This is a genomic window from Acinetobacter sp. YH01022, assembly GCF_013420235.1.
Classification (GTDB): domain Bacteria; phylum Pseudomonadota; class Gammaproteobacteria; order Pseudomonadales; family Moraxellaceae; genus Acinetobacter.
The window spans coordinates 1-56,966 of the sequence record NZ_VOYP01000017.1; the positions used below are offsets into that span (position 1 = coordinate 1).

Annotated in this window: 67 protein-coding genes (1 of these 67 running past the window's edge); 17 read left to right on the forward strand and 50 right to left on the reverse strand. The window is 43.9% G+C overall.

The annotated features are described in order from the left end of the window. Positions 1–101, reverse strand: a 101-nt coding sequence (locus FTT87_RS07785) for a transposase (RefSeq protein WP_373423506.1), incomplete at its 3' end; no start/stop codon positions are given. 105 nt (positions 102–206) lie between these two features. Between FTT87_RS07785 and FTT87_RS07790 the strand changes: the two genes are divergently transcribed. From FTT87_RS07790 to FTT87_RS07810, 5 genes are all read left to right on the forward strand, one after another. Next, positions 207–896 (forward strand): hypothetical protein, encoded by a 690-nt coding sequence (locus tag FTT87_RS07790; protein WP_180174645.1) that lies wholly within the window; start codon positions 207–209, stop codon positions 894–896. 121 nt (positions 897–1,017) lie between these two features. Next, complete coding sequence (locus tag FTT87_RS07795; RefSeq protein ID WP_180174646.1) at positions 1,018–3,057, forward strand: M3 family metallopeptidase; 2,040 nt, start codon at positions 1,018–1,020, stop codon at positions 3,055–3,057. Positions 3,058–3,098: 41 nt separating this feature from the next. Then, a complete protein-coding gene (locus tag FTT87_RS07800; RefSeq protein WP_171522002.1) occupies positions 3,099–3,308 on the forward strand; it encodes a YheV family putative zinc ribbon protein in 210 nt (69 codons plus the stop codon). A gap of 13 nt (positions 3,309–3,321) precedes the next feature. Beyond that, entirely contained in the window at positions 3,322–3,750 is a 429-nt protein-coding gene (locus tag FTT87_RS07805) for a hypothetical protein (RefSeq protein ID WP_180174647.1), read from the forward strand. A 56-nt stretch (positions 3,751–3,806) separates the two neighbouring features. Continuing rightward, the gene (locus FTT87_RS07810) at positions 3,807–4,706 is read left to right on the forward strand and encodes a DMT family transporter (RefSeq protein WP_180174648.1); all 900 of its coding nucleotides are present in this window, start codon (positions 3,807–3,809) and stop codon (positions 4,704–4,706) included. A gap of 36 nt (positions 4,707–4,742) precedes the next feature. Here FTT87_RS07810 and FTT87_RS07815 read toward each other — a convergent pair whose 3' ends face one another. From FTT87_RS07815 to FTT87_RS07835, 5 genes are all read right to left on the reverse strand, one after another. Next, on the reverse strand, positions 4,743–6,941 hold the full coding sequence (locus tag FTT87_RS07815; RefSeq protein WP_180174649.1) for a TRAP transporter large permease subunit: 2,199 nt from the start codon (positions 6,939–6,941) through the stop codon (positions 4,743–4,745). A gap of 184 nt (positions 6,942–7,125) precedes the next feature. Further along, positions 7,126–7,695 carry a rhombosortase gene (rrtA, locus tag FTT87_RS07820; RefSeq protein ID WP_086195754.1) on the reverse strand — a complete coding sequence of 190 codons (570 nt, stop codon included), beginning with the start codon at positions 7,693–7,695 and terminating at the stop codon, positions 7,126–7,128. Between the two features lie 90 nt (positions 7,696–7,785). Continuing rightward, positions 7,786–8,841, reverse strand: coding sequence for a hypothetical protein (locus FTT87_RS07825; protein WP_180042098.1), 1,056 nt, complete (start codon positions 8,839–8,841; stop codon positions 7,786–7,788). 516 nt (positions 8,842–9,357) lie between these two features. Further along, complete coding sequence (locus tag FTT87_RS07830; protein WP_180080452.1) at positions 9,358–9,744, reverse strand: hypothetical protein; 387 nt, start codon at positions 9,742–9,744, stop codon at positions 9,358–9,360. Continuing rightward, entirely contained in the window at positions 9,737–9,994 is a 258-nt protein-coding gene (locus FTT87_RS07835) for a succinate dehydrogenase assembly factor 2 (protein WP_218944703.1), read from the reverse strand. The genes FTT87_RS07830 and FTT87_RS07835 overlap by 8 nt, the downstream gene beginning before the upstream one ends. A 189-nt stretch (positions 9,995–10,183) precedes the next feature. Here FTT87_RS07835 and FTT87_RS07840 point away from each other — a divergent pair, with 189 nt between their 5' ends. Then, positions 10,184–11,356, forward strand: a complete 1,173-nt coding sequence (locus tag FTT87_RS07840) for an acyl-CoA dehydrogenase family protein (protein WP_180174650.1) — start codon at positions 10,184–10,186, stop codon at positions 11,354–11,356. Positions 11,357–11,505: 149 nt separating this feature from the next. On the opposite strand, the gene FTT87_RS07845 is transcribed toward FTT87_RS07840, so the two are convergent. The 30 genes from FTT87_RS07845 to FTT87_RS07990 all read right to left on the reverse strand — a co-directional run bounded on the left by FTT87_RS07845 (position 11,506) and on the right by FTT87_RS07990 (position 27,766). Further along, positions 11,506–13,002: an NAD(P)/FAD-dependent oxidoreductase gene (locus tag FTT87_RS07845; protein WP_180174651.1), complete on the reverse strand. Its 1,497-nt coding sequence runs from the start codon at positions 13,000–13,002 to the stop codon at positions 11,506–11,508. A gap of 203 nt (positions 13,003–13,205) precedes the next feature. After that, entirely contained in the window at positions 13,206–13,571 is a 366-nt protein-coding gene (gene rplQ, locus FTT87_RS07850) for a 50S ribosomal protein L17 (protein ID WP_004281488.1), read from the reverse strand. A gap of 18 nt (positions 13,572–13,589) precedes the next feature. Then, positions 13,590–14,597 carry a DNA-directed RNA polymerase subunit alpha gene (locus FTT87_RS07855; protein WP_004869497.1) on the reverse strand — a complete coding sequence of 336 codons (1,008 nt, stop codon included), beginning with the start codon at positions 14,595–14,597 and terminating at the stop codon, positions 13,590–13,592. Positions 14,598–14,614: 17 nt separating this feature from the next. Further along, positions 14,615–15,241 carry a 30S ribosomal protein S4 gene (rpsD, locus tag FTT87_RS07860; RefSeq protein ID WP_086195760.1) on the reverse strand — a complete coding sequence of 209 codons (627 nt, stop codon included), beginning with the start codon at positions 15,239–15,241 and terminating at the stop codon, positions 14,615–14,617. A gap of 12 nt (positions 15,242–15,253) precedes the next feature. Further along, a complete protein-coding gene (gene rpsK / locus FTT87_RS07865; protein ID WP_001040166.1) occupies positions 15,254–15,640 on the reverse strand; it encodes a 30S ribosomal protein S11 in 387 nt (128 codons plus the stop codon). 19 nt (positions 15,641–15,659) lie between these two features. Next, complete coding sequence (rpsM, locus tag FTT87_RS07870) at positions 15,660–16,016, reverse strand: 30S ribosomal protein S13 (RefSeq protein ID WP_086174447.1); 357 nt, start codon at positions 16,014–16,016, stop codon at positions 15,660–15,662. Between the two features lie 106 nt (positions 16,017–16,122). Continuing rightward, positions 16,123–16,239, reverse strand: coding sequence for a 50S ribosomal protein L36 (rpmJ, locus tag FTT87_RS07875; protein ID WP_000867907.1), 117 nt, complete (start codon positions 16,237–16,239; stop codon positions 16,123–16,125). Positions 16,240–16,258: 19 nt separating this feature from the next. After that, positions 16,259–17,578 carry a preprotein translocase subunit SecY gene (secY, locus tag FTT87_RS07880; protein WP_171263179.1) on the reverse strand — a complete coding sequence of 440 codons (1,320 nt, stop codon included), beginning with the start codon at positions 17,576–17,578 and terminating at the stop codon, positions 16,259–16,261. A gap of 45 nt (positions 17,579–17,623) precedes the next feature. Continuing rightward, the gene (gene rplO / locus FTT87_RS07885) at positions 17,624–18,064 is read right to left on the reverse strand and encodes a 50S ribosomal protein L15 (protein WP_086195762.1); all 441 of its coding nucleotides are present in this window, start codon (positions 18,062–18,064) and stop codon (positions 17,624–17,626) included. A 3-nt stretch (positions 18,065–18,067) separates the two neighbouring features. Further along, positions 18,068–18,244, reverse strand: coding sequence for a 50S ribosomal protein L30 (rpmD, locus tag FTT87_RS07890; RefSeq protein ID WP_067762901.1), 177 nt, complete (start codon positions 18,242–18,244; stop codon positions 18,068–18,070). 6 nt (positions 18,245–18,250) lie between these two features. Further along, entirely contained in the window at positions 18,251–18,748 is a 498-nt protein-coding gene (rpsE, locus tag FTT87_RS07895) for a 30S ribosomal protein S5 (protein ID WP_086195763.1), read from the reverse strand. A gap of 2 nt (positions 18,749–18,750) precedes the next feature. Then, a complete protein-coding gene (rplR, locus tag FTT87_RS07900) occupies positions 18,751–19,101 on the reverse strand; it encodes a 50S ribosomal protein L18 (protein ID WP_086195764.1) in 351 nt (116 codons plus the stop codon). 14 nt (positions 19,102–19,115) lie between these two features. Continuing rightward, on the reverse strand, positions 19,116–19,649 hold the full coding sequence (rplF, locus tag FTT87_RS07905; RefSeq protein WP_086195765.1) for a 50S ribosomal protein L6: 534 nt from the start codon (positions 19,647–19,649) through the stop codon (positions 19,116–19,118). 13 nt (positions 19,650–19,662) lie between these two features. After that, a complete protein-coding gene (gene rpsH, locus FTT87_RS07910) occupies positions 19,663–20,058 on the reverse strand; it encodes a 30S ribosomal protein S8 (RefSeq protein WP_086195766.1) in 396 nt (131 codons plus the stop codon). Positions 20,059–20,070: 12 nt separating this feature from the next. After that, complete coding sequence (rpsN, locus tag FTT87_RS07915; RefSeq protein ID WP_086174452.1) at positions 20,071–20,376, reverse strand: 30S ribosomal protein S14; 306 nt, start codon at positions 20,374–20,376, stop codon at positions 20,071–20,073. Positions 20,377–20,385: 9 nt separating this feature from the next. Further along, positions 20,386–20,922 carry a 50S ribosomal protein L5 gene (rplE, locus tag FTT87_RS07920; RefSeq protein ID WP_086195767.1) on the reverse strand — a complete coding sequence of 179 codons (537 nt, stop codon included), beginning with the start codon at positions 20,920–20,922 and terminating at the stop codon, positions 20,386–20,388. 16 nt (positions 20,923–20,938) lie between these two features. Further along, the gene (gene rplX / locus FTT87_RS07925; protein ID WP_086195768.1) at positions 20,939–21,256 is read right to left on the reverse strand and encodes a 50S ribosomal protein L24; all 318 of its coding nucleotides are present in this window, start codon (positions 21,254–21,256) and stop codon (positions 20,939–20,941) included. Between the two features lie 9 nt (positions 21,257–21,265). Next, positions 21,266–21,634 carry a 50S ribosomal protein L14 gene (gene rplN / locus FTT87_RS07930; protein ID WP_004657680.1) on the reverse strand — a complete coding sequence of 123 codons (369 nt, stop codon included), beginning with the start codon at positions 21,632–21,634 and terminating at the stop codon, positions 21,266–21,268. A 91-nt stretch (positions 21,635–21,725) separates the two neighbouring features. After that, the gene (rpsQ, locus tag FTT87_RS07935) at positions 21,726–21,983 is read right to left on the reverse strand and encodes a 30S ribosomal protein S17 (RefSeq protein ID WP_086195769.1); all 258 of its coding nucleotides are present in this window, start codon (positions 21,981–21,983) and stop codon (positions 21,726–21,728) included. Next, positions 21,980–22,177: a 50S ribosomal protein L29 gene (gene rpmC, locus FTT87_RS07940; protein ID WP_004650482.1), complete on the reverse strand. Its 198-nt coding sequence runs from the start codon at positions 22,175–22,177 to the stop codon at positions 21,980–21,982. The genes rpsQ and rpmC overlap by 4 nt, the downstream gene beginning before the upstream one ends. After that, the gene (rplP, locus tag FTT87_RS07945; protein WP_180174652.1) at positions 22,177–22,590 is read right to left on the reverse strand and encodes a 50S ribosomal protein L16; all 414 of its coding nucleotides are present in this window, start codon (positions 22,588–22,590) and stop codon (positions 22,177–22,179) included. Before rplP ends, rpmC begins: the two co-directional genes overlap by 1 nt. 3 nt (positions 22,591–22,593) lie before the next feature. Beyond that, positions 22,594–23,346, reverse strand: coding sequence for a 30S ribosomal protein S3 (gene rpsC, locus FTT87_RS07950; RefSeq protein ID WP_086195770.1), 753 nt, complete (start codon positions 23,344–23,346; stop codon positions 22,594–22,596). 1 nt (position 23,347) lies between these two features. After that, positions 23,348–23,677, reverse strand: a complete 330-nt coding sequence (gene rplV, locus FTT87_RS07955; RefSeq protein WP_086195771.1) for a 50S ribosomal protein L22 — start codon at positions 23,675–23,677, stop codon at positions 23,348–23,350. 9 nt (positions 23,678–23,686) lie between these two features. After that, entirely contained in the window at positions 23,687–23,962 is a 276-nt protein-coding gene (gene rpsS / locus FTT87_RS07960) for a 30S ribosomal protein S19 (RefSeq protein WP_004869548.1), read from the reverse strand. A gap of 19 nt (positions 23,963–23,981) precedes the next feature. Beyond that, positions 23,982–24,806: a 50S ribosomal protein L2 gene (gene rplB, locus FTT87_RS07965; RefSeq protein WP_086195772.1), complete on the reverse strand. Its 825-nt coding sequence runs from the start codon at positions 24,804–24,806 to the stop codon at positions 23,982–23,984. A gap of 11 nt (positions 24,807–24,817) precedes the next feature. Further along, complete coding sequence (gene rplW / locus FTT87_RS07970) at positions 24,818–25,138, reverse strand: 50S ribosomal protein L23 (protein WP_086195773.1); 321 nt, start codon at positions 25,136–25,138, stop codon at positions 24,818–24,820. Continuing rightward, a complete protein-coding gene (rplD, locus tag FTT87_RS07975) occupies positions 25,135–25,737 on the reverse strand; it encodes a 50S ribosomal protein L4 (protein ID WP_086195774.1) in 603 nt (200 codons plus the stop codon). Before rplD ends, rplW begins: the two co-directional genes overlap by 4 nt. Positions 25,738–25,748: 11 nt before the next feature. Continuing rightward, positions 25,749–26,387 (reverse strand): 50S ribosomal protein L3, encoded by a 639-nt coding sequence (rplC, locus tag FTT87_RS07980; protein ID WP_086195775.1) that lies wholly within the window; start codon positions 26,385–26,387, stop codon positions 25,749–25,751. 59 nt (positions 26,388–26,446) lie between these two features. After that, positions 26,447–26,758: a 30S ribosomal protein S10 gene (rpsJ, locus tag FTT87_RS07985; RefSeq protein WP_000070912.1), complete on the reverse strand. Its 312-nt coding sequence runs from the start codon at positions 26,756–26,758 to the stop codon at positions 26,447–26,449. A gap of 270 nt (positions 26,759–27,028) precedes the next feature. Then, positions 27,029–27,766 (reverse strand): type 1 glutamine amidotransferase, encoded by a 738-nt coding sequence (locus FTT87_RS07990; RefSeq protein ID WP_180042108.1) that lies wholly within the window; start codon positions 27,764–27,766, stop codon positions 27,029–27,031. A gap of 159 nt (positions 27,767–27,925) precedes the next feature. Between FTT87_RS07990 and FTT87_RS07995 the strand changes: the two genes are divergently transcribed. The 5 genes from FTT87_RS07995 to FTT87_RS08015 all read left to right on the forward strand — a co-directional run bounded on the left by FTT87_RS07995 (position 27,926) and on the right by FTT87_RS08015 (position 33,325). Beyond that, positions 27,926–29,131, forward strand: coding sequence for a PLP-dependent transferase (locus tag FTT87_RS07995; protein ID WP_180174653.1), 1,206 nt, complete (start codon positions 27,926–27,928; stop codon positions 29,129–29,131). Positions 29,132–29,878: 747 nt separating this feature from the next. After that, positions 29,879–31,087, forward strand: a complete 1,209-nt coding sequence (gene hmpA / locus FTT87_RS08000) for an NO-inducible flavohemoprotein (RefSeq protein WP_092820762.1) — start codon at positions 29,879–29,881, stop codon at positions 31,085–31,087. Positions 31,088–31,175: 88 nt separating this feature from the next. After that, entirely contained in the window at positions 31,176–31,619 is a 444-nt protein-coding gene (locus FTT87_RS08005) for an Rrf2 family transcriptional regulator (RefSeq protein ID WP_180174654.1), read from the forward strand. An 80-nt stretch (positions 31,620–31,699) separates the two neighbouring features. Further along, entirely contained in the window at positions 31,700–32,563 is an 864-nt protein-coding gene (gene yihA / locus FTT87_RS08010) for a ribosome biogenesis GTP-binding protein YihA/YsxC (protein ID WP_092820758.1), read from the forward strand. A 342-nt stretch (positions 32,564–32,905) separates the two neighbouring features. Further along, positions 32,906–33,325 (forward strand): VOC family protein, encoded by a 420-nt coding sequence (locus FTT87_RS08015; protein ID WP_180174655.1) that lies wholly within the window; start codon positions 32,906–32,908, stop codon positions 33,323–33,325. Here the strand turns inward: FTT87_RS08015 and FTT87_RS08020 are convergent. Both FTT87_RS08020 and FTT87_RS08025 read right to left on the reverse strand, forming a co-directional pair. Further along, positions 33,322–34,557: a dicarboxylate/amino acid:cation symporter gene (locus FTT87_RS08020; RefSeq protein WP_180174656.1), complete on the reverse strand. Its 1,236-nt coding sequence runs from the start codon at positions 34,555–34,557 to the stop codon at positions 33,322–33,324. The two genes, FTT87_RS08015 and FTT87_RS08020, sit on opposite strands and share 4 nt — an antisense overlap. Before the next feature lie 391 nt (positions 34,558–34,948). Then, entirely contained in the window at positions 34,949–35,821 is an 873-nt protein-coding gene (locus FTT87_RS08025) for an acyl-CoA thioesterase II (RefSeq protein WP_166168705.1), read from the reverse strand. A gap of 295 nt (positions 35,822–36,116) precedes the next feature. On the opposite strand from FTT87_RS08025, the gene plsB reads away from it, so the two are divergent. Further along, positions 36,117–38,693, forward strand: coding sequence for a glycerol-3-phosphate 1-O-acyltransferase PlsB (gene plsB / locus FTT87_RS08030; protein ID WP_180174657.1), 2,577 nt, complete (start codon positions 36,117–36,119; stop codon positions 38,691–38,693). Positions 38,694–38,864: 171 nt separating this feature from the next. Here plsB and FTT87_RS08035 read toward each other — a convergent pair whose 3' ends face one another. Continuing rightward, on the reverse strand, positions 38,865–39,671 hold the full coding sequence (locus FTT87_RS08035; RefSeq protein ID WP_180174658.1) for an NAD-dependent epimerase/dehydratase family protein: 807 nt from the start codon (positions 39,669–39,671) through the stop codon (positions 38,865–38,867). A gap of 35 nt (positions 39,672–39,706) precedes the next feature. Between FTT87_RS08035 and recG the strand changes: the two genes are divergently transcribed. Together recG and FTT87_RS08045 are read left to right on the forward strand one after the other, a co-directional pair. Then, on the forward strand, positions 39,707–41,752 hold the full coding sequence (gene recG / locus FTT87_RS08040; protein ID WP_180174659.1) for an ATP-dependent DNA helicase RecG: 2,046 nt from the start codon (positions 39,707–39,709) through the stop codon (positions 41,750–41,752). 134 nt (positions 41,753–41,886) lie between these two features. Continuing rightward, entirely contained in the window at positions 41,887–42,519 is a 633-nt protein-coding gene (locus FTT87_RS08045; RefSeq protein WP_086195787.1) for a ComF family protein, read from the forward strand. A gap of 82 nt (positions 42,520–42,601) precedes the next feature. Here the strand turns inward: FTT87_RS08045 and FTT87_RS08050 are convergent, their stop codons facing one another. Both FTT87_RS08050 and FTT87_RS08055 read right to left on the reverse strand, forming a co-directional pair. Then, entirely contained in the window at positions 42,602–43,009 is a 408-nt protein-coding gene (locus FTT87_RS08050) for an NUDIX domain-containing protein (RefSeq protein WP_180174660.1), read from the reverse strand. Then, positions 43,006–43,605, reverse strand: coding sequence for a TIGR00730 family Rossman fold protein (locus tag FTT87_RS08055; protein ID WP_086195914.1), 600 nt, complete (start codon positions 43,603–43,605; stop codon positions 43,006–43,008). Before FTT87_RS08055 ends, FTT87_RS08050 begins: the two co-directional genes overlap by 4 nt. Before the next feature lie 149 nt (positions 43,606–43,754). Between FTT87_RS08055 and FTT87_RS08060 the strand changes: the two genes are divergently transcribed. Further along, positions 43,755–44,768, forward strand: a complete 1,014-nt coding sequence (locus FTT87_RS08060) for a CorA family divalent cation transporter (RefSeq protein WP_086195789.1) — start codon at positions 43,755–43,757, stop codon at positions 44,766–44,768. 238 nt (positions 44,769–45,006) lie between these two features. On the opposite strand, the gene FTT87_RS08065 is transcribed toward FTT87_RS08060, so the two are convergent. The 8 genes from FTT87_RS08065 to dxs all read right to left on the reverse strand — a co-directional run bounded on the left by FTT87_RS08065 (position 45,007) and on the right by dxs (position 53,870). After that, positions 45,007–45,297: a lipid asymmetry maintenance protein MlaB gene (locus tag FTT87_RS08065; protein ID WP_086195790.1), complete on the reverse strand. Its 291-nt coding sequence runs from the start codon at positions 45,295–45,297 to the stop codon at positions 45,007–45,009. Positions 45,298–45,313: 16 nt separating this feature from the next. Beyond that, complete coding sequence (locus FTT87_RS08070) at positions 45,314–45,940, reverse strand: phospholipid-binding protein MlaC (protein ID WP_086195791.1); 627 nt, start codon at positions 45,938–45,940, stop codon at positions 45,314–45,316. Between the two features lie 18 nt (positions 45,941–45,958). After that, positions 45,959–46,630, reverse strand: a complete 672-nt coding sequence (locus tag FTT87_RS08075; protein WP_086195792.1) for an outer membrane lipid asymmetry maintenance protein MlaD — start codon at positions 46,628–46,630, stop codon at positions 45,959–45,961. Continuing rightward, positions 46,630–47,409, reverse strand: coding sequence for a lipid asymmetry maintenance ABC transporter permease subunit MlaE (gene mlaE / locus FTT87_RS08080; RefSeq protein WP_166168689.1), 780 nt, complete (start codon positions 47,407–47,409; stop codon positions 46,630–46,632). Before mlaE ends, FTT87_RS08075 begins: the two co-directional genes overlap by 1 nt. After that, positions 47,406–48,224, reverse strand: coding sequence for an ABC transporter ATP-binding protein (locus FTT87_RS08085; protein ID WP_180174661.1), 819 nt, complete (start codon positions 48,222–48,224; stop codon positions 47,406–47,408). Before FTT87_RS08085 ends, mlaE begins: the two co-directional genes overlap by 4 nt. Positions 48,225–48,612: 388 nt before the next feature. Beyond that, positions 48,613–50,475, reverse strand: a complete 1,863-nt coding sequence (locus tag FTT87_RS08090; protein ID WP_180042132.1) for a DEAD/DEAH box helicase — start codon at positions 50,473–50,475, stop codon at positions 48,613–48,615. 540 nt (positions 50,476–51,015) lie between these two features. Further along, positions 51,016–51,846 (reverse strand): inositol monophosphatase family protein, encoded by an 831-nt coding sequence (locus FTT87_RS08095; RefSeq protein ID WP_166168685.1) that lies wholly within the window; start codon positions 51,844–51,846, stop codon positions 51,016–51,018. A gap of 116 nt (positions 51,847–51,962) precedes the next feature. Further along, positions 51,963–53,870: a 1-deoxy-D-xylulose-5-phosphate synthase gene (dxs, locus tag FTT87_RS08100; RefSeq protein ID WP_180174662.1), complete on the reverse strand. Its 1,908-nt coding sequence runs from the start codon at positions 53,868–53,870 to the stop codon at positions 51,963–51,965. A gap of 310 nt (positions 53,871–54,180) precedes the next feature. Here dxs and ribA point away from each other — a divergent pair, with 310 nt between their 5' ends. After that, complete coding sequence (gene ribA / locus FTT87_RS08105; RefSeq protein WP_166168681.1) at positions 54,181–54,783, forward strand: GTP cyclohydrolase II; 603 nt, start codon at positions 54,181–54,183, stop codon at positions 54,781–54,783. Between the two features lie 104 nt (positions 54,784–54,887). Here ribA and hemN read toward each other — a convergent pair whose 3' ends face one another. Continuing rightward, positions 54,888–56,252, reverse strand: a complete 1,365-nt coding sequence (gene hemN / locus FTT87_RS08110; protein ID WP_180042136.1) for an oxygen-independent coproporphyrinogen III oxidase — start codon at positions 56,250–56,252, stop codon at positions 54,888–54,890. Between the two features lie 273 nt (positions 56,253–56,525). Between hemN and hemF the strand changes: the two genes are divergently transcribed. Beyond that, positions 56,526–56,966, forward strand: the beginning of a protein-coding gene (gene hemF, locus FTT87_RS08115) for an oxygen-dependent coproporphyrinogen oxidase (protein ID WP_086195800.1). The gene runs 504 nt beyond the window's last position; 441 of the gene's 945 nt are visible here — the first part of the coding sequence; its start codon is at positions 56,526–56,528; the stop codon falls past the right edge of the window.

Below are 56,966 nucleotides of genomic sequence, written 5' to 3' on the forward strand. Positions count from 1 at the left end.
TCAACGACTCTTGGACGTGTTTGTTTTCTTCCGCTCAATAGTAACGGTTCAATTTCTTTAAAGGCTTCTCGACTAATGTCGCTGGGATATGGTTTTCTCATTGAATAATTTTAACAAATTCTTTTTTTAAGTGCTAAAAAAGAATGAAATTAATACTGGATAGGCTCTTATTATAATTTTTTAACAATTAAATCATAGGAATAAAAATGATATCTGATATTGAAAGATATTTCATTTGTAATATTTTGCATACATATGAAGAAATTATAAAGTTATCTGGGACTATAAATCACCCTCTTTACAATGATGAAAAATACTCTATTTTAAATAATAAACTAGCGCATATAAGTATAAATTTATTGCATTTTTTTGAACAAAAACAATTTAGTGAGATCTTAAATATTTCAATTCGAGACCAATTAAATACTGATAAAGAATCTCCTTATCACCGGGTATTTAGCTATGCAATAAAATCTAAACATGGAACAATTAAAAATAAAAATTATACAGATTCTAACCTTAAGCTTCCACTTTGCGTTTACATATTCAAAGATGACTTATTGTATGACTATTTTTACCAACCACATTTATATTCTCAAAATAAAGAATACTTTTTTCTTGAAGACCTCTATCTCACAATAATCGAAGTAATGAAGCTCAGCCGAATTGATAATATTAATATTCCTCAGATTCATATGCCTCAAAAAAAATATAGTATCGAAAATAATGTGCTAGCTATAAACGTGTTAGATCAATATAAATATTTGGATTATGGAATAGCGAATACATTAAATCTTAAAACATTTGAATTTATTCAAAATAGGTTTGTACAAATAGCCCCCATGTATGAAATTCAACTTAGACTATTAGCTCCTCAACACACTAAACCTGCATAAATATGTAAATCAATGCAACCCCAACAAACCAGTACTTATTAATTTAAACCTACAACTTGATTTCGAAAGATTAAACCCCTACATCTACTATTAACTTTATAAATGATATGGCGTATTAGAAATGACTTTAGAAAAGGCGACCTTGCCCGTTCCACAATTTGACCAGATTCAACTGGCTGATTTAAAACAACAGATTGAACAAGCCATTCAACAAGGACAAAGTTTTTTAAAAGATTTAACTGCAGTTCCAGAAAATGCTCAGGCACAGCTCGATGTGTTAGAGCAGGTCGATACGTTGGAAAACAACATGAGCGAAGCTTGGGGTGTGCTATCACATCTCAATGCCGTGATGAATAACACAGAAACGCGTGAACTTTATCAATCCCTGCTTCCAGCATTAAGTGAATACTACACCCAGCTGGGTCAACATACGGTGCTCTATCAAAGCTATCAACATGTACATGACTCATCCGTATTTAGCACCCTCCCTGCAGCCCATCAAAGTGCCATTAAACTGGCACTGCGCGATTTCAAACTTTCAGGCGTGGCTTTAGAAGGTGAAGCGAAAAAACGCTATGCAGAAATTTCTGCACGTTTGTCACAGCTGTCATCTGACTTTTCTAACCATGTCCTCGATGCCACACAAATCTACTTCAAGCCTCTAACTGAAGAACAACTCAAAGGTTTACCACAAAGCAGCATCGATCTGCTCAAACAATATGGTCAGCAACGCGAACTTGATCAGTCAGTTGCGACATTGGACATTCCGGCTTATCTGGCCATCATGACCTATGCCGATGACCGTGGCTTACGTGAAGAGTTATACAAAGCCTATACCACACGTGCTTCCGACCTATCTGAGCATCCTGAATTTGACAATACCCAGGTGATGGAAGAAATCCTGAGTCTACGTCATGAAATGGCACAGTTATTAGGTTTCAACAACTATGCCGAGTTATCGCTGGCCAGCAAAATGGCGCCGGATGTCGAAACCGTAGATAAGTTCCTGGTCGACCTGGCTGAACATGCCCGAACACCTGCAAGTAAAGAAATTGCCGAATTAAAAACCATCGCCATTCAGGATGGCATTCTCGAATTACAGCCGTGGGATACAGGTTATTATTCGGAAAAACTGAAACAGCAACAGTTCAATTTATCGCAGGAATCACTGAAACCGTATTTCCCTGCACCCAAGATTTTGCAAGGCTTGTTCAGTATTGTAAATCGTCTTTACGGCATCAACATTGTGGAACGTGAAGCGCCCGTCTGGCATCCAGATGCACGCTATTTTGAACTGGAAGATCAAGGCAAGGTAGTCGGCGGTTTTTATTTCGATCTGTATGCGCGTAGCGGCAAACGTGGTGGTGCCTGGATGAGCGGTTTCCGCTCGCGCATGCAAACCCGACAAGGCCTGCAAAAACCGATTTGCTACATGGTCTGCAACTTTACCCCTGCAGTCGGTGATCAACCTGCGCTGCTCACCCACGATGAAGTGAATACCCTGTTCCACGAGTTTGGCCATGGGCTGCATCATATGCTGACCGAAGTCGACCATATTGCCGTGGCAGGTACCCACGGCGTAGATTGGGATGCAGTCGAGCTACCAAGCCAGTTTATGGAGTTCTGGACCTGGGATACTGACAGCCTCGATCTGCTCAGTGAACACATCGAAACCCGGCAGCATTTGCCAGAAGATTTGCTTAAATCCTTGCTGGATGCCCGTTTCTTCCAGTCCGGTATGCAAACCTTGCGTCAAATCGAATTTGCCTTGTTTGACCTGTCGATTCACAAACACAGTCCTGCTTTAAATGCCGAACAGGTACAAGCGACACTGGACGAAATTCGCCAAAAATATGCGGTCGCACCGACAGCCAGTTATAACCGTTTCCAGCATAGCTTTAGCCATATTTTTGCCGGAGGCTATGCTGCGGGTTATTACTCTTATAAGTGGGCCGAAGTTTTGGCCAGTGATGCCTTCGACCGTTTCGAAAAAGAAGGAATCTTTAATGTGCAGACCGGAAAAGAATTTCGTCAATTTATTCTAGCAGTTGGCGGAAAAGATACAGCACTTGACGCGTTTATCAATTTCCGCGGACGCGAGCCAAAAATAGATGCGTTATTACGTCATCAAGGTTGGACGAAGCCCTCTAAAAACGCTTAAACTAACTGTCTAAGATTGTTCGGAAGGTTAGGATGATGACTATCAAACGTCGTTTCATTGCAGGTGCTAAATGTCCAAAATGTGAAGCACTGGATCGGGTTGTCATGCTAACTTCTGGCGACGATGAATGGATTGAATGTATCGAGTGTGGCTATAGTGAAAACCGGCCAACACATGTCGAAGAACCACAAATGCCGGAACTGCCGGATGAGATTGGTGTCATTCAGTTCAAACCACGTCAGCCTAAATAAAAACAGGTTCAATATGACATTAGATCAAAGAAATAGCCCAAAACTTTTATTGGGCATTATGGGGGGATTGGTTGCAATCATTGCGCTTTTTTTGGCCTATCAATGGTTTTTTGCAACTTCAAACGAAACATTGCCTGAACATGAAGGAGCCCGTTTAACGGCTCCTGCAAAACCGGCGGCTAAAGCTGAAAAACCAGCTGAACCACTTGCTCAAGCCGAGCAGAAAACCATTCAGCTGGTGGATGAAAAAATTCTGAAAGAAGCTGTTCCAGAAAATGAATCACTCGCCAAAGAAGAAGTGGCCAAACTGGATGATATTCAAAGCCAGTTAAATGAACAGGAAGCCATGCTAAAAGCTCAACACGCCGATGCAGATGAGCTGATTGCCCTGAAAGAAGAACAGATTAAATTACTCGAAGCTCAATTGGCTCAAAAACAATAATTTTATAGTTGAATATTCAGCTAAAATATCAGCACATGTTTTAGCTGATTTCTTTCATGTCCCTACCGACCAGCAATCAGAACCTGCTTGCAGCACTTACTTTACTGACCTGCTCTGCCTTTTTATTTTCCCTGATGGGCGTCTGTATTCGCTATGCTTCACATACGGTAGATAATCCCAGCATTGTATTTTTTCGCAACTTTGTCGGCCTCTTTATTTTTCTACCGTTTATTTACCGTAAAGGAATTGGATTTTTTAAAACCGAAAAAATCTGGATGCATAGCTGGCGTGCCATCATCGGGCTGATTGCCATGTATGGCTTCTTTTACGCAATTGCCCATTTAAAGCTGTCCAATGCCATGGTCTTCACCTATTCTTCCCCGATTTTTATTCCCCTGATTGCCTGGTTATGTCTGAAAGAAAAAATCACCAAATCCATGTTACTCGCAGCAGCAATTGGCCTGGTCGGTGTCATTTTTGTGGCCAAACCTGATGCCGGCATGTTTAACCAGATGTCAGTCATTGGTCTGGGGGCCAGCTTCCTGGCTGCCCTGGCATTTGTGACGGTTCGTGCACTTACCAGTACCGAATCGCCAGAAAAAATCGTGTTTTATTTCTGTTTTATCGGCACCCTCATTTCCATGATTCCGATGTTCTGGCTATGGCGTCCTTATACCTGGACTGAACTAGGTTTCTTGATTGGTGCAGGCCTGCTGGCCAATATCAGCCAGATTTTTATGTCCAATGCCTATAAACTCGCCCCTGCCGGACAAATTGGCCCGGTAAATTATATTGCCATTATTTTTGCCGGGATCTGGGGCTTTATCTTTTGGCAGGAAACACCAGATTATTACAGTTTAATCGGTTTCGGACTCATTTTAACTGCCATTATCCTGTGTAGTCCCTTGGTGAAAAAACGTTCAATCCAATCATTCAGCCAGTTTTTCCAATCATAAAAAAAGCACCCGAAGGTGCTTTTTTAACACGATGAATTAATGATACCAACCGAACAGTTTAAAAATATACGGCGCATAGGTCACAATCAGTAAAGACGGGAACAGCACCATAATCGGCAGCAACCAGCGTTCATAACGGTAATAGAACTTGGTGTATTTGACCTTTGCTTCCGCATCGGCAGCACGAACCTCATCATCACCTACCGACATTCGAGTCAGAAGATGGTTCAGCGCCACTGGCGGAGAGACATAGCCCAACTCAAATGCGACCAGTACAATCATCCAGAAATGGATTGGATGGATACCATTTTCATAAGCCACCGGTGCAATGGTGGCAGCAACCAAAATCACGGCACCAAACGGATCTGTCGTCATACCGACAATTGCCAGCAACAGGGCAATAAAGGCCAGTGAAATATAGATATTACCCAAATGCGTTGGCAATAATTCTACTACTTCACTACGCTCAATCAGACCGCCTACACTTGCAGACAAGGCCATCAAGATAATCAGCGCACCAATATGTCCAACGGTTTCTGCTGAAGCAAACCACATGGAATGGGCAAAGCCGCGTGATTTTTCTCCCCCATGCGGTGTATGTTCGCGCATAAAGGTCGACTTTTTTTCATGTTCCAGGGTTAAAGCTGCATGACGGTCTGGTGGTGTCACAAAACGGTCACCCCACCATTTATCAAACATAATGTAAGCAATCAGGATAATCGGCAGAATCACCGGAGCAGTGAATTCATCCATTTGGGTATCCAGACCCAGGGTATACATTAAAATGACCACAACAGTAATCACGATATAAGGAATCACCGGCACAATGGCTTTTAACATGCCCGGTACCGCCACTTTAGGCGAGTTCACACGGAAACGTGTTTCCGCAAGGTAGAGGGATACTCCCAGGAAAATCAAAGCGGTCAACCAGAAGACATAAATACCGTGATCAAACAGCTCATCTGAAGTTACATGTCGGCTGTCGAGCATGGAAATCAGAATCACCAGCAAGCAGGGACGAATCACCACCCCCAGCGAGCCAGACATGGCGGAAACAGCCAAGGCATATTGACGGCGTGAACCCGAATTCCATACTTCCTTATAAATGATCGCACCTGCTGCCACAACAAAAATCCCGGAAGCACCGGTATAGGCCGTTGGAATCGCAGCGGCAATCAAAATCAGCCAGGTCAGGGTTTCAGGGGCCAGGTTCCACGGACGTAAAATACCGAGAAATAAATCCATCACCCGAGTTTGGGTCAATAGCATACCCGCCCAGATAAACAGTGCCAGGTTTAAGAAAATGCCAGAGAATTCCACCAGAATTCCGAGGTAAATCCCTTGCCCCATTGGATAATCCATGACAAAGGTAAACACAATCCCGGTCACTAATGCCATGTAGGCATATAAAGGCACACTCAGTAAAGCCAGCCCCAGATTGCCCTTAGCTTCCTGTTTGGCCACAGGAGGTTTAAAGAGTTGTAACAGACTGATCAGGGTTAAGCTAATAAATAGGAAAATCCACAGCCAGTAAACCGTCAGTGTTTCATAAGTAGAAGTCACACCTGAGTTGATAATGGAATGGTATTGGCTGAGTACCGATGCCGTCAGCAGACCATTACCTAATGCCATAAACAGGGCATAAACACGATAATCCAGCTTGGTGGTTGGAGCACGTAAGCCAATATGATGAAACTTGACTGAAGCGGTGATTGCAGCAACCACAACCATCAGCAATAAAATAATGACACGGTTTTCAGTACCAAATTTAAAAACACCAAAGAATGAGGTTTCCAGGGTACGGTAAGTTCTTATCGTTGGATGATCATCCATATATTGAATGGCTTTGTCATAGAACTGATACTTTTCCTGGCACTGTTGCTGCCCTGCCAGAACCGAAGCCCGTACATCTGCTTCCGATGTGGTCCCGAAAATATCAGCGAACTCATCATTGGCATTGGCTTTCATTTGTTTTTGTACTTGCGCATCAATATCCGGATGTAAGTCACAGCTTGGCTTGGTGGGTTCTGCACGTAAAAAAGAATATTGCATGCCAATATCTTCATTGCCATACAAACGTTCACCCATACGTAATAGCTGACCATGAATCATCTCACCAGTACCGATGATGAGTGTGAGTAAAAGTAGTAATAGAATGACAAAAGTCGAGATCCACTCTGTCCATATATAACGTAACAGACCTAATCCTGATCTGCTATTTTCATCATTTTGCATGTGCATTCCTATTTTTTCTTTTAATCATTGCTACAACTTCAGCAATGCCACTTTCCTTTTCTGAATAGAAAACATCCTTTCTCTATTCAATCTATTTATTCTTATCAACAAATTTGCATTAACTCGATATCAATGAAAATGACAATATGTATTTTCTTTTCTGTTTTAAATGTCAATCTTGCCACTATTCAACAAAATATTCCCATAAAACATAAGCCAAAGCGATGACGACTCCTCCAATCACCCCCAATAAATGTGCTTCAACCAAGACTGGACTACCAATCAGTTCCGCTGTACCGACACTGCCTACCGTATTTTCCCAAAGCAATTTTCCCAGAATCAGGCACAACACCAAGGCAGCAAAATTGCGCTCTTTTCTATACAACAGATGTACACAGGCAACGGTGACATACGCCCCGTGCAAGACTCCAGACAGGCCGGCATAAGCTTCTATATCCGGAAAAAAATAATAAAAACACAGACTGATAAATGGCGGAAGTAATAAAAGTAAAGCAACGAAATGCCAGATTTTGACGCGTGGAAAGATGAAAGGTAAACAGGCAAAAGCCAGCATATTGAGCAGATAATGAATCCATCCCACATGTACCCAATGGGCAGTCCATAAACGCCAGAATTCTTTAAATAAATCAGCTTGCCAATAAATAAACGAGTCTGCAAAAACTTGAAGGCATGCCGAAAAAGACATTACAAATGCAATAAAAATAATCTTTTGCATCAGAAACGGGTTTTTCATTGGCATGCCCCCCAGTTTAGAAATAATGGATTAAAAATAAAACATCATCCCAACCCATATTTTTCTTATATTTTTTTCATCCCATTCAACTTAAGAGGATGCAGCACTCTCATTTTCAGTAAATAAATCATCCAGTTCTGCAGAATTATCCTGATCATCCCAGAAACGTTGCATCCCATCATCACTGGAGCGGATGCCGGTATGTTCAGTCCAGTAACGGTCTGAAATCCCCTGCACCATATTTTGCGCCATACTGTCTACCAGTCTGAACTGCGGATTAACCGGTTTTTCTTCAGAGCGGGCTGTGGCAAATGCTTTCAGTGCATCACGAATCTTGGCATCATCGCCACTGGCTTGAGCTGCGACCGCATACAGGGCATGTGACAAGCGTACACCTTTTTGTTCACCCAGTTGCACCGACTGTTTTAAAGTCTGATAAGGGTCGGGCTTACCATCTCCCGCACCCGGCAACAAGGTCCAAATGACTGCACGTGCAGCTTCTGGCGCACCCCAGAATTTGGAATTATCTAGGCACACCATGCCGCGTTCCACCACTGCCGCAATATCTTTCGGTACATTGACGGCACCGCCAGAATTAATGTCATTGGTCATGGCCTGTAAGCCACTGATCATTCCCATTAAATATACCGTTTGATCGAGGTCACTTTTCATTTTTGGGCACCCATCACCTAGGGCCTTGTTATATTTTGTCGCCCAACGCTTTTCTAATAGCTGGTAGCCTGCATACTGACGCTGTGCGGCAATGGCAGCCCAGCGTTTTTGCTGGATACGGGCATCTTGTGCTTCTGAAACTTGCCCCGCTTTAGAAGCGCGTAAATAATGCAATTCTGCTTCCAAGGCCTGATTTTCAGCACAAACTCCTGATGAAGCATATAAAAGAACCGCAATACGGGTTGGGTCTGCCCCCATATCTTTGGTGGACATAATAGCAGGCGTTAAGGCATTGCCTGAATTGCATGCCATATCAGCATCATCCATGGCCAAGATAGGCGGTACAATATGTTTCTCACTAAAACCTAGGGCAATGTTTGCCCCTGATTTAACCACTTGAGAACAACCTGATAATAAAGAACTTGTAACGATGATGGCTGCCATACCTTGGCATATTTTTTGGACTTGCGACATTTTCCTGTCCTCTATAATTGTGTTTATGTCCATAGCACCTAAACATAGCAGATGCAAAATTTGAATAAAAGAGTATTCACTCTAATTTGGTTTGCTACTGTGCCACGAAATGATGTACGGAAAATTGACTGTATTCCATCAAGTTAAAAATTTTGGGCAAAAAAAAGTAGCATTGCGACGGTTCGGCACATGCTACTTATCAAGGGGTCAAAGCCTAACGGCTTTCAGGTTGTGCAAATCGATCCTTCAGCACTGTTCCTAGTCGCCCAATAACAATCGCCAAAACAATTGCTATCACCAGAAACATCCAAGTTGGAATCACCATGATGATTTCCTCAGTTGCTGTTGGTGGTTTTAATTTACATTTAGCTGAAATAATTCACTGGAAAAATTGTCTGACAATTGCAACATTTGTGATTTTTCTCATCAAACTGTCTTACAAAGAACAAAAAATATAACTATATATTTGATTATAAATAATTTAATTAAAATAAATTTTATACAACTGTCTAACAATTAGCTTAATTTAGCCAGTTTTTTCAGTGCTTTCCATTGCTTAAAAGGCAATTGATCAACCCAAATCAAGAGTGGCTTCTCCTGAAAATGCTGGAAATACACCACAATATAAAGCTGATGATCAATCAAATGACTAACCGACACACGTTTAACCTGTTGCGATTTTAAATGCGACAGTGACCATTCACGTGCATGCAAATGTTCCAAACAGATCAGTTGAGGGACTTTCAAGCCATAGGCATAGGTCATTACACCTAGCACAATACACAGCAACCATAGCCATACGGGCAAGAGTTGCTGCAAAAGCACAATCAACAGAGTAAAAATGCTCAGCTGAAATATGCAGGCCAGACGGCTGCGTTTCAGCTGAAAACAACGGTTAGCCATGAACGTAATTTTTCAACTTGGCAATCAAGGCTCTCATTTCCGGACGTGGCGGTTCAGACACTTCCATAAACCAATCTAACAGATCTGGGTCCTCTTGCGCGACCAACTCAGCAAAAGTTTCTTTCTCTGCTGCATCTGCCTGTAGATAATAATTTTTTACATAAGGGTCAAAATAAACATCAATCTCTTTTAAACCGCGACGAGCACGATAAATGACTTTGCGTTCTTCCAAGCTGATTTCTTCGCTCATAGCTAGCTCCCCAACAGTGTGAAATTTTTTGCTAGTTTACCCTATCCATCCCCTCTATTTCGAGCCATTTGCCCAAATTGACCAAATTCATCATTTTATCTGTACATTTGAGCATTCATCTCATTGTCGCTTATGCCTCAATCTTTTAATTTTTATCAAACAACATATTTCTAGATGGACACAATAATAATGCAATCAGCTGCGATTCGACCTTTAGCCAATATGCTGCCCCGTCATTTGTTTAATGCCGAACATGAAGCTTTCCGTGAAACGGTACGCAAATTTTATGAAAAGGAAGTGGTTCCCAATACTGCCAGATATGAACAGCAACAGCATGTCGACCGGGATTTGTGGAACAAGGCGGGTGCACTGGGCTTACTTTGTGCCACCATGCCGGAACAATACGGAGGCTCGGGGGTAGACCGTCTTTACAGCATGATCCTGATTGAAGAACAGGCCTATGCCATGGATTCAGCAACTGGCTTTTCGTTACATTCGGATATTGTGGCCAATTACATCTGCAATTTCGGCAATGAGCAACAAAAGCAGCACTGGCTACCAAAAATGGCTACAGGTGAAGTCGTTACTGCCATTGCCATGACCGAACCGGGAACAGGATCTGACTTACAAGCAGTACGTACCTCTGCTGTTTTGGATGGCAGTGATTATGTCATCAATGGTTCCAAAATTTTTATCACCAATGGCTACCTGTGTGACATGGCGATTGTGGTCTGCAAAACGGGCAGCAGTGATAAAGGTTCAGCTAATCTGTCTTTAATTATGGTCGAAGCTGACCGTGCCGGTTTCAGTAAAAGCAAACCTTTAAATAAAATTGGTATGAAAGGACAAGATACCTGCGAGTTGTTCTTTGACAATGTCCGTGTGCCTAAAGAAAACTTACTCGGTATGGAAGGCATGGGTTTTATGATGCTGATGAAAGAACTGGCTTGGGAACGCATGCTGGTCGCGATCATTTGTCAGGCGGGAGCCGAAGCAGCATTCGCGCATACCGTGCAATATACCAAACAGCGACAAGCTTTCGGCAAGCCGATCAGTGCTTTTCAAAATACCCGCTTTAAACTGGCAGAATTACGCACTGAAATTGATTTCTGTCGTGCTTATTTAGACCGTTGTATGGAATTACAGCTTGAAGAAAAATTGGGTATTGATGCAGCGGCAGCAGCGAAATACAAAATTTCCGAAATGTTTTCTAAAGTCGTGGATGAATGCCTACAGCTGCATGGCGGTTATGGTTACATGATGGAATACCCGATTGCACGTGCCTATATTGATAACCGTGCCAATCGCATTTATGCTGGTACCAATGAAATCATGAAAGAACTGATTTCACGTTCGCTATAATCAACATTTATTTCTATACCGGTTCAATGCTTGGTACTCTATCTGTAGCAGCTTGCAGCAGAATAAAAGCTGACAACTTGAACCCATAATTCAATAGGTATAAAAGAGGGAGCATTACTGCTCTCTCTTCAAAAAATAATGAAATTCAATTATGAGACTAAACGTGGTGTTGCACTTTTCTTATCTTGTTGCTCACGTTTATGAAATTTAAGCACACCATCATCAAAGCGTGCATGCTTTAATTGTTTACGGTCAGCCAGATAATTATTGGAGACACTCCAAGGTGCATGCTTGCCCTGTTTCGGCATCACATCAGCAGCACGGGCAATATAACCTGAACTCAGACTGCCCATCACGGTATCTTGCATTAACTCGGTCGCGTCACCTTGTGGAATCACTTCATCATAGCCATTTTTATCCATATAGTTGATCAGACGGCAAATATAATCCGCCGCAATATCCACTTTCAGTGTCCAGGAAGCATTGATATAGCCAATAATCATGGCCATATTTGGCACATCACTGACCATGATGCCCTGATACAGCATATGTTGAGAGGTATTCATCAGCTTGCCATCAATCGTGGCCTGAATACCGCCTAAAATCTGAATATTCAATCCGGTTGCAGAAACGACAATATCCGCATCCAAATGTTTACCGGACTTTAACTGAATACCCGTTTCAGTAAATTTTTCAATTTGATCCGTTTCAACTGAAGCACGGCCTTCACGCAGAATCTTAAACAGGTCACCATCCGGTACCACACACAGACGCTGATCCCAAGGCTCATAGTTTGGAGTAAAATGCTTCATGTCAACTTTATCCTTGAGCTGGAATTTCACCGCATTCAGCAAAAGCTTCTTGAGCAGTTTCGGCTGTTTCTGCGCCAGGGCATAAATACCACGTTGCATGCCAATATTACGCGCGCGCGTTAATTTATAGGCCAGATCTTCTGGTAAGATCTTACGCATTTTGTCATAGACCAGATCAATTGACGGCACAGAGGCGATATAGGTGGGGGAGCGTTGCAGCATGGTGACATGCCCTGCACCACCTTTCGCCATGGCTGGCACCAAGGTAATCGCTGTGGCTCCACTACCAATAATTACAACCTTTTTACCAGAATAATCGAGCTGCTCAGGCCAATGTTGTGGATGAATAAACTCGCCTTTAAATGCAGACTGATTTGGAAATTCAGGTTGGAATCCCTGATCGTAATTATAATAACCAGTACAACCTAAAACAAAATTGGCCACCCAGGTTTGCTTTTTTTGAGCCATGTCTTCAATTTCAACCACCCACTTTTTAGTGGTCGAATCATAATTCGCCGCCAAAACCCGATGCTGAAAATGGATTTTATTTTTAAGCTGATACTCGTCAATCACTTCAGATAAATAATTTTTGATGGATGGGCCATCCGCCAAGACGCTGTCTTTTTGCCACGGCTTAAAATTAAAACCAAAGGTCGACATATCTGAATCGGAGCGGATTCCCGGATATTTGAATAAATCCCAAGTTCCGCCAAAACTTTCACGACGCTCAATAATTTCAAACTGGCGTTGTGGGCAATTTTTCGAAAGATGAACAGCCAGACCAATACCCGAAATACCGGCACCGACAATCAAGACATCAATATGTTTTTCCATGTTCTTTTTATAACCTGTTTAAGCTTTATTTTATTAAACCATAAAATTGACAATACTTAATGTCTAGTTTGTATAAAACTCATAAAAAATATATCAGTTCGGGACAAAAGCTTAAATTTGCCGACAATAAAAAATTATCAGGCATAAAAAAGACCGGTGAAACACCGGTCTTTTTTAGAACAACTGAAGCTATTCTTGCGAAATTAGTTAACTTCGCGATCTACTAGCTCAACGTAAGCCATCGGTGCAGCATCACCTGCACGGAAGCCCGCTTTAAGAACACGTAGATAACCGCCGTTACGTTCTTTGTAACGAGGGCCAAGAACGGTAAATAATTTACCAACAGTTGCTGCTGAACGAGTACGAGCAAACGCCAAACGACGGTTTGCAACAGTATCGTTTTTAGCTAAAGTGATTAAAGGCTCAGCTACACGACGTAACTCTTTAGCTTTAGGCACAGTTGTTTTAATCAACTCGTGCTCGAACAAAGAGTTAGCCATGTTTTGGAACATCGCTTTACGATGACTGCTTGTACGGCCTAATTTCACACCACTATTACGATGACGCATGGTGATAGTCCTACTTAATTAACGGCTACGATAGGCAAAACGGTCGTCCATACGGAGACTAGCTGGTGGCCAGTTCTCTAAACGCATGCCGAGTTGTAAGCCTTTAGAAGCCAGAACATCTTTGATTTCAGTTAACGATTTTTTACCGAGGTTAGGAGTTTTTAACAACTCCACTTCAGTACGTTGAACCAAATCACCGATGTAGTAAATATTTTCTGCTTTCAAACAGTTAGCAGAACGAACAGTAAGCTCTAGATCATCTACTGGACGAAGCAAGATTGGATCCACTTCTTCGCGAGGCTCTTGAGCAACAGGAGCTTGATCTTTCTGAAGATCAACAAAAATTGCAATTTGTTGTTGCAAGATTGTTGCCGCTTTACGGATTGCTTCTTCAGGATCAACTGTACCGTTTGTTTCAAGATCAATGATCAGTTTATCAAGGTCAGTACGTTGTTCTACACGAGCATTTTCTACTGTGTAAGACACACGTTTGATTGGGCTATAAGAAGCATCTAACTGTAAGCGACCCACAGGGCGAGTCTCGCCTTCTGGGAAACGTGAGTCAGAAGTTTCATAACCACGACCTTGAGAAACTTTCAGGCGCATTTTTAAATTGCCTGAAGCACTTAAAGTGCCGATCAAATGCTCAGGGTTTACCACTTCAACATTATGAGGTAAACGAAGATCAGCGGCTGTTACATCGCCTGGACCTTGTTTTTCTAATGTCAAATATGCTTCGTTTTGATCGAACAGCTTAATCGACAATCCTTTTAGGTTCAGCAAGAGCTCGACGATGTCCTGCTGCAAGCCTTCCAAGGTACTGTACTCGTGCTCAACCCCTTCTATTTCAACTTCAACCACAGCAGCGCCAGGTAAAGAAGAAAGAAGGATACGACGTAAAGCATTACCAAGAGTATGACCAAAGCCACGCTCTAATGGTTCCAGAATCACTTTTGCCGAGGTCCCGCTAGCCGCTTCGACCTTGATCGCTTGCGGAGTTAGAAACTCATTTGCAGTACGCGTCATTATTGCTACCTCAAGGATTATTTAGAATACAATTCTACAATCAAGCTTTCGTTGATTTCAGCAGGTAAATCAGAACGATCCGGTGCAGCTTTAAACGTACCTTCTAGTTTTGAATGGTCAACTTCCATCCAAGAAGGAATACCACGTTGAGCAGCCAATTCAATTGCGCCTTTAATACGCAATTGTTGTTTAGCACCTTCGTGAACTGCGATTACATCGCCAGCTTTAACTTGGATAGACGCGATGTTAACACGACGACCATTCAAAGTAATGCTACGGTGAGATACAAGCTGACGAGCTTCTGCACGTGTAGAACCAAAACCCATGCGATAAACTACGTTATCAAGGCGGCTTTCAAGCAGTTTCAACAAGTTTTCACCTGTTGCGCCTTTAACACGAGCAGCTTCTTTATAGTAGTTACTAAATTGACGTTCTAACACACCGTACATACGACGTACTTTTTGTTTTTCACGTAATTGTAGTGAGTACTCAGATTGTTTGCTGCCACGAGCCCCGCCATGTTGGCCAGGTGCTTTAGCATGTTTTTTTGTCTTAACGTCAAATGGTTTAACGCCAGATTTTAATTGCAGGTCTGTCCCTTCGCGGCGAGAGAGTTTGCATTTTGGACCAATATAACGAGCCATGAATGATTCTCCTTACACACGACGTTTTTTAGGTGGACGACAACCGTTGTGCGGGATTGGCGTCACATCGGTAATGCTGTTAATTTTATAACCCACTGCACCTAAAGCACGAACCGCAGACTCACGACCAGGACCAGGACCTTTTACAAGGACATCCAAGTTTTTCAAACCGTAATCCAAAGCTGCTTTACCAGCAACTTCAGCAGCTACCTGAGCAGCAAACGGAGTTGATTTACGTGATCCACGGAAGCCTTGTCCACCTGAAGTGGCCCAAGCCAGTGCATTACCTTGACGATCGGTAATAGTCACAATGGTGTTATTAAAAGAAGCGTGAATGTGTGCAACACCTTCAGAGACGGTACGAGTGACCTTCTTGCGTGTGCGAGTATCTTTAGCCATCTTTTAGCTTCCAGAAATCTTATTTCTTAATAGGTTTGCGCGGACCTTTACGGGTACGTGCGTTAGTTTTGGTGCGTTGTCCACGGACAGGCAAGCTGCGACGATGACGAAGACCGCGGTAGCAGCCTAAATCCATTAAACGTTTAATGTTCATGGAAATTTCGCGACGTAAATCACCTTCGGTCGGAACCTTGGTAATTTCTGCACGAATCGCATCAAGCTGAGCATCATCCAATTCACGGATCTTAGTAGTTGGTGCAATACCAGCAGCAGCTAAGATGTTCTTAGCAGTGTGGCGACCGATACCAAAAATATACGTGAGGGAGATAACAGCATGCTTGTTATCCGGAATGTTTACACCGGCAATACGAGCCATTCACTTTCTCCAAAAAGGCAGTAGAGATAATCAACCGCCCCACAAATATCTTGAGGGGCGGATAATAACCTAATTAGCCTACTGAAATCAACAGGTCTTGATCAGATTAACCTTGACGCTGCTTATGACGAGGTTCAGCGCTACAAATAACGCGGATAACCCCATTACGACGGATAACTTTACAGCTACCACAAATTTTTTTAACAGAAGCTTGTACTTTCATGATGAAACCTCAAGTGCGCTTATCCCTTAGGATGAGCAGTCGTTTTTCTCATTAACGTTTGATTGTCATACTGGTGCGAAGTGAGATGGGCTTGTAGCTGAGCCATAAAGTCCATCACAACAACCACTACGATCAGCAAGGATGTACCACCTAAATGGAATGGAATACCAAAAGAACTTTGCAGAATCATTGGCATCAAACAGATGACCGTAATATAAATTGCACCAATGAATGTCAAACGATTAAGAATATGATCTAAGTAACGAGCAGTTTGCTCACCTGGGCGAATACCAGGTACATAAGCTCCGCTGCGTTTCAAGTTCTCTGATACTTCTTTAGGACTGAACACAAGTGCAGTATAGAAATAACAGAAAAAGATAATTAACGCACCGAAGAGCACCAAATACAAAGGTTGTCCAGGCGATAATACCAATGCCAAATCTTGTAGGCTACGCTTTACGATTCCTGCATTTGGATCAGAACTACCCAACCATTGACCTAAACTTGCAGGGAACAGCAATAATGAACTCGCAAAAATTGCTGGAATAACCCCCGCCATATTTAATTTCAATGGCAAATGTGTCTGCTGTGCAGTAAATACGCGACGCCCTTGTTGCTTTTGAGCATAGTTAACCGGTATACGACGTTGTGCCTTTTCAATAAATACAATCGCAGCAAGAACCGCAACTGAAAGTAATGCAAATACAGCCAGACCAATTAAGCTCGATTGACCATTATCCACCGAAGTGAATGCTTGAATTACAATATTTGGCAAACCAGCAACGATACCTGCAAAAATGATCATGGAGATCCCATTACCAACACCACGTTCGGTAATTTGCTCTCCTAACCACATTAAGAACATAGTACCTGCAACCAATGAAGTTACAGCAGGAATGTAAAAAGCCAGTCCTGAGGTCAAGGTAATTCCTTGGCTAATCAGACCAGCACACATACCAACACCTTGTACCAATGCAAGTAATAACGTGCCGTAACGCGTATATTGATTAATCTTACGCTTACCCTGCTCGCCTTCTTTCTTTAACGCTTCCAGCGAAGGAACGACTGTTGACATCAACTGCACGATAATCGATGCAGAGATATATGGCATGATTCCCAACGCAAGAATTGACATTCGCTCTAATGCTCCGCCAGAGAACATATTAAACAAACCTAAGAAAGTACCTTCATTAGCTTTGAAAAAACGTTCTAAAGCGACATTATCAATACCCGGCAGCGGAATATGTGCTCCTAGTCGAAAGACCAGTAATGCGCCAATCAAAAACATTAATCGACGAATAATTTCACGATATTTCACATGAAATGGCTGGCCTTTCATCATGTTGACATGACCTGAAGAACTAGGAGACATAGACACTAGCGATTACTCCTCGACTTTACCGCCAGCAGCTTCAACAGCAGCTTTAGCGCCTTTAGTCAAAGCAACACCTTGTACAGTGAATGCACGAGTAATATCACCAGAAAGTACGATACGAGCACGAGTCATATCTTTACGTACAACATTGGCAGCTTTTAAAGTTTCAAGTGAAATGATATCACCTTCAACTTTAGCAAGCTCTGATAAACGTACTTCAGCAGTTTTTAAAGCAAGTTGGCTAGTGAAGCCGAATTTAGGTAAACGACGATATAACGCAGTTTGACCACCTTCGAAACCTGGACGTACGCCACCGCTCTTACGTGATTTTTGACCTTTGACACCACGGCCACCAGTCTTACCAACGCCAGAACCGATACCACGGCCTAAACGAAGGTTTTCACGTTTAGCACCTTCTGCAGGTGCAATAGTATTTAAACGCAGAGTCATGGCTTATTCCTCTACACTAACCATATAGTAGACTTGGTTGATCATACCGCGGTTAGAAGGCGTATCTTGCACTTCTACAGTATGACCAATACGACGCAGACCTAAACCTTTAAGGCTAAGCTTGTGATTTTTCAAGCGGTGCGCAGAAGATTTAGTCTGGGTAACTTTAATCGTTTTCATGATTGATTACCCTTGAATTTGTTCTACTGAAAGACCACGTTTCGCAGCGACTTTCTCAGGAGAAGTCATGTCACGCAAACCTTTAAAAGTTGCGTTCACTACGTTAGCAGCGTTTGTAGAACCATAGCATTTTGTCAATACGTTATGTACGCCAACAGCTTCTAGAACTGCACGCATAGCACCGCCAGCAATTACACCAGTACCTTCAGAAGCAGGTTGCATGTAAACGCGGCTTGCACCATGACGAGCATTAATAGGGTGTTGTACAGTACCGTTAACAAGCTCAACAGTAATCATGTTACGACGTGCAGCTTCAAGTGCTTTAGAAATAGCAGCTGGAACTTCACGTGCTTTACCACGACCAAAACCTACGCGACCATTACCATCACCCACAACAGTTAATGCTGTGAAAGAGAAGATACGACCACCCTTAACAACTTTGGCTACACGATCAACGGCAACCAGCTTTTCAACAAGACCTTCGTTTTGTTCAACTTTAGCCATGATTAGAACTCCAAGCCGTTTTCACGAGCAGCATCAGCCAAGGCTTTGATACGACCATGATATTTGAAACCAGAACGGTCAAATGCAACTTTAGTTACGCCAGCTGCTTTCGCACGTTCTGCAATTAAAGCACCCACTTTTTGAGCCGCATCAACGTTACCAGTTGTACCAGCACGTAAAGTAGCATCTAAAGTTGAAGCTTGAGCTAAAACTTTGCCACCATCTGCTGAGATAACTTGAGCATAGATGTGACGCGGTGTGCGGTTTACACACAAGCGAGTCGCACCCAATGCACGAATGTGCAAGCGTGTGCTTTTCGCACGACGCAAACGGGATTGTTTCTTTTCGTTCATAAGAACCTCGCGCCTTATTTCTTCTTAGCTTCTTTACGAAGTACAACTTCGTCAGAATAACGAACACCTTTACCTTTATAAGGCTCTGGTGGACGGTAACCACGGATATCTGCAGCAACTTGACCTAAAGCTGCTTTATCAGCAGATTTAAGAATGATTTCAGTCGCTGTAGGAGTTTCAGCAGTTACACCTTCTGGAAGGTTGTAATCAATCGGGTGAGAGAAACCAAGGTTAAGGTTAACAACGTTACCTTTAACCGCAGCTTTATACCCAACACCGATAAGTTGTAACTTGCGTTCGAAACCTTCGCTAACACCTTTTACAAGGTTGTTTAACACAGCGCGAGCAGTACCAGCTTGCATCCAAGCGTCTTTCGACTCAGCTTTAGGAGCAATTTGAAGTTGACCTTCTTCCTGTTTTAGCTCGACCAGCGCATGCAGGTTGAAAGACAATGTACCTTTGCTGCCTTTCACTTCGACCTGCCGGCCGTTCTGAGTAACTGTTACACCGTTAGGTACAGTTACTGGGGCTTTAGCCACACGAGACATGAGGAATCACCTATTAAGAAACAAAAGCAATAACTTCACCACCGATGCCCGCAGCACGTGCAGCGCGATCAGTCATGATGCCTTTGCTTGTAGAAACAATTGCAATACCTAAACCTTGCTTAACGCTAGGAAGTGCATCTTTACCGCGATACTGGCGTAGACCTGGACGGCTTACACGTTTCACAGTTTCGATAACTGGTTTGCCTTCAAAATATTTTAACGTAAGTGTTAAAGTTGGTTTGCCTTCAGCATCTGCAACTTCTACGTTTGAAATATAACCTTCTTGTTGAAGTACGTTTGCAATTGCAACCTTCAACTTAGAATTTGGCATAGAAACAGTTTGTTTCTTTGCCATTTGTGCGTTACGAACACGGGTTAACATGTCGGCAACGGTATCTTGCATACTCATTTATAGTGCTCCTTACCAGCTTGCCTTAACAACGCCCGGTACATCACCTTGCATTACTGTATCGCGTAATTTGTTACGGCTTAAACCGAACTTACGGAAGTAACCATGAGGACGACCAGTTAAACCACAACGGTTACGTAGACGTACTGGAGACGCATTACGTGGTAATGCCTGTAACTTCATCATCGCATCGAAACGTTCTTCGTCGCTCGCATTTACATTTGCAATCGTAGCTTTTAATTCAGCACGTTTTGCAGCAAATTTAGCAACTGTTTTTTCGCGTTTCAATTCGCGATTAATCATACCTTTCTTAGCCATATCGACCTCTTATTTGAACGGGAAGCCGAATGCACGCATAAGCGCACGGCCTTCGTCATCGGTGCGAGCAGTCGTAGTAATGGTAATGTCCATACCACGAATACGATCAATCTTATCGAAATCGATTTCAGGGAACATGATTTGTTCCTTCAAACCCATCGAATAGTTACCACGACCATCAAATGATTTCGCAGAAAAACCGCGGAAGTCACGAATACGAGGGATCGCGATAGAGATCAAACGGTCTAAGAATTCGTACATTTGTTCGCCGCGTAAAGTAACTTTACAACCAATCGGCCAACCATCACGGATTTTGAAACCAGCGATTGATTTGCGAGCTAGAGTAAGAACTGGTTTTTGACCAGCAATCGCTTGCATATCAGAAAGAGCGCCATCTAACAATTTCTTGTCAGCTGATGCCGCACCAACACCCATGTTAATGGTGATTTTAGTGATGCGAGGAATCTCCATCACATTTTTAACGCCCAATTGCTCTTGTAACTGAGCTTTAAGTACGTCGTTGTAACGTGTTTTAAGTCTGGCCATTGCCTATTTCAACCTATTACTTCGCTACCGCCACTGATTCACCGTTAGATTTATAAACGCGAGTTTTCACGCCTTCAATCGTTTGGTAACCAACACGGTCAGCCTTTTGGGTTGTAGCATTAAAAATTGCCACGTTTGAGATATGAAGCTCAGCTTCTTGAGTTACGATGCCGCCTTCAGCGCCAGTAGCTCGGTTAGGCTTTTGATGCTTCTTCACCAAGTTAAGGCCTTCAACCTTAACGCGGTCATTAGAAACTGACAACACAGTACCCTGTTTGCCTTTTTCTTTACCTGCGATCACAATTACTTGATCGCCTTTTTTAATCTTAGCCATGAGTGCCTCTTATAGAACTTCAGGAGCCAATGAAATGATTTTCATGAACTGTTCAGTACGAAGTTCACGAGTCACTGGTCCGAAAATACGAGTTGCAATCGGCGCTTTGTTGTTGTTCAAAATTACAGCAGCGTTATCGTCGAAACGAATCACTGAACCGTCTGGACGACGGATACCAAATTTTGTACGTACAACTACAGCATTCATCACGTCACCTTTTTTAACACGTGCGCGTGGAATAGCTTCTTTTACAGTAACTTTAATAATGTCGCCAACAGAAGCATAACGACGATGTGAACCACCAAGTACTTTAATACATTGTACGCGGCGAGCACCACTGTTGTCTGCTACGTCGAGCATACTTTCGGTTTGAATCATTGCCCTACTCCAAAACCGAGCATCACCGGTCACATTTCGAAAGGCTCAAAGAGTACTCGAAATTAACCGATGATGCAACAAGAACGTCTAATTACTCAGCAGCTGCTTCAATCACTTCAACTAAAGTCCAAGACTTAGTTTTAGAAATTGGGCGGCTTTCTTTAATGGTCACTACGTCGCCAGTTTTAGCAACATTGTTCTCATCATGAGCGTGTAATTTAGTTGAACGGCGGATTGATTTGCCATACAACGGGTGTTGAACGCGGCGTTCAATAAGCACAACAATAGACTTGTCCATTTTGTCGCTTACAACTTTACCGGTTAACGTGCGAACTGTTTGTTCACTCATTGTCCGTTCCCCTGTTTTTCGGTAAGGAGTGTCTTGATACGAGCAATAGTCTTACGAGTAAGCGCAACTTCATGCGATTTACCCAATTGACCAGTTGCCTTAGCCATACGAAGACGGAATTGGTTAAGCTGTTGCTCATCAAGCAAAGCTGTCAACTCTTCTACCGATTTTTCACGTAGATCTTTAGTTTTCATTACATTACCGTCCGAGTCACGATAGTGGTTTTAAACGGAAGTTTAGCAGCTGCAAGCGTAAATGCTTCACGAGCCAATTCTTCGTTAACACCATCAATTTCGTACAAGACTTTACCTGGTTTGATTTGGCAAACCCAGTATTCCACAGAACCTTTACCTTTACCCATACGAACTTCTAATGGTTTTTCAGTAATTGGCTTGTCCGGGAAAACACGGATAAAGATCTCACCACCACGTTTAATACGACGGCTAATTGTACGACGCGCAGCTTCAATTTGACGCGCAGTCATTTGACCACGTTCAATAGATTTAAGTGCGATAGTACCGAAAGATACTGTGCTACCACGGTGTGCTAGACCAGTGTTACGGCCTTTTTGCACTTTGCGGAATTTAGTACGTTTAGGTTGCAACATGGATTATTCTCCTTTTTCAGCAGAACGATCATTGCGACGACCACGACGCTCTTGACCTTCACCACGACCGCGACCGCGTTTAGCTGGACGTTCTTCAGCAGGAGCAGGGTTCATGACTTGTTTCATGCCACCTAAGATCTCACCACGGAAAATCCAAACTTTAACACCAATCGTACCGTAAGTAGTTTCAGCACGCATAGTAGCGTAGTCGATGTCTGCACGAAGTGTATGCAAAGGTACACGACCTTCACGATACCATTCAGTACGTGCAATCTCAGCACCACCTAAACGACCAGAAACTTCAACTTTGATACCTTTAGCACCAGCACGCATCGTGTTCTGAACCGCACGCTTCATAGCACGACGGAACATTACACGTTTCTCTAATTGAGAAGCGATCGCTTCAGCAACTAAACGAGCGTCTAAGTCTGGGCGATCGATTTCGTTGATGCTTACTTGCGCAGGAACACCCATAATAGATGTTAATTCGCGTTGTAATTTTTCAATGTCTTCGCCTTTTTTACCGATAACGATACCAGGACGAGCAGTGCTAATAGTAATTTTAGCAGCGCCTGTAGGACGTTCGATAAGAATATTGCTGATCATTGCATTCTTAAGTTTTTTAATTAAAAACTCACGAACTTGCAAATCTTTAAGCAAGTATTCAGCGTATTGTTTCGGATTCGCATACCAGTTAGCGTTATGACGTTTCACAACACCTAGGCGGATACCGATTGGATGAACCTTCTGACCCATATCAAACCCCTACCTTAACGGTGATGTGACAAGTACGCTTAGTAATACGATCTGCACGGCCTTTAGCACGTGGCATAATACGTTTAAGGCTGATGCCTTCGTCAACGTAAATCGTAGATACTGTAAGGTCGTCTACATCTAAACTGTTATTATGTTCAGCGTTTGCAATCGCAGATTCCAACGCTTTTTTCACTAAAACTGCAGCTTTTTTGTTGCTGAAGTTCAAGATATTTAAAGCGTGAGCAACAGATTTGCCACGGATCAGATCTGCAACCAAACGTGCTTTTTGTGCCGAGATAGCGGCACCGCGTAATTTAGCAGTAACTTCCATCATCGCACCTTAACGTTTAGATTTCTTGTCAACACCGTGACCACGATAGGTACGAGTTGGCGCGAATTCACCGAGTTTATGACCAACCATGTGTTCAGATACAATCACTGGAACATGGTTACGACCATTATGAACAGAAATTGTTAGACCAACAAAATCTGGGAGAATCATCGAACGACGCGACCAAGTTTTGATCGGCTTGCGAGAGTTACTCGCTACAGCCGCTTCAACCTTAGCGAACAAGTGCGCATCGACGAATGGGCCTTTTTTCAGAGAACGAGGCATTGTCAGATTCCTTTACTTGTTACTTAACGCGACGGTCGCGAATAATCATCTTAGTCGTACGCTTGTTGGTACGTGTCTTGTACCCTTTAGCTTTTTGACCCCATGGGCTTACAGGTTGAATACCTTTGTTACGCCCTTCACCACCACCGTGTGGATGGTCAACTGGGTTCATCGCCATACCACGAACGGTAGGACGAACACCACGCCAGCGTGATGCACCAGCTTTACCTAGTGAACGAAGGTTGCTTTCTGAGTTAGAAACTTCACCCAAAACAGCACGGCATTCAACGTGAATTTTACGCATTTCACCAGAACGTAAACGAACGATAGCGTAAGAACCGTCACGACCCAACAACTGAACAGAAGTACCAGCTGAACGAGCTAATTGCGCGCCTTTACCGATTTTAAGCTCGATGTTGTGAAGAGTAGAACCGATAGGCATGTTGCGAAGTGGCAAGCAGTTACCTGGACGAATTGGAGCATCGTTACCAGATTGTACTTTATCACCAGCACGCAAACCTTTAGGCGCAATGATGTAACGACGTTCACCGTCAGCATATTTCAATAAAGCAATATGAGCTGTACGGTTAGGATCGTATTCAATACGTTCAACTACAGCTGGAATGCCGTCTTTGTTACGTTTGAAGTCAACGATACGGTAGTGTTGTTTATGACCACCACCAACGTGACGAGTTGTAATGTGACCGTTGTTATTACGACCACCAGTACGTTTTTTAGCTTCAACCAACGGAGCATAAGGCGCGCCTTTGTGAAGATGGTCGTGAACGACTTTCTCTACAAAGCGACGTCCTGGTGACGTTGGCTTACATTTTTGAATAGGCATAATTCTCGTCCTTATTCCGCTGCGCTTTCAGCGGTATCGCCCAAGTCAGCCATTTCAACATCTTGGCCAGCTTTCAGGGTGACGTATGCTTTTTTAACATCAGAACGACGTCCTAATGTTTTACCAAAGCGTTTAGTCTTACCTTTAGTGATCGTTGTGTTAACTTTAACAACTTGAACACCAAAGAGTTGTTCCACTGCTTTTTTGATTTCAAGTTTGTTTGCATTTAATGCAACTTTAAAAACTTGAACACCAGCAGTTTCACCTAAAACTTGTGCTTTTTCTGAGAATACAGGTCCTTGCAGGACTTGATAGATACGTTCGTTGTTCATCCGAGTTCTACCTCAATTTTCTTAGCAGCAGCTACAGACATAACAACTTTGTCGAACGCGATCAAGCTAACAGGATCAATTGCAGCAGCATCAACCACATCAACGTGTGGAATGTTGCGTGCAGCAAGATACAAGTTCTCATCAACAGCATCAGTAACGATTAATGCACGAGTAGCATTCAAGTCGTTAAGTTTTGCAAGCAACTCTTTAGTTTTTGGAGCAGCAACAGCAAACTCTTCAACTAAAACCAAGCGATCTTGACGAACAAGTTCAGCCAGGATGCATTGCATAGCACCGCGGTACATTTTACGGTTAACTTTTTGAGACCAATCTTGTGGACGAGCGGCAAAAGTTTTACCACCACCTACCCAGATCGGGCTACGAATAGAACCAGCACGCGCACGGCCAGTACCTTTTTGACGGAATGGCTTTTTACCACCGCCAGATACGTCAGCACGTGATTTCTGAGCTTTCGAACCTTGACGACCACCAGCCAAATAAGCTGTAACAACTTGGTGTACAAGAGCTTCGTTAAATTCACGACCGAAAGCAACTTCAGATAATTCAACAGCAGAGCCGGAAACAGTATTTAAATTCACGTTATTTCCCCTCAGGCCTTGATCGTAGGACGAACAGTTACGTCGCCACCAGTAGCACCAGGAACCGCGCCTTTAACAACCAGAACTGAACGTTCAGCGTCGATAGCAACGATTTCAAGACCCTGTGTAGTTACGCGTTCAGCACCTAAATGGCCAGCCATTTTTTTGCCTTTGAACACGCGACCAGGAGTCTGGTTTTGACCTGTAGAACCTAGAACACGGTGAGAAACAGAGTTACCGTGAGTAGCGTCTTGAGTACGGAAGTTCCAACGCTTAACACCACCTTGGAAGCCTTTACCTTTAGACTGACCAGTTACGTCAACAATTTGACCTACTGTAAACAGATCTACACCGATAGTAGCGCCAACTTCACGACCTTCAAGCTCAGCTTCTGATACGCGGAATTCTTGAACCAGACGACCAGCAGCAACACCCGCTTTAGCGAAGTGACCTTTCTGAGCGTTAGTTACGCGAGATTCGCGACGTTCACCAGTAGTGATTTGAATCGCTTGATAACCATCAGTTTCAAGCGTTTTGATTTGAGTGATGCGGTTAGGATCAACCTCAATCACTGTTACAGGTACAGAAACACCAGCATCTGTAAAGATACGAGTCATACCGCACTTGCGACCGACTAAACCAATAGCCATGTGCATAAACCTCTAAAAAAGCGGCCTAATTAACTTAGAGCGTTAATTAACCGAAAGCCTTAACCCAAAGCGATCTGAACATCAACACCAGCTGCAAGATCCAACTTCATCAATGCATCAACAGTTTTATCTGTAGGTTGAACGATGTCGATCAAACGTTTGTAAGTGCGGATCTCGTATTGGTCACGCGCATCTTTGTTAACGTGTGGTGATGTTAAAACGTTGAAACGTTCGATGCGAGTAGGCATCGGGATTGGACCACACACTTGTGCGCCAGTACGTTTTGCTGTTTCTACGATCTCTTGAGCTGATTGATCAATTAAACGGTGATCAAAAGACTTAAGACGGATACGAATTCTCTGGTTAGACATACCAGTTAACTCCAAGCCAAATATATATAAAGAATCACTCTTGACGCATCTCACCCCACTTTATGTGGGCAAGTGTCAAGAGCAGTGAATTATCACTAAGGTCATGATCGATGCCACGACTGTCACGATGTTAACTACTTTATTCGTAGCCAACCCCCTTTCATCAAAGGGTCGCCCATTATAGCGATTGTTTAACGCTTAAGCAAATCCATTTTTAACTTTTTCCTCTTTTTTTCTGTTTATCCTTTTAGTGTTTTGTTTAAAAATAACTCAGCATGCAGTTTTTTGTAAAACGTACTCTATCGCTTGGTTTAGTATTTGATTTCCTTTAATAAAGTCACTTTTAGACATACTTTTTAATTGACGTTCCGTTTGCACATATTGACCGGAAAAGCTCTCTAACTCTTCATCATTTTCTAAAAACAGTTGCAGTACCTCTGGGGTTATTTCAGGATGAAATTGAAATCCCAAGACATTTTTTCCAATTTGATACATTTGATTGCGGCAGGCATCATTTTCCGCCAGATGAATAGCGCCTTTCGGGATTTCAAAGGTTTCACTGTGCCATTGCATGACCTTAAACTGTTCTGGCAACTCAAAACACTCTTCAGACACATGCTTCACCCTACGTACCTCTGTCAAACCTAACTCCTGCTGTTCATTGCGCCTGACTGCCGCCCCCAAAGCATTGGCAATCAATTGCCCGCCCAGACACAAACCAATGGCCGGCTTACCCATAGATAAATAACGCCTGATCCAGCGCTTTTCTACTTTTAACCAGGGATAATTTGCTTCATCATTAACACTCATTGCCCCTCCCATAATAATGAGCAAATCTACATCTTCCACTTGCGGCAAAGCCTCGATATCAAGTGGTCGATCTACAGGTAAGGCAAAAAATTCCGTTGCGGTAATTTTAGCGTGATGCTGTTTTAAGAATTGATAACAACTGCCGAACCCTTCACCAGCAATATGCTGAAAATAATGTACTCTTAAATGCGACTTCATGCGCCTCCGCCTATTGTTTTAGCTCTGCCATAGTTTTAGCAAGAATGAAGCCAACTTTAGGCGTAAATTAAGGTTTCTATACATTTCGGCATTTATATAGCCTAATCCGCGTGTTTCTCTTAAGCTAAGACTAATTTTGGTACGACTTAGAGCATCACCTTGAAAAAAAACTCACAAACAGCACTCATTCACGCACCACGAAAAGCCCCACAATATATTTCTACCGTTCAACCTCCCGTGTTTCGTGCATCGACGATTATTTTTGACAACACCGATGCACTGTTTAATCGCCACTGGAGCGATGATTATGATTATAGTTATGGCACCCACGGCACGCCTACAACCTTTACTTTAGGCGACAACATTGCCCAGATCGAAGGCGGAAAATATTGTCTGCTGGCACCAAGTGGCTTGTCGGCTATTAATTTAGTGAATTCATGTTTTCTTGCCCAGGGGGATGAAGTCTGGGTGGCAGACAACATTTATGGTCCAAATATGGAACACCTGCATAACCTGCAAACGCGTTATGGTATTAGCATTAAAGTGTATAACCCGATTGATGCAGAGACTTTCCAGCCTACCGATAAAGCCAAACTCATCTGGTTAGAAGCAGCAGGTTCCGTGACCCTGGAATTTCCCGACCTGATCAATCTGGTGAAAAAAGCCAAAGCGCATAACATACTGACAGCACTTGACAATACCTGGGGTGCAGGGCTGGCTTTTAATGCCTTCAATTTTGGCGATGAGCATTTAAGTGTAGATGTGACTGTACATGCATTGACCAAATATCCAAGTGGTGGCGGTGATATCTTGATGGGTTCAGTAGTGACCCGTGACCAGAAACTGCATCATCAATTATTCCGGATGCATGCCATTCAGGGGATTAGTGTGTCGGGCGATGATGCTGCACAGGTACAACGTAGTCTGGCTTCAATGCAGGTGCGCTATCAACACCAGTCTGAAAGCTGTCTAACACTGCTGGACTGGCTCAAACAGCAATCAGAATTTGTCCAAGTGCTACATCCTGCCGATACTGAATCAGCAGGACATCAATACTGGAAAGAAATTTGCAGGGAAGAATACAGTGCCGGTCTGGTCAGTGTGATTTTTAAGCCCGAATATACTCTGGAAGATATCCGTCGCTTCTGCGATGCACTGGAACTGTTTAAACTGGGCTTTAGCTGGGGCGGACCAGTCAGTCTGGTCATGCTGTATAATTTAAAAGATATGCGCGTACTGGAACATTCCCACTTAAAAGAAGGACTTTTAGTCCGTTTTTGTATCGGACTCGAACATTCTCAAGATTTAATCCAGGATATCAAACAGGCATTACAGCAGTTAAACCAGCAAAAAATTAAAGAATAAAAAAGGACCTATCTATTATCAGTGTCAGGAAAATGCTACCAGTACACACCCAAAAATTGTTTTACATTCACAATTTTTCCCGGCACCACGGTTTGATTGCCGGGGTAGTCGGAACTGGTAAAAAGATGATTCTCGTGTTTTGACAGAAAAATTCAACTATGGGGAGGCTGGTATTTTTTGGCTGCGGCCGAATACCCGCCTACTCTTCCTTCAATCCAATTAACTCAATGCAGCCGGAAAAACCTAACCTACTGATCAGCCATAGCGTAATTACCAGCATGGATAAACTAAAGTCTGGATTTTGAATGTCTATTGAAAAGTTACAAAACCAAGTAGCAGCAAGTGCATCAAACAAAAAAGAAAAACCGCTTTAGAAAACAGTAACCCAGCGAAGCAGAAGTTCTGTCCACACAACAGCTGCGCCAACGGCACCTAACACTAGAGCAGAAAAAACATGCTGAACGTGCCGCCTAACAGCATAAAAAGCTGATTCAAGATACTGCCAGTACTTTTGCCGCCCGTGCTACAAGCAGCTTAGAAGGCTCGACCAAGCAAAACAGTCCGCTATTTAGAAGATTCACTAATGGCAGAAAATAATCTGGTTTACAAATCAAAAGCAATCAAACCATCGGATATTCTTATATTCCATAATTTTTTTATGGTTTAACCAAAAATAGGTGTTGTAAAAAGATTTTATAACATGTATTTTGAATACATCTTATAAATAACAGCCATGAGAGATCAAACATGACTCCGCAGCAAATCGACCTAGTAAAAGCCACTGTTCCTGTACTCCGTGAAAATGGCGTAGCATTAACTGGTTATTTTTATAACCGCATGCTGGGCAATAATCCAGATCTAAAAGAAACTTTTAATATGGGGCATCAGCGCAGTGGTGCACAGGCGCAAGCCTTGGCAGGCGCAGTATTGGCTTATGCTGAAAATATTGAAGATCCTTCTGTGTTGTTGCCTGTTGTTGAGTTAATCGCGCATAAACACGTTAGCCTGAACATTCAAGCACCTGACTATAATATTGTTGGTGAAAACCTGCTCCATTCAATCAGTGAAGTGTTAAGCATTTCAATGGACGATCCACTGATTGGTGCCTGGGCAGCAGCCTATGGTCAACTGGCAGACCTGTTCATCAGCACCGAAAAAGCCATTTACGATCAGCATCAACAAACCAAAGGCAGCTGGTTAGGCTGGCGCAATTTTAAAATTGCCAAAAAAGTAGTTGAAAGCGATGAAATCACGTCTTTCTATCTGCAACCTGTCGATGGCGGTGCATTGCCGAAATACGAAGCGGGCCAATATATTTCAGTACGTGTTTTCGTTGAAGAACTTGGCTTGAAACAACCTCGTCAATATACGCTTTCAACTAGCCCACAAGCGGACTATTTACGTATCTCGGTAAAACGTGAAGACCAAAAAGGCGACATGGTTCCAGGTTGGGTATCGAATACTTTACATAGCCTGCCAGAAGGTTCAGAAATTGAAGTTTCTGCACCAACAGGTAACTTTTACCTGATTGACCCAAATAAGCGTAATGTGTTTATCAGTGGCGGTGTAGGCCTGACTCCAATGATTGCCATGCTGAATCAGCTAGTGACGCTGGATATGCCACAACCGGTGACATTCATCCATGCCTGCCGTAGCAAACAAGTGCATGCAATGCATCAACACATTCAGGACTTAAAAGCAAAATATCCACGCCTCAGCACATTTACCGCTTATGAATTCCCGCATCCAGGCGATAAATTAGGTGAAGATTATGATGTTGCCGGTCGCTTGGACTTAAGCAGCATGGATAGCGCATTGTTACCTGTCAATGCCGACTACTATCTCTGCGGCCCAATGCCATTTATGGCTGAACAGCAAAAGGCGCTGGTTGCTCGCGGCATTCCTGCTGAAAATATTCACAGTGAAGCGTTTGGCACAGGTGGCGTGAAGCACTAACCCGCTGGGTCAGCATAAAATAAAGAGAGGGTTAGTCTGGTTATGCTAGACTAACCCTAATTTTTTACTTAAAAACATCAGTATTATCATGCAACTGAATAAATTCACTGACTATGCCTTGCGTATTTTAATCTATATCGCCCAACCGCGAGATATGCCTTATACCATTGCAGAAATTGCTCAGGACCTGCATGTGTCCAAAAACCATTTGGTGAAAATTGTGCACTTTATGGGCAAACAGAACTGGCTGATTACTACACGTGGCAAAGGTGGCGGTATTGCGCTCAACCCCGAAGCGCTTGAAATGCCCCTCGGTCAAATCGTGCGGATCCTGCAAGGTGAAAACCAGATTGTCGAATGCAATACCCCTCCTTGCGTACTGCGTCCTCAATGCGGTCTAAAAGGCATTCTTGATCTGGCACTGGAACAGTTTTATCTTAGTCTGGATCAATACACCCTGGCTCAGGTTTTAAATAACTCTCCTGCGGCCAAGTACACCACCCAATCCCCGATCCAGCTGATCAATCTTTAATTCCTGCGCTTGCAAAGTTCGCTTGACCGAACGACTTCCTTTATAATGTTCGCTTGTAGATCATTTATTGAAGTTGAGTTATGCATCACAGCAGAGGAAAATCCAAAAACAGTAAGACAGCCCATGCGCCCAAGCAAAAGATCAGCTATGAGAAAAAAGTTGATCCTGCCATTACTGAGTACTCTGTTCGCGCGTTGAACTGGTTGCGTAAAGCCGAATTCTTGATGAGTGCGCCAAAGCTGAGCCTGTGTGTTGAAGACACCGGTTATGAAGTTGCTTTTGCCGGACGTTCCAATGCCGGTAAATCTAGCGCCATTAATGCCTTAACCAACCAGAAGCAGCTGGCACGTGCCTCTAAAAAGCCAGGCCGTACCCAAATGATCAACTTTTTCAGCCTGGGTAATCCAGAACAGCGTCTGGTCGATTTGCCAGGTTATGGTTATGCAGCCGTACCGGAAGCGATGAAAATTGTCTGGCAAAAAGAACTGGAAAATTACCTGATTCACCGTAAAAGCCTGCAGGGCTTGGTATTGCTGATGGATATTCGCCATCCACTACAACATTTTGACGTGATGATGCTGGAATGGGCCTATTCACGTAAATTGTTCGTACATGTATTGCTGACCAAATCAGACAAACTGAATCGTGGACCGGCATCGAAAGCCTTGCAGGAAGTGAAAGCGGCATTGAAAAAGATGAAGCTGGATTTCTCCATTCAGTTGTTCTCGTCACTTAACAAGCAAGGCCTGGAAGAGCTGGCCAGTGTCATGGGTGGCCGATTGAACTTCACCCTTGAGCAATCCACACAATTTGATCTGGACAGCATTCCTGAAGCGAGCCTTGGTGATCTGGATGAACCACTCGAATCTTTAGATGTTGCAGAGGAAGAGTGCGAAACCGAAATTGCAGAAGATGCCACCGATGCAAGCCGACAAGCGGATTGATCGGGTCTGTCTGACAAAAATCCTCATCCATTAATATTCCAGTGTCCTGTATTGCTCATCACAATGCGGGACATTTTTTTCACACTGACCTTAAGCTCAAGTACAGTACTGCACAGTAAAATAATAAGGACAGTATGATGAAACTTCTCTCCCGTTTAAGGAACATCAAACTCAGCTGATTCATGAGCAATCCTATTTATCTGCCCAAAGTGACCTAGTCCTTTTTATCATCCATATAACACTAAAATTTCTGTATACAATTTCCACACAGTCGGGCTTTATGTCCTGCTTTTGATTTGTTCTAAGATAAAAGTCCAGGAAAACAACAATAAGGACAACCCTATGCAAGCACGGATTTCAGTCATTACTCTTGGGGTACGCGATCTGGAAAAATCATTACAGTTTTATCGTGAAGGTTTGGGCCTACACTGTGAAGGAATCACGGGTCAGGAATTTGAATATGGTCCGGTGGCCTTTATTGAACTACAGTCAGGCCTGAAACTCGCTTTATGGCCGCAAAGCAGCATTCAACAGGATACCGGACTGGAACTGACGCCGATGTGCGCCACTCAAATGACCTTGGGGCAAAATGTCTATAGCCCACTGGAAGTCGATCAGGTCATGGCTCAAGCAGCACATGCCGGTGCCAGAATCATTAGACCCGCACAAGCTACCTTTTACGGCGGCTATGCGGGTTATTTCCAAGATCCCGATGGTCATGTCTGGGAAATTGTATTTAATCCCAGCTTGGAGCTAGACTAATCAACTTGCGCTTCACGGCTATAACGATCGACCACTACACTGATCATCATGTCGCCCTGAACATTGACCACGGTACGCACGGTATCCAGCAAACGGTCGATCGGCAGTAAGATGGCAATGGCTTCTGCCGGTAAACCGACTGATTGCAGCACCATAATCATGGTCACCATACCGGCACTTGGAATACCGGGTGCACCCAGCGAGGCAATCATGGCGGTTGCACAGACCACCAGTTGCTGACCCAAACTTAAGTCCAGCCCCATCAGGTTGGCAATAAAAAGTGCTGCTGCAGCTTCATACAGCGCCGTGCCATCCATGTTCAGCTGAGTGCCCAAAGGAATGACAAAGCCTGCGGTTTGTGGACGTACCTTTAAATTTTCCTGCGCGCATTTCATCGACAGTGGCATGGTAGCCGAACTGGAACTGGTGGCAAATGCGGTAATCAGCGCAGCCCGTGTCCCTTTAAAGAAAGTGATCGGACTCATCTTGCCAAAAATCCAGAGCAACAAAGGCAATACTACTGCACCATGGAAAATGGTGGTTCCTGTCACCACGGCAGCGAACTCGGCCAGACGGCTTAATACAGAAACATCTTCGGTTGAAATCAGTTTTGCCAGTAAGGCAAAAATACCGAGCGGTGCCAGCTTCATCACCCAGCTAATCATCAGCATCATGATGTCAAAAAATTGCAGGCTTAACTTGCGTACACTGCGGAAATTCTCTCCGCCTTTAACCAGCGCCACCCCAATAAACAGCGCAAATACTACTACCGCCAGCACATTGCCTTCGGCAAAGGCTTTAAAGGGGTTAATTAAAGTATTTTGAATGAAATTGGTAAAAAAGGACGATGGCGTTAAGGTATCAGGCGTTTGATGACTGTTCATGGCATCCTGAAACATCACGATATCCACACCCTTGCCCACATTAAACAAATGGGCACAGCTTAAGCCTAAAATGAGTGCGAAGGTGGTGGTGGTGACACAGCACAGTAGAGTGATTTTCCAGACTCGGCCCAACTGTCCACCGGCCTGCAAATTCGAAACGCCGACCACAATCGAACTGAAAATCAGCGGAATCAGCAGCATTTTTAATAAACCAATAAAAATACTGCTGGCCAGACCCAAACCATAGAGACTGATATTGAAAAACTGGGTATTTGGAAACAGGTTTAACAGAAACCCGAATGCCACCCCTAAAATCACAGCAATCAATATTTGTGTATTTAAGCTCATCACGACATGCTTTTTATCATTAAGTCCTGTCAGGCACTATGCCATGGCCTATTTTTAGAATCGAGGAATTTTTTGTCACAAGCTCAGCATAAATGAATAAAAGCCAGCGGCTCACTTGGTCTGAATCATCAACACTTCGTTAAACTGATGGCATAAAATCTGCTTATGAATAAATACGCATTCAACCAATAATTAAAAGAGAATCGATATGAAAAAAATCATGCTTATGACCGCGCTACTTCTGCATATTCCCTTGGCATTTGCCCATCCAAACCATGGCTGCCATAAAGACATCTCCGAGGATATCCCTCGCTGCCACTAAATCACAATGACCAAGACAAGCATAAAAAAACCGGACAGCAGCTCCGGTTTTTTTATGACATTTTGAGCCTTATTGGGTTTCAATTTCACGCAAGCGGATCAGACCTTCCTGAGTGGTGCTGCACACCAGCTCGCCATTTTGCCACATACGGCCAAAATTCAGTCCGCGCGAACTGGCACTAATGGTGGCCTCCATATCATAGAGCATCCACTCATCAACACGGAATGGCTTATGGAAATACATGGCATGGTCAATGCTGGCACATTGCAGACTTGGGGAAATATAACTCAGACCATGTGGACGTAAAGCCGTCGTCATTAAGGTAAAGTCCGAGTAGAAAGCCGCAATAGCCTGATGCAATGAAATTTCATCAAGCTTCTGGGCAATCTGACCATGGGTGCGGATATAGTGAGCGTATGATGGGGCTTCAGGCTGTGGCTGGAACGGATTTTGTGGATTGACTGGACGAATTTCCACATGACGGTCACGCATAAAACTGGCACGCACATTTTCTGGCACAAATTCGACCAGCTGTGCTTTGAGCTCTGCTTCACTTTTCAGGTCTTCAACCGCAGGATATTCCGGCTCGGAGATTTGATAATTCAGGCCTTCTTCGGGATTGGCAAATGAAATCATGGCGGTAAAAATCGTCCGCCCATGCTGAATGGCACGCACCTGACGACTGACAAAACTCTTGCCATCACGCAAACGGTCTACTTCATAAATAATCGGTGCGTTGACATCTCCACCATATAAAAAATAGGCATGTAATGAATGTGCCGGACGATCTGCAGTATAGGATGCCGCACGTAAGGCCTGCCCCAACACCTGCCCACCAAAGACCCGCTTACCGACCAGATTACGGCTTTGTCCCCGGTAAATATTTTCTTCAATTTTTTCAAGGCTCAGTAATTCAACCAGTTCTTGGGTTAAGGCGTTCATAAGCAACCTGTTTTTAATGTGGGATACCTAAAATCTAGGCGAAAAATTTCAATCAATCAGCTAAGCTATAATTGCTATTTTGCCACAAATCCCAAAGAAAGCCCTAAAAGTTCGACTGACTGGCCTGTCACGCGATTTGTGCTGAATATTCGCTAAAAATACGATTTTTAACGATAAAATTTAACACTCGAAATGCATTTTGTCAGAAAATGACATATTGTTTTAAATTACAATGATGCAAAACTGTTTCCCCCTCAGAAAATCTGTGGTTTCGGTCATTTAAGTAGGAGTATGTATGTCCAAGAGTGGCTTTGGTCAAATCTATCGTCAGCTTTCCAGTAAGCTGCTTGACCTGGTGGTAACCCCACATGTTCTTGGTGAGGTTCCTACTGAACCGACAACTACAGAAGTAAATTCCCAGACAGAGCAACCCGTTCAACAAAAAGTGGTGTGCTATGTATTACAAAATTATTCGCGCAGTAATGCCCTGATTGTCGATGGCGAAACCCGCCGGCTAAAACTATCACCGGCATTAGATCCGCTGGTGGTGGGCGATCATAAGGAAAAAGCATCGATACTGTTCCTGCAGCACCATGATGAAAACAATTTACTCAATTCTCCGCCGCATGCCTTTCCGCCACGCTTATTGCGCTTGATCGAGATTCTGGAACATCATCCTCAGGTGGATATTGAACTGATTCCGGTCACCGTATTATGGGGACGTTCACCAGACAAAGAAGACTCCTGGCTGAAACTGCTGTTTACCGATACATGGGCAACGCCAGGTACCGTAAAACAGTTGGTGAATATTGGTCTGCATGGTCGTCAATCCTATCTGGAATTCCATCAGGGCCAGTCTTTACGCCAGCTGATCGAATTTGCCAAACAGACCCATCCAAACCTTTCACCTGCAACGTATATTCTGAATAAACTGAACAACTATCTGGACGGTCAGCGTGAAGTCGTGCTCGGTCCGGATCTATCCGACCGCCGTAACGTGATGCATTCACTGATCAAATCTACGGATGTTCAGGATGCCATCCGCCGGGAAAGCATCCGTGGCAAAATCAGCATGATTGAGGCTGAACGCCGTGCCATTGGCTATTTAAACGAGATTGTATCGGACTATTCGCATTCAGCCGTGCGTTTTGCCGATATGGCGCTGACCCGTTTATGGACCCAGCTCTATGATGGCGTAGAAGTGCATAATTTCAGTACTGTGCGGGAACTGGCCAAAGACTACGAGATTATTTATACCCCTTGTCACCGCAGTCATATTGACTATTTATTACTGTCTTATGTGATTTATAAACGTGGCATGATGGTGCCGTACATTGCTGCCGGCGATAACTTGAACATGCCTTTTGTCGGACAATTATTGCGTGGTGGCGGTGCCTTCTTTATTCGCCGTACTTTCCGTGGTAATGGTCTGTACACCACAGTATTTAAAGAATATCTATTCAACATTCTTTCCCGTAACACCCCACTGGAATACTTTATTGAAGGCGGTCGTTCACGCACGGGACGTTTGCTGCCAGCAAAAACCGGTATGCTGGCCATGACGGTTCACGGGCATTTGCGTGGCCGTTCCAAACCGATCGTGTTTGTACCGACCTATATTGGCTACGAACGCCTGATGGAAGGTGCCACCTATGTCGGCGAAATGAACGGTAAAGACAAAGAATCCGAGTCGATCATGGGGATTGTAAAAACCCTGCGCAAAATCGAACGTATCTTTGGCCAAGTGCATGTGAATTTTGGTGAGCCGGTATTCCTTGATGACATGCTGAAACAGCATGGTGCGGAAAATATTAAAATTGCCAAGAATGATGATCCGATTCCGCAAGAAGTGTCTGATACAGTAAACAGTGCTGCGCATGCGATTCTGGAAAACATTAACCGTGCTGTGGTGATCAATCCGGTATCGCTGCTTTCACTGATTCTTTTAGCTACGCCTAAGCATACGCTGGATGAAGAAATCTGCATCAAGCAACTGGATGCCTACCGTAAGCTATTGACTGCATTACCTTATGATGCACGTACTCAGGTAACACCGCTTTCAGGCAAGGAAATTATTGCCTACGGTTTGAAACTGAAACTGATTAAACGTGTGAAGCATGTCCTGGGTGATATCATTGCCATTGAAGACAATCAGGCAGTATTGCTGACTTATTTCCGTAACAACATTCTGCATGCCTTCGTGTTGCCGTCACTGATTGCTGCACTGGTAGAACATAATGGTTCGATTCGCCGTGGTGATTTGATCAATGTCATTCGCACCCTTTATCCATTCCTGAAAGCGGAATTGTTCCTAAAATGGAAAGATGAAGAGCTGAAAGATCAGATCTGTGCTTATGCAGAAGCGCTGATTCAGGCCAAACTGATTTCTGAAGATAGCGAGGGCAACCTGCTTTCCCCTGCACCAAATTCAGAAGATCACAATCAGCTGGTAGTGCTTGCTGCCCCTGTGATGCAAAGTCTGGAGCGTTACTACATGACCCTGACTTTAATCACCCAGCGTGGTTCAGGCAACATCTCTACCCGTCAGGTGGAAGAGCTCAGTCATCTGGTTGGTCAACGTCTGTCGGTATTGTATGAATTCAACTCACCGGAGTTCTTTGATAAATCGCTGTTCCAGAGTTTCATTAAAGTGCTGACTCAGCAGGGCTATATCCGTAACAATGAAGATAACGCCATTGTGTTTGACGAGAACTTCCAGAACGTTGCACAGTACGCCAATCTGGTACTGGATGATGTGACCTTGCAGATGCTTCAGCACATTACCGCCTTCAGCGATGAAGAGTTAAAAGAAGCTTTGGATGCCGTTGCAGCGCAACAGGCGAAACGCCGTTTAAAACGCAAGAAGAAATAATCTTCCTTCTCCGTTCCCTCTCCTTTTAGGAGAGGGCTAGGGAGAGGTCTGTTAAATACTCTACTTGAGCTATTATAAAGCGCAAGTGAGGGCTAGGGAGAGGTTAATTAAAGAACCCTCCTCCTAACCTCCTCCCATAGGGAGGAGGGACTTCAAATACCAAGGTGACATTCACTCCGTCTTTAATAATTCCGCATAATCACTAAAACAATCCTCATGCTCTAGCTGAAATCCACTTTCCCTCATCCGTGTAGCAAAAATCCGTTTACCTGTTTCCTTCGGACTTGCTACAACCAGTTCAGGCAAATTGAGTTGCCGCTGAAACCACTGAATCACTTCGTGTAAAGGTAGAGGCTGGTTATTGGTGACAATATAGGACGTTTCTGGATGTTCCACGTGAATCAACTGCACTAAAAACTGGGCCAAATCATCAATATGAATCCGGTTAGACCAGTGAATTTGAGGATAGCTTTGGGTCGTTGCAGCCAGCTTGATCATCCTCGCCACGGACGTGCCGTAAATTCCTGTAGGACGGATCACCACACAGCGTTCAGCGAATGCCTGTTGATAGAGTTGCTCCATTTTCCAGAGTAATCGCCCCTGCTCATCTACAGGTTGAATAACAGATTCATCATCAATACGCTCGCCCGTATTTTCACCATAAACCCGAGTTGACGACACCACCACAATTTTTTGTACTGGATGGGACTTTAAGGCTTGAACAATCGGAGCAACCGAATCGACATAAGTCTGTTGATAGCCTTCCACAGTACTTTGTGACGGTGACAATAAAATATAGACCCAATCCACAGGTTCAAGATAAGTCAAATCTAGCTGATGCACATCCTGAATTAGATGAGTCGCATAGTGATCGGTTTTCGGACTTTGGCTGATTGTGGTAATTTGGTGCCCTTGCTGAAATAATTGTTTGGCAACCCGGGTAGAGGTTTGACCATAACCTATAAATAATATATGCATTAAGCACCTGATGATTTAACTCAAGTTGAGGGGACATGGCTGCAGTCCATCAATTGCAAGGGGTAGGAACTGCCTCTGCTGCACTACTGGAAAAACTGAATATTTTTACGACAGATGATTTGCTGTTTCATCTACCGCGTGATTATGAAGATCGTAGCACGATCATCTCCATGAACCAATTATCCGTGGGGCGTAGCTATTTGCTGGAAGGTATTGTGAAAGGGGTTGATTTTCCACCAGGTAAGCGTAAATCCATGGCCATACAGCTCCAGGATGATTTTGGCAAAGTCACCTTGCGTTTTTACCATGTCTATAAAGCCCTGACCGATCGAGCTAAAGTCGGCAACCGCTTGCGCATTTTTGGTGAAGTTCGTGTCGGTGCACGTGGTCTGGAACTGTATCATCCTGAAATTCAACTGATTACCGAACATACCCCCCTACCGAAAACCCAGCTTACTGCCATTTATCCAGCAACAGAAGGCTTAACTCAGCCCAAGCTGCGTGAATATGTTAAACAGGCACTAAAACAGCATAGTGATGAGCTGCCTGAATTATTGCCAGAAAAATTCACCAATGGTTATGCGCTAAAACAGGCACTGCAATATATTCATGAACCGCCACTGAATGCCAATATGCTACAGCTGGCGCAAGGTTCTCATCCGGCCCAGCAGCGGCTGATTTTTGAAGAGCTGGTGGCCCATCAGATCAGTCTGCTCTCACGGCGTGCCTATATCCAGCAGATTGCCGCCCCCTCTTTTAGCCCAAGTAAAAATTTTGCCAAGCAGTTATTGGCTGGCTTGCCTTTTGAAATGACCGGTGCACAAAAACGGGTCTCCAAAGAAATTATGCAGGACTTAAAACAGAACAAGCCGATGCTGCGTCTGGTTCAGGGCGATGTCGGTGCTGGTAAAACACTGGTGGCTGGCGTTGCTGCCTGTCATGCGCTGGAAGAAGGCTGGCAAGTGGCACTGATGGCACCAACGGAAATCCTGGCGGAACAGCATTATCTGAACTTTAAAAAATGGTTTGAGCCTTTAGGTCTGAATGTATCCTGGCTTTCAGGCAAACAGAAAGGTAAAGCTCGTGCAGCAGCTGAGCAAACCATTAAACAAGGCATGGCCAATCTGGTGGTAGGTACTCATGCCCTGTTTCAGGAAAATGTCCAATTTGCCAAACTCGGTCTGGTGATTATTGATGAGCAGCATCGCTTTGGGGTCGATCAGCGACTGGCACTACGCAATAAAGGTGCCAATAACATGACCCCACATCAACTGGTCATGACTGCTACCCCTATTCCACGCACGCTCGCCATGTCTGCTTATGGTGATCTGGATACTTCGGTGATTGACGAACTGCCACCGGGCCGCACCCCAATTCAGACCGTCACCATTCCTTTGGACCGCCGTGAAGAAGTGCTACAGCGTATTGCTACAAACTGTGCTGAAGGCAAACAGGCCTATTGGGTCTGCACGTTGGTAGAACAGTCGGAAACGCTGGATGCACAGGCTGCTGAAGCGACTTATCAGGAAATTAAGGAACGCTTTCCGCAGCTCAACATTGGTCTGGTGCATGGCAAAATGAAAGCCGATGAAAAACAATCCGTAATGCAGCAGTTTAAAGACAATCAGTTGCAACTTTTGATTGCTACTACGGTCATTGAGGTTGGCGTGGATGTTCCAAATGCATCCATCATGGTGATTGAAAATGCTGAACGTCTGGGACTTTCACAGCTGCATCAGTTACGCGGTCGGGTCGGTCGTGGTGCGACTGCCAGTTTCTGTGCCTTGCTATATAAAAATCCGCTTTCGCAAAATGGACAGGAACGGCTGCGGATTATGCGTGAAACCAATGACGGTTTTATCATTGCCGAAAAAGATCTGGAAATTCGCGGGCCGGGGGAATTGCTCGGCACCAAGCAAACCGGTGACATGGGCTTTCGGGTCGCCAAGTTAGAACGTGATGATCATTTGCTGAATCAGGCACATTATGTCGCGCAGCAAATCCTAAAAGACTATCCAGACAATGCAGAAGCCCTGTTAAAACGCTGGCTACCTGAAGCCCCTCGCTATGCCTATGTATAAAAATAATGTAAGACACCTATAAAATAACAGGCTGAGTCGGTTATTTATTATCGTATAAGTGGCATGGATGCTGCCGATCTTGAAACCACCAATAAACTGTGCAAAATAAAGTTAAATAAAAAGAAGAAGAAAACATGCTGCAATTGATTCACCCCTTACTGCACAAAGCCATGCAGAGCCTTTTCCCCTGTGTACTTTGTGGCATAGACCAGCAACGTCATCATTCAGTCTGTACAGATTGCTGGCAACAATTGCCCTGGTTGAAACAGACCATCCGACGACAGGAAATGGAGATTCAGGTGGCCTGTCATTATGCCTATCCGATGGATCGCATCATTCAAAAATTCAAATATGAACAACAGCTGCACTTTCAAAATCTGCTTGTGGGCTCACTTATCGGTCTCAAACTTCCCAAAATCCAAGCCATTGTCCCGATGCCCATTTCCCATCAGCGTTTGGCAGAACGTGGTTATAACCAGTCTTTGGTGCTTGCGAAACTCCTGGCAAAACAGCTGAATATTCCAGTCTGGCAACCGGTTGCACGACTGGCCCAACATTCGCAAAAAGGCTTGAGCCGGATCGAACGGCTGGATCAAATTGACCAGCAATTTGTGATTACCACAAAGACCCGTGTGCGTTACCGCAAAGTGCTGATGCTGGATGATGTAGTCACGACTGGCAGTTCGCTACATGCTTTAAAACAGAAACTTGAAGCATTAGGCTGTCAAAAAGTTTATGCAGCCTGTATTGCCAGTGCAGAGATTTAATCTTTGGAAAGGACATACTGATTTCCCCCTTATCTCCTTGAGAAGTGTCGGCTCATCCTTGAGGGAAAAATCCTTTTACCAGTCAGAACATCATGCTTTCTGTTAAAAACCGCTTCACCCACGGCATGACAATTTCACGGGTTAAAGGTGCTAATGGGGTAGTTTGATCCTCCAGATCGACCCACTTCATTTCGGCAATTTCTGCGGCAATTTTCGGGGCATGATCTAAAGTCACATAATACAAATAACTCACCAGCTGATGATCCGGCTCGTTGGCAGTGGCAGTTTCAAAACGACCGATGAATTGCTCAATCGAGGCCCGACAGCCTATTTCTTCCTGAATTTCACGCAGCATTGTGATTTCGGGTGGCTCATGGGGTTCAAGCTTGCCACCCACCTGCATAAAGCAGGACGTGTTACGTTTACGCACCACTAACAGTTGCTGTTGATCATTTAAAATAATGGCCGCCGCCACAGTAATGATATTCATGCATGTTTCACCAAAATTTCTTGATCAGCCATACCCCATTTCGGTTGTGGCGCTCGAAAAGCATCAAATTGTTGCAAAATCTCTTCAATGGAGTCCGAAGCAATCATACTGTCTGCAAAACGTGGCTGAGTAAAACCTTTTGCTGTGGTCAACTGAATAAATTTCAGCAAATCATCGTAAAATCCGGCCACATTTAAAAATGCACAGGGCTTTAAATGAATACCGAGCTGTGACCAGGTCCATTGCTCAAAAATCTCTTCCAGCGTACCTGCACCACCCGGCAAGGCAATAAAGGCATCAGAAAGTTCCGACATCCTGGTTTTACGTTCATGCATATTCGCAACCACATGCAATTCGGTTAAATGCGGATGAGCCAGCTCATGATCCACCAACACCCTTGGGATTACCCCAATGACTTTGCCACCTGCCTGTAAAGCACTATCGGCTACCATACCCATCAAGCCAGAACGGCCACCGCCATAGACCAGCGTTTTACCTTGCCGAGCAAGGGTTTGTCCCACTTTTTGTGCGGTATCTAAAAAAATCGAATCGGTACCTAAAGCTGAGCCACAAAAAATTGCGATCGATTTCGTCATTGTTTCAGCCTGTTTTGCAGATGTCATATTAATAAAGTAAATTTTCAGGAGATTTTTTAATAAAAAAGCGATTGAATCAGTGTTTTTATTCAATTCCTTGTCTAAAATACACCCATCAATTCACCTATACTGCGCAGGGAAAAGACAGCATGCTTGAAGCCTTTTACGCCACAGAGCGCGGTAGTTTGGAAGATGCCACCATCAATGGTGGTTTTGATCTCCACCCGGATTTAGTGTGGATCGATCTCATTGCCCCATCACAAGAAGAACAACAATGGGTCTTAGATGCTTATGAGCAAAATTTACCGACGCTAAAATCCTTGGAGGATATTTCTTCATCGGCACGATTTTACCGTGATGATGATGGTATTTTACATATCAGCACCTACTTTTTGACGAAAAATAAAAATTTTCAGGTCGATGGCGAAACCGATGACAACTCGAGCATTTTGGCAACCGTGCAAACGGTAGCCTTTATTTTGCATAAACAACACCTGTTTACCCTGCGTGGTGAAAAACTGGTGGCCTTTCGTGCTTTCCGTGCCCGTGCCCGCCGCAATGACTATGAGATTGACTATAAAGACCCGACCTGGGTCTTGCTTGGTTTGCTAGAAGCCAAACTGGATGAACTTGCGGATATCCTGGAAGATATCCACAAGGATCTAGAAAAGTACTCTACCGAAGTGCTCAACAACCGCCATCGTGAACAGATTCTCGATCTGGATGACATGATTACCCGTCTGGCACAATTGGAAGACATACTTGGAAAAGCACAATTGTGTTTAATCGATTTGCGCCGTGTCCTGACTTTCCTGTCCCGTCCACGTGCGTTGGGCAGTCATATTTATGATGCCGATATTCGGGAACTGAGCGAAGACGTTCGATCTCTGGTCGAACATGATGCCTTCCTGTTCCAGAAGGTTCGGTTCTTGCTGGATACCACCTCGGGATTCATTAATACCGAACAGAACGATACCATCCGTCGCTTCTCGATCTTGCCAAGTATGCTTGCGCCGCCGATGCTGGTTGCCAGTGTGTATGGCATGAATACCGATGTACTGCCCTTTGCACGAGGAACTACCAGCTTCATTATGGTCAGTATTATTTTAGCGGCTTTCTTTATTGGACCGCTGGCCTATTTCCGCTGGAAGAAATGGATTTGAGGCATCATTTATCCTCCCTCCTTCCAGGAGAGAGTTAGAGGGAGGTATTTTAAATCCCATCAATTTCATTACTTATCTAAGCTGCTTTACTCGCCAATCTAGCTACAGGAAGAAATCTAGAATTCTAATTTTATCCCCTCTCTCTAACTCTCTCCCTGAGGGAGAGAGGACTGCTCAATATTCATCTCTTACAAGCTCAGCTCAATAAAAAAGCACCTTCCGGTGCTTTTTTATTGGTTTAGCCAATCAATTGCAGATCATCTTGCAAATGACAGGCCTGAATGATTTTCATCATTTTCTCAGGGACTGCTTTAAATTGCAGACCCTGAGCTTTCGGGGTCTGACGCAACCAACGCACCAGTACTGCCAGTGCCAGCGTACTGCCCTGTTCCAGCTCTGCCAGATTGACCACCACCGGAAACTGATGCTGCGATTGAATCAGTTTCAAACCTTGCTGGTAATAGTCCTCTGCATTAGCATAATCTATTTTGCCGGAAACCTGCAATTCCTGATGAATGAATTGAATCACTGAACACCCTTCCCGGTTATTTTTTATTTACAGATGCATCTGGTTGGAAGTTCGCAATAGCTTTATCGATATTGCCACCATTACGTTTTACCGTTGCAGCAAACTGATTACGGAACTGTAAACCTAAATCAATACCCGCTACATTGATATTACGCACTTTCCATTGATTGCCTTTATCCACCAACTGGAAAGAGACCGGAGTTTTTTCACCTTTGTTGTTGAAATCAATCGTGACCACCGGATTTTTGCTATTGGTTTCTTTATATGGACGCAGGCTATAAGTCTGATTGGTATATTTAGCAAACGCTGTACCGTAATTTTCGATTAAAGTTTCACGAAAATTGTGTTCAAACTTGGCACGCTGAGCAGCCGTACTATACTGATTGGTGGCATAGGTTCCCATCACCAAACGGGTAAAGGCTTGTGAATCAATATAAGGATCAAGGTTTTGACGCACAATCGCTTTCACTGCAGCAGGATTGTTTTGCAATTTTGCCTGATCCGCTTTTAAACGGCTAATCAGACCATCCGCCACTTTTTTTACAAAAGCTGGTGGAGTTTCAGCTGGTTGTGCAAAAGCAGCACTCGCCATCATTGTTGATAAAACACTTATGCCAAGTGTATGTTTAAGTAAGGTATTCACTAAATTCTCCTCTCCAAATTATTCAACAAATGAAGTTTGCGCATCTTCTGTTGATTCAGTTGATGTTTTTTCTTCCGCCGCTTTCGCTGATGACTTGCCCGCACCGCCAGTAATGAACTTGCTGATCAGATCTTCAAGATCCATGGTGCCTTGGGTATTGGCAATGCTTTCACCACGTTTGATATAGTTCAGGCCACCACCTGGTACCACTTTCAAATATTTTTCGCCCAATAAACCATTTGTTGCAACCATAATGTAAGCATCTTCATCAATACTGGTGATGGAGTTCATGTTAACAACAAGTTGCTTTTCCATTTCTTTTTGTTTCGCAGGATCCGCTTCACTGTATTCTGTGCTATAGCGCAATTCTTCCAAAGCATTGGCTTGAACCTTTTTCAGCTGTTCTTTGTTGAAAGACGTTAACTTGCCATCCAGCTCGAAATACACCGTTGCCAAACGCGATACCGGATCAAGGGTAATATCGGTAACACGACCAATGGTGACACCACTCATGGTCACTTTGGCACGCGGTTTCAGACCGTTCACATTGTCAAAACTCGCAGTCATGTTATAGCTGTCACGCAGGTTGGTTCCCATCAGGCCACTGACTTTCATGGCCAGGAAAAATAACGCAATACCGGTAAGAATGACAAAAATACCTACGGCCAGCTCACTTGCACGTGATTTCATTAAACACCTCCAAACATGACCGCAGTCAACACAAAATCAGAACCCAAAACACACAATGAGGAATACACTACTGTTCGCGTAGTTGATGTTGCAATTCCTTCTGACGTTGGCACACAGGCATAGCCTTGATAGACCGCAATCCAGGTACAAAGCAATGCAAAAACCAGGCTTTTAATAATGGTGCCATTGAAAATATCTTTATAGAACTGCACGCTATTTTGCATGCCACTCCAGAAAGAACCTTCATCTACCCCTAAAAAATCGACACCGACCATTTTACCGCCCATGATGCCGATGGCACCAAAAATAATCGATAACATCGGCAGACTGACAATACCAGCCCATAAACGCGGGGAAACAATACGCTTTAGCGGATCGACCCCAATCATTTCCATACTGGCCAGCTGCTCTGTGGCTTTCATCAGGCCAATTTCAGCCGTTAAAGCTGAACCGGCACGCCCTGCAAACAGCAATGCCGCCACTACAGGAGCCAGCTCTCTTAATAAGGTTAAAGACACCATGGTGCCGAGCATGGCTTCTGAGCCGATATTGACCAAAATGGAATAGCCTTGTAAGCCCAGTACCAAACCAATAAATAAACCCGATACGGCAATAATCAATAAAGACATCACACCAATACGGTACATTTGGTAAATAAACAGTTTGACCCCGAGCCAGGTCGGCATGGAAAATAGGATTTGCAGCAACATCTGGGTTGCCACCCCTATCCCCTGAACGCGTTCAATAACGCGTCTACCTAATGAGGCAATAGCATTCATGAACGCACCTCATCACTTAAATAAGCCGTATGGCTAAACTGATAATCGACAGGACCTTCAGCAGCACCGGTTAAGAACTGACGGACAAATGCCGATTCATGCTGCATTAATTCAGCCGGCGTGCCTTCACCCTGAATAACCCCTTCCGCGATAATATAGATGTAATCGGCAATAGATAGGGTTTCTCCCACATCGTGCGACACAATAATCGTGGTTAAATCCAGTGCTTCACGCAAGGTACGAATTAAACGTGCAAGCACCCCTTTTACAATCGGATCTTGGCCGGCAAAAGGTTCATCGTACATGATCAGTTCCGGATCCAGTGCAATGGCGCGAGCCAGGGCCACACGACGGTTCATACCGCCTGACAGCTCTGAAGGCATCAGCTTTTCAGTACCGCGTAAGCCTACCGCTTCCAGTTTGAGTGCCACCAGCTCGGCAATCAGATGTTCCGAAAGTTGCGTATGTGCACGTAACGGAAAAGCCACGTTTTCATAGACGCTCATATCGGTAAACAGTGCACCGCTTTGGAATAGCATCCCCATACGTGCACGTGCAGCAAATAATTCCTGACGTGACATATCTGCAATACTTTTGCCGTCCAAGAGAATTTCACCGTGCTCAGGCGTCAACTGACCACCAATCAGACGCAGCAAAGTGGTTTTTCCCGTACCTGAAGGCCCCATAATCGCGGTAATCTGGCCACGCCGAATTTTTAAACTGACATTATCGAAAATGACACGTTTCCCTCGTTTAAAACTCAAATCATGGACTTCAATCCAAGATTGAGCTTGCTGAGGTATTTGATTATTCATAGCTGAGGGTTTTCCTGCATTTTTTCAGCATGCATACTATAAAGGATTCGGGTTTAAAATGTTACCTTTAGGTAAAAAGCAACCGATTTACCATAATTTTTTAATTATTTAATTGTGGTGCAATTATTTTAACAAACAGGATACTGTGTTACAGAAAGCTATTATAGATATAGTATGCAATATTGATGAGTAATAAAATTAAACCAATATAAGGCATAATCACCTCTTGATTAAAATTCCAAACATAATAATTAGATTCATTATTCATATTTAACAGAATCAAGACAAACTATGATCCAGTATACATTTCTATCCAATAAGATCAAAGATTAATCCCATAAAAAAACCGGTGTTTCCACCGGTTTTTTACTACCCAAATCTAACGTTATTAGTCGTTAAATTTGCGACGTGGGCGATCTTCACCAAAACTGCGTTTAGGACGATCTTCACTGAAAGAACGCTTAGGACGATCATCAGCAAACGAACGTTGTGGACGATCACCAAAGCTACGTTGTGGACGGTCACCATTGAATTCGCGACGTGGACGATCACCTGCTGGTTTATAGTCTACGCGGTTACCACGGTTGTCATCGTTAGAACGAGGACGGTCGCCAAAACCACCTTCACGACGTGGAGCTGGACGATCACCGAAATCACGCTTCGGACGGTCATCAAAAGAACGTTGTGGACGGTCGCCAAAACCACCTTCACGACGTGGACGATCTTCACCGCCAAAGCTACGTTGTGGACGGTCGCCATTATATTCGCGACGTGGACGATCTTCACCGCCAAAGCTGCGTTGTGGACGATCACCAAAACCACCTTCACGGCGTGGACGGTCGCTATTGAATTCACGACGTGGACGATCTTCTCCACCGAATGCTGGACGTTCGCCACGTGGTTTGTCATCGTAGCTGCGACGTGGACGATCATCACCGCCTTCACGACGTTTGAAGTTACTTTCGCCTTCAAAACGTGCACGACCACCGCCATCACGACCGCCAAAACCGCCACGACCACGACCACCGCCATCACGACCGCTACGACCACGACCGCCGCCATCACGACTACCGCGTGCAGGAGGTGGAGATGGCTCAAGACCTTCAATTTCAGAAACGTTTAAACGCGCTTCCAGGAAGTCTTCTAAAGCACGGATCTTGCCGCGTTCACGGTAAGTTGCAAGTGTAATTGCTTTACCAGTACGACCGGCACGACCAGTACGACCAATACGGTGTACATAGTCTTCGTTCTTCATTGGAAGACCGAAGTTAATTACGTGAGAAATGGTTGGTACATCAAGACCACGCGCAGCAACGTCAGTTGCAACAAGGATCTTAGCACGGCCTTCACGGATGCTGCGTAAACGACGGTTACGAACAGTTTGTGGCATAGCACCATGAAGTGCTACAACTGATAGACCTGCTTCAGCAAGTTCTTCAGCCAACATATCTGTGTCTTCTTGAGTAGAAGCAAATACGACTGCTTGATCAACGTCTTCTTCGTTCAACCAGTGAGTAAGAAGTTTTTTCTTATGTTCGAAACCGTCAGTCCAATGCAAAGTCTGAGTAATATCAGTATTTGTAGAGTGACCAGTTTCAATCGAAATACGCATCGGATCATTCATCATGCGTTCTGCAAGTGTAATGATACGTGGAGCAAATGTCGCAGAGAACATAAGTGTTTGCTTACGGTTTGCAGCCAAATCACCAATGGCTTCTAGATCTTCAGAGAACCCAAGATCCAGCATACGGTCAGCTTCATCAACAATTAATGAATCAACTTTGTCGAGTTTAATTTGACGACGGTTAACCAAGTCAAGTAAACGACCTGGAGTCGCTACAACCACTTGTGCACCTTTTAACTGCTGGATTTGTTTACCAAAAGGCATACCACCCATGATTGCAGCTACACGTACGCCTTTCATATGGCGAACCAAGGCAATCGCATCCTGACATACTTGCTGTGCAAGCTCACGAGTCGGAGAAATTACCAAAATAGACGGTTGAGTAATTGCTTTCATACGTTCTTTAAACGGTACGAAAGTATCTTGATTTGCAAGTGCATTCAAAGTTGGAAGCAAGAATGCAGCTGTTTTACCAGAACCGGTTTGGCTTGATACTAAAAGGTCTTTACCTTCAAGCGCAGCAGGAATCGCTTGTTCTTGTACAGGAGTTGGCGTAGTAAAGCCTAAACCTTCAAGAGCCTGTGTTAATGACTCATCGAGGGAAAAATCAGCAAAAGTTTTGCTCATAGAGAGTATTCACCCTGAAATGGGTGCTCCATTTAATAAATTACAATATGGACATCGGCAAAAAGCGGCACAGCAATTAGAGCTGAAAAAATAAGAATTCAGCAGCGATCCGAATAACGACGATGTGGATATAACGCACGCATGATTACGGCCGCAAACCTGAAGGAATCGCTTAAGCGATTGGGGCGCGAAGGATATGTCCTCTCTATGGACAGCACGCGCATACAATGATTAGAAGATAATGTTCAGGTAAAGAACGGAAATTTAAGTGCGTGGCGGCATAATAACAGAACCATTTAAAAAAGTAATCATTTTTTTCGATCAAATGATGCATACATACTGTTTTTTTCAGTAACAGTCTATTTTACAACTCAATTTTGTTTAATTTTTAAACAGGTAATATTGTAACGCTTTATCTGGATAAAAATGCGGGCAAATAGGCGCTATCCGGCATTTTCATTGAATCAGGAATTTAATCCAGAAATAAAAAAAGCCCTCACCAGGAGAGCTTTTTTGTCATGTCACTCGATTCAATCGATCTTACTTGGCTGCGTCACCCCAAGCCGGAACAACAGCTTGCATTAAAGGTTTAAGCATTTTCATAGAGCAAGCAAGTACTTGACCATTTTCCATAGAATCGGCACCACCACGTGCATCCACTACAGTACCACCCGCTTCTTTCACGATTAACTCGCCTGCAGCGATATCCCAAGGTTTCAGACCCAGTTCAAAATAACCATCCAAACGGCCTGCAGCAACATAAGCCAAATCTAATGCAGCAGAACCAGCACGACGGTATTGTGCACCCGCTTCAGTGACGTTTAATAATGACTCAAAATGGTTTTTTGCATAAGAGATCACTTCACCGTTACGTTTAGCACGGTAAGCATGACCTACGGCAAGGAAAGTATTTTGCAGGCTGTCTTTGACATTTACGCGAATACGGCGTTGATTCAACATGGCACCGCGACCACGACTGGCAGAGAATAACTCATCTTTTACAGGGTCATAAATCACGCCGTGTTGAGTCACACCTTTGTGCTGAACAGCAATAGAAATACAGAAATGCGGGAAACCGTTAATGAAGTTTAAAGTTCCATCAAGTGGATCGATCACCCAGCACCATTCGGCGTCGTGACCTTTACCTTCTTGCAGACCAAACTCTTCACCAAGGAAGCTGTGGTTTTTATAGCTTTTACGTAGCGTATCGATAGTCAATTGTTCCAAATAACGGTCTACACGCGTTACCGGACCATCAATCCCTTTTTCTTCGACTTGTAGATCGAGTTTATGACGATTTTGATGCGCTTTTAAAAGCTCTTGACCAACTAATTGAGCCGCACGCGCAGCCATCACCACCATAGGTTCCATTGAACACCCACTACAAATTTGAAGATATTGATAAAGAATAATGCATAAAAGCCCTCACATTTTAACAAATACGAGGGCTTTTAGGGAAAAAATGTTTCTAAAATTTTTTAAATTGATCAGGACACCGACTGCACAAGCTTTGACCAGGCCAATTCAACTGATTTTTCAATTCCTTTGGCATCCAGCCCGGCTTGTTGCAGCATCTGTGCATGTGAAGCTTGGTGCATGAAGACGTCTGCCAGCCCCAAATTCAAGATTGGTTTAACAATTTGTGCCTGCGCCAAATACTCGTTTACCGCACTGCCTGCGCCTGCCATCACGGCATGTTCTTCAACAGTGACAAATAGACTGGTTGTCGCAGCCAACTGTTCAATAATCTGTTCATCCAGCGGTTTAATGAAGCGCATATTCACCACACGCACCCCCACCTCATGGCTAGCGGCGAGTGTTTGTGCTGCTTCTACCGCCACACTGACACGGCTACCGAATGCCAGAATGCTAATCTGGTCTTCTTGAGATTCATTAAAACTGGCTACAATTTCTGCTTTACCAATCTCCAAAGCCGTCATTTGTTGCTGAATTTCAACCCCTACACCATTGCCACGCGGGTAACGTACCGCCGCTGGACCATTGTATAAATAAGCGGTATGCAGCATCTGACGACATTCATTTTCATCTTTAGGCGCCATAATGACCATATTAGGTACAGTACGCATAAAGGCATAGTCATAAGCACCGGCATGGGTTGGGCCATCTTCACCCACCAGCCCGGCACGGTCGATGCCAAAAGTGACATCCAGATTTTGCAAGGCCACATCATGAATCAGCTGATCATAACCGCGTTGCAGAAAAGTCGAATAAATCGCTACCACCGGTTTTAAGCCCTCACAGGCCATCCCTGCCGCCAAGGTCACGGCATGCTGTTCGGCAATCGCCACATCAAAAAAGCGTTCCGGGAACTGTTTGGCAAACTGCACCATGCCCGAACCTTCACACATAGCCGGCGTAATCGCCAGCAAACGCTGATCTTGGGTAGCTTCATCACAGAGCCATTGTCCAAACACATCGGAATATTTCGGTGCTGCATTGCTTGAAGATACAGTATTTAATTTACTGATGGCATGGTATTTAATCTGATCGGCTTCCGCAGGCGCAAATCCTTTACCCTTTTTGGTATAGACATGAATTAAACGCGGACCTTTACGTTTTTTTAGGGCATTAAATACCTGTACCAATTGATTGACATCATGGCCGTCAAATGGGCCAAAATAGTCAAAACCAATGGCTTTAAACAGATTATCTGCAGCTTCAGTGGCAGCACAGTGCAAACGAGAATTGTAAGTCCATTCCGGATGCGGCTGGATATATGCATCACCCTCATCAGTAACATTCACCGATTCGCCACGTTCCCAGATAGCTGCCAAATGTTTGGCAAATCCACCGGTACTGCACGAAATAGACATGTCATTGTCATTCAGTACCACGATTAAATCTGCATCATGTGCAACGGCATCATTCATGGCTTCAAAGGCCATACCGGCCGTCATGGCACCATCTCCAATGATCGACACCACTTCACACGGATCGTTCTGATAACGGCGTGCCAGTGCCATGCCCAATCCCGCAGAAATAGCTGTTGAAGAATGTCCCACGCCAAAAGTATCGAATATCGATTCTTCACGTGCAGGAAAAGCAGCCAAACCGTCTTTGGCACGAATGGTGGTCAACTGTTCACGGCGACCAGTCAAAGCTTTATGCGGATAGGCCTGATGACCCACATCCCAGATCAGACGGTCATGCGGCGTATTAAAACAATAGTGCAAAGCCACAGTGAGTTCGATCACTCCCAGGTTAGCACCAAAGTGTCCACCGCTTTGTCCTGCTGCATACAAAATGTACTGACGTAACTCATCTGCCACTTGTTCTAGTTGGCTGCGCTCGAGCAATCGTAATTGTTGCGGATGATCAATCGCATTCAGCAACGGAGTTACAGGTCGGTGAGTCGGTATTTCTGTATACAACATAAATGGCGAAGCCTTCTAAAGCCTGGCAAATCCTAAGCTAGGTCAATGGGTTTATTCGAGCATAATGATCGAATTGTATCACCTTTAAATCAGCCACATTTCTAGCGATGCAGTTTAGAGGCAAATCTCTACACTGGGTGTTTGTTCATGAGCGAGATTATCCTGAATAATCTTACTATTTATCAACCATTATCGTTCTCTTTATACAAAAAAGAAAATCTTCTGCATAAATTCATCTTTACAATTCAACTAATGTCCAATCATTCAGCTATACTTTAGCTAATTAATGAACTATTTAACGAGTTAAGCAGTGCCCATAGAATTTGTCGCGACTTCAAGATTACCAACCGCTTTTGGTGAATTTAAAATCACGGTATTTCAAGATCCTAAAACGGGTGAAGAACATGTAGCACTGTCTAAAGGTCTGGATATGCCGCCTGTCGGACCGGTATTGGTGAGAATACATTCTGAGTGTTTAACCGGTGATGCCTTTGCTTCACTGAAATGCGATTGCGGCCCGCAACTGCAAGCCACCCAGAAACTGATTAATGAAGTCGGTCAAGGCGTGATTCTGTATTTACGTCAGGAAGGTCGCGGTATTGGACTAACCAACAAGATTCGTGCCTATGCCCTGCAAGATCAGGGACACGATACGGTTGATGCCAACTTGATGCTGAACTTGCCCGCGGATGCACGACACTATGACATGTGTACCATCATGCTCGACCATTTACAGGTCAAGCAGGTTAAACTGATTACCAATAACCCTTCAAAGATTCAGGCACTACAAGAACTGGGCATTGATGTGGTTGACCGTGTGCCGCTCACTGTCGGTTTAAATCCTTTTAATGCCGAGTATTTAAAAACCAAACATGAACGCATGGCGCATATGTATAAGAAAGGCGATTTTTAAATCCCACTTATTTTATAAATCTCCCCGACTTTATACAAATCCACCCCAACCCTCCTTTGCTAAAGGAGGGAGTTGTCTTTTTTAAAAGGGAAGTTTGTAGGGATTTAAATCGTCATCGAAAAAATCCGATTCTCCGGAACGCGGCGTTTTAGGCGTAAATCAAAGGCCATACAGATATTACGCACAAAAGGCTTGCCTTGCTCAGTCACAGTAATGCCCTGCTCATCAATCTGTAACAACTGATCCTGCTGCATTTCTGCAAGTTGCCGCAAAACCTCGGGCAATTCAGGAAATTGCATCTCTTTCGATGCCCAAGATGTAGTAAAAGTACACATCAAGTTCAAGATATGTTTACGGATCATCAGGTCTTCTGTACTCAGCACATGGCCTTTGACCACCGGAATTTCATTTTGCTCCAGACGTGCATAGTAGTCTTCCAGTTTTTTTTCATTTTGCGCAAAGCTGTACCAGCTGTCGCTAATCGAAGAAATCCCCAAGCCAATCATCACTTGGGTTTTGGATGCGGTATAGCCCATAAAATTACGATGTAAAGTCCCCTGTTTAAAGGACTGGCACATACTGTCTTTTTCTAGAGCAAAATGATCCATACCAATTTCATGATAACCTTGCGCTAGTAACTTATTCTTTCCTTCTTCATAGCACTGGCGTTTTATTTCATCTTTCGGTACATCAGCATCTTTAAAACCACGCTGGCCATTGCCCTTAATCCAGGGCACATGCGCATAGCTATAAAATGCCAAACGGTCCGGCCTTAACCGATTGGTTTGATCAATGGTATTCAGCACATCTTGCAAACTCTGAAAAGGCAGACCAAAAACCAAATCATGTGAAATGGACGTATAACCAATTTCACGTGCCCACTCCGTTACACGCTGTACATGTTCAAAAGGCTGCATCCGGTGGATGGCTTTTTGCACCGTTTCATTGTAGTCCTGGACCCCGTAACTGACCCGACGAAAACCCAGATCATATAAGGCTTGCAGATGTTCACGGGTGGTATTGTTAGGATGCCCTTCAAAACTGAATTCATGCTCGGCAGCCACCTCTGCCTTTGCCAATATGCCCTGAATTAACTGTTGTAAATGCTCAACCGAAAAGAAGGTCGGTGTGCCGCCGCCCAAATGAATTTCTTTAATTTTCGGCTTTGTTACCAGCAACTGGCAATACAAATCCCATTCTTTCAGCACGGCCTGAATATAAGGCTGTTCCATCTCATGCTTTTTGGTCACTTTTTTATGGCAGCCGCAGAAAGTACACAGGCTTTCACAGAAAGGCAGATGGATATACAAACTGATGCCTTCACTTGAGTTGGATTCATCAAAGGAACGTTTTAAGCTCTGTTTCCACAGATCAAGCGAAAATGGCTCGGCTTCCCAATACGGCACCGTTGGATAACTGGTATAACGGGGTCCGGGTACATTATATTTTTGAATTAAAGAACGCGTCATCGTTGCTATCCACTCTCTACTGCAACAGCCGGTTATACTTATAACCGAACCCATATTTTGCATCACATATTCAACTCATTTTGCTGGGCTTGCTTATAGAATTCAACCTAGTGATCTAGTCGGGATATTTTTCAGCGATCACTTTGAATCAAAGTCTCAATAAAATGGATGGTATCTATTTCAATAAAAAACATGCTGCATAAAAATCCTTACTCTTTTATACAATTTATGCTTTGATGTATCTCAGTTTTCTTTTCCGCTATGAGGGCTTTGATGCAGCATCCTACATCTGCCGATATTCAACGCGTTCGCGAATTCCTGCTTGATCTGCAAAGCCGTATTTGCTCGGCACTTGAACAACAAGAACAACAAGGAGGCGGCACAGCTCAATTCGAAATTGATGACTGGCAGCGCCCTGAAGGCGGTGGCGGCCGTTCACGGGTCTTGCAAAAGGGCAGCGTCATTGAAAAAGGCGGAGTCATGTTCTCTCACATCAACATTGCTAAACTCCCCGCTTCTGCCACAGAACGCCATCCCCAAATTGCCGGTGCTAAAGCCCAGGCTATGGGTGTGTCTTTAGTGATTCATCCGAAGAATCCCAATGTGCCAACTTCACATGCCAACGTGCGCCTGTTCGTGGCCGAAAAAGAAGGTCAGGATCCAGTGTGGTGGTTTGGTGGCGGTTTCGACTTAACACCATTTTATCCAAATAAT

Coding starts and splice junctions, on each gene's coding strand:
- plsB (WP_180174657.1), top strand. CDS start 36,117: ATGTCCAAGAGTGGCTTTGGTCAAATCTATCGTCAGCTTTCCAGTAAG.
- rplR (WP_086195764.1), bottom strand. CDS start 19,101: ATGAACGAAAAGAAACAATCCCGTTTGCGTCGTGCGAAAAGCACACGC.
- rpsS (WP_004869548.1), bottom strand. CDS start 23,962: ATGCCTCGTTCTCTGAAAAAAGGCCCATTCGTCGATGCGCACTTGTTC.
- rplV (WP_086195771.1), bottom strand. CDS start 23,677: ATGGAAGTTACTGCTAAATTACGCGGTGCCGCTATCTCGGCACAAAAA.
- FTT87_RS08005 (WP_180174654.1), top strand. CDS start 31,176: ATGCAACTGAATAAATTCACTGACTATGCCTTGCGTATTTTAATCTAT.
- rplC (WP_086195775.1), bottom strand. CDS start 26,387: ATGGCTATTGGTTTAGTCGGTCGCAAGTGCGGTATGACTCGTATCTTT.
- rplO (WP_086195762.1), bottom strand. CDS start 18,064: ATGACTCTGCGTTTAAATACTATTGCACCTGCAGAAGGTGCTAAACGT.
- FTT87_RS08090 (WP_180042132.1), bottom strand. CDS start 50,475: ATGAGCAAAACTTTTGCTGATTTTTCCCTCGATGAGTCATTAACACAG.
- rplQ (WP_004281488.1), bottom strand. CDS start 13,571: ATGCGTCATCGTAATAGTGGTGTGAAATTAGGCCGTACAAGCAGTCAT.
- FTT87_RS08075 (WP_086195792.1), bottom strand. CDS start 46,630: ATGAAATCACGTGCAAGTGAGCTGGCCGTAGGTATTTTTGTCATTCTT.
- rpsC (WP_086195770.1), bottom strand. CDS start 23,346: ATGGGTCAGAAGGTTCATCCAATCGGTATCCGCCTAGGTGTTGTGAAA.
- hmpA (WP_092820762.1), top strand. CDS start 29,879: ATGACTCCGCAGCAAATCGACCTAGTAAAAGCCACTGTTCCTGTACTC.
- FTT87_RS07830 (WP_180080452.1), bottom strand. CDS start 9,744: ATGGCTAACCGTTGTTTTCAGCTGAAACGCAGCCGTCTGGCCTGCATA.
- FTT87_RS07810 (WP_180174648.1), top strand. CDS start 3,807: ATGTCCCTACCGACCAGCAATCAGAACCTGCTTGCAGCACTTACTTTA.
- rpmD (WP_067762901.1), bottom strand. CDS start 18,244: ATGAAAACGATTAAAGTTACCCAGACTAAATCTTCTGCGCACCGCTTG.
- rpsK (WP_001040166.1), bottom strand. CDS start 15,640: ATGGCTAAAGATACTCGCACACGCAAGAAGGTCACTCGTACCGTCTCT.
- rplF (WP_086195765.1), bottom strand. CDS start 19,649: ATGTCTCGTGTGGCTAAAGCCCCAGTAACTGTACCTAACGGTGTAACA.
- FTT87_RS07835 (WP_218944703.1), bottom strand. CDS start 9,994: ATGAGCGAAGAAATCAGCTTGGAAGAACGCAAAGTCATTTATCGTGCT.
- FTT87_RS08085 (WP_180174661.1), bottom strand. CDS start 48,224: ATGAATAATCAAATACCTCAGCAAGCTCAATCTTGGATTGAAGTCCAT.
- rpsD (WP_086195760.1), bottom strand. CDS start 15,241: ATGGCTCGTTATATTGGTCCAAAATGCAAACTCTCTCGCCGCGAAGGG.
- mlaE (WP_166168689.1), bottom strand. CDS start 47,409: ATGAATGCTATTGCCTCATTAGGTAGACGCGTTATTGAACGCGTTCAG.
- rplP (WP_180174652.1), bottom strand. CDS start 22,590: ATGTTGCAACCTAAACGTACTAAATTCCGCAAAGTGCAAAAAGGCCGT.
- recG (WP_180174659.1), top strand. CDS start 39,707: ATGGCTGCAGTCCATCAATTGCAAGGGGTAGGAACTGCCTCTGCTGCA.
- rpsE (WP_086195763.1), bottom strand. CDS start 18,748: ATGGCTAAAGTTGAACAAAACGAAGGTCTTGTTGAAAAGCTGGTTGCC.
- FTT87_RS07815 (WP_180174649.1), bottom strand. CDS start 6,941: ATGCAAAATGATGAAAATAGCAGATCAGGATTAGGTCTGTTACGTTAT.
- rpsQ (WP_086195769.1), bottom strand. CDS start 21,983: ATGAGTGAACAAACAGTTCGCACGTTAACCGGTAAAGTTGTAAGCGAC.
- FTT87_RS08055 (WP_086195914.1), bottom strand. CDS start 43,605: ATGACGAAATCGATCGCAATTTTTTGTGGCTCAGCTTTAGGTACCGAT.
- rplX (WP_086195768.1), bottom strand. CDS start 21,256: ATGGCTAAGATTAAAAAAGGCGATCAAGTAATTGTGATCGCAGGTAAA.
- FTT87_RS08050 (WP_180174660.1), bottom strand. CDS start 43,009: ATGAATATCATTACTGTGGCGGCGGCCATTATTTTAAATGATCAACAG.
- FTT87_RS08060 (WP_086195789.1), top strand. CDS start 43,755: ATGCTTGAAGCCTTTTACGCCACAGAGCGCGGTAGTTTGGAAGATGCC.
- yihA (WP_092820758.1), top strand. CDS start 31,700: ATGCATCACAGCAGAGGAAAATCCAAAAACAGTAAGACAGCCCATGCG.
- rpmC (WP_004650482.1), bottom strand. CDS start 22,177: ATGAAAACTAAAGATCTACGTGAAAAATCGGTAGAAGAGTTGACAGCT.
- rplE (WP_086195767.1), bottom strand. CDS start 20,922: ATGGCCAGACTTAAAACACGTTACAACGACGTACTTAAAGCTCAGTTA.
- FTT87_RS07990 (WP_180042108.1), bottom strand. CDS start 27,766: ATGAAGTCGCATTTAAGAGTACATTATTTTCAGCATATTGCTGGTGAA.
- FTT87_RS08020 (WP_180174656.1), bottom strand. CDS start 34,557: ATGAGCTTAAATACACAAATATTGATTGCTGTGATTTTAGGGGTGGCA.
- FTT87_RS08045 (WP_086195787.1), top strand. CDS start 41,887: ATGCTGCAATTGATTCACCCCTTACTGCACAAAGCCATGCAGAGCCTT.
- FTT87_RS08035 (WP_180174658.1), bottom strand. CDS start 39,671: ATGCATATATTATTTATAGGTTATGGTCAAACCTCTACCCGGGTTGCC.
- rpsM (WP_086174447.1), bottom strand. CDS start 16,016: ATGGCTCGTATTGCCGGTGTAAACATTCCGGATAACAAGCATGCTGTT.
- rrtA (WP_086195754.1), bottom strand. CDS start 7,695: ATGAAAAACCCGTTTCTGATGCAAAAGATTATTTTTATTGCATTTGTA.
- rpsN (WP_086174452.1), bottom strand. CDS start 20,376: ATGGCTAAGAAAGGTATGATTAATCGCGAATTGAAACGCGAAAAAACA.
- rplB (WP_086195772.1), bottom strand. CDS start 24,806: ATGCCTATTCAAAAATGTAAGCCAACGTCACCAGGACGTCGCTTTGTA.
- FTT87_RS08015 (WP_180174655.1), top strand. CDS start 32,906: ATGCAAGCACGGATTTCAGTCATTACTCTTGGGGTACGCGATCTGGAA.
- rpsJ (WP_000070912.1), bottom strand. CDS start 26,758: ATGTCTAACCAGAGAATTCGTATCCGTCTTAAGTCTTTTGATCACCGT.
- FTT87_RS07855 (WP_004869497.1), bottom strand. CDS start 14,597: ATGACGCGTACTGCAAATGAGTTTCTAACTCCGCAAGCGATCAAGGTC.
- FTT87_RS08025 (WP_166168705.1), bottom strand. CDS start 35,821: ATGAACGCCTTAACCCAAGAACTGGTTGAATTACTGAGCCTTGAAAAA.
- rpmJ (WP_000867907.1), bottom strand. CDS start 16,239: ATGAAAGTACAAGCTTCTGTTAAAAAAATTTGTGGTAGCTGTAAAGTT.
- FTT87_RS07825 (WP_180042098.1), bottom strand. CDS start 8,841: ATGTCGCAAGTCCAAAAAATATGCCAAGGTATGGCAGCCATCATCGTT.
- FTT87_RS08095 (WP_166168685.1), bottom strand. CDS start 51,846: ATGGAACCTATGGTGGTGATGGCTGCGCGTGCGGCTCAATTAGTTGGT.
- rplW (WP_086195773.1), bottom strand. CDS start 25,138: ATGAACAACGAACGTATCTATCAAGTCCTGCAAGGACCTGTATTCTCA.
- FTT87_RS07795 (WP_180174646.1), top strand. CDS start 1,018: ATGACTTTAGAAAAGGCGACCTTGCCCGTTCCACAATTTGACCAGATT.
- FTT87_RS07845 (WP_180174651.1), bottom strand. CDS start 13,002: ATGGAAAAACATATTGATGTCTTGATTGTCGGTGCCGGTATTTCGGGT.
- FTT87_RS07790 (WP_180174645.1), top strand. CDS start 207: ATGATATCTGATATTGAAAGATATTTCATTTGTAATATTTTGCATACA.
- hemN (WP_180042136.1), bottom strand. CDS start 56,252: ATGACGCGTTCTTTAATTCAAAAATATAATGTACCCGGACCCCGTTAT.
- rpsH (WP_086195766.1), bottom strand. CDS start 20,058: ATGAGTATGCAAGATACCGTTGCCGACATGTTAACCCGTGTTCGTAAC.
- FTT87_RS07840 (WP_180174650.1), top strand. CDS start 10,184: ATGCAATCAGCTGCGATTCGACCTTTAGCCAATATGCTGCCCCGTCAT.
- rplN (WP_004657680.1), bottom strand. CDS start 21,634: ATGATTCAAACCGAAAGTATGCTCGACGTAGCAGACAACAGTGGTGCT.
- FTT87_RS07805 (WP_180174647.1), top strand. CDS start 3,322: ATGACATTAGATCAAAGAAATAGCCCAAAACTTTTATTGGGCATTATG.
- secY (WP_171263179.1), bottom strand. CDS start 17,578: ATGAAAGGCCAGCCATTTCATGTGAAATATCGTGAAATTATTCGTCGA.
- dxs (WP_180174662.1), bottom strand. CDS start 53,870: ATGTTGTATACAGAAATACCGACTCACCGACCTGTAACTCCGTTGCTG.